The following is a 57671-nucleotide window of genomic DNA, read 5'->3' as shown; positions in this document are numbered from 1 at the left end:
GTATTAAGCTGGTTAGAAGAAGGACCACGCGGCAGCCAAGCAGAACTCGGCAAGTTAGTCGCAAAACTACATGATTTCCATAATCCTGATAAACGTTTTGGTTATGATCATCCTTATGAAGGCAGAGATATTTCATTTAATAATGAATGGACGGATTCTTGGAAAGAAATTTTTGTCAATCGCAGATTGGATCATTTACGAGAAGTCGTTGTTGAAAAAGGATTATGGGACGTTAATCAATTGAATAAGTTCGATAATGTACGAGAAGTCATTGTACAGGCTTTAGATAACCACAAAAGTAAACCTTCTTTATTACACGGTGACTTATGGGGCGGCAACTATATGTTTTTAGAGAGTGGTGAACCGGCACTCTTCGACCCAGCACCGATGTATGGGGACCGTGAATTTGATTTAGGCGCAACGGCTACCTTCGGCGGTTTCTCAGAAGAATTCTATGAAGCTTATGATAAAGCATATCCTTTAGATGAAGGTGCGTATGAACGTATTGAATTCTATAAATTCTATTTACTGTTAGTACATTTAGTAAAATTCGGTCCAATGTATGAAGGCAGTGTAGATGCGTCAATGGATAAAATTTTAAGTGATGCGAACTTATAAATAGGTATTATAGCGGCTTGCTGATGAAGTAGGTCGCTTTTTCCTTACATAGTGAGGGTAGAATTTTACTCCTTTGACCATTTGCAGCTTAAAAAGTGTTAATTTATAGGTAAGTCTAAAAATGGGGTGAGAATAATGTCAACTAAGATTAAAGACCTTGAGTTAGAAGCATCTGAGTTAACAAGAACAACACATCAACTAGGGATTCCAGTGATGATTCTATTCGAGGGTGTACCCGCAGCAGGGAAAACACGTCTGTCTAATGAATTACTATTGACTTTGGATGCGAAATACTCAAGCTTTATTGCTACAGCATCACCGACACCAGAAAATTTGCGCTACCAATTCTTACAAAAGTATTGGAACACTTTACCGGGCAAAGGTGATATTAATATATATTTCCGTAGCTGGTATTCACACTATATCGATTACAAAGTAAATGGAATTAAACATTTACAATATAAAGATTATCATGTGCTGCGTGATCAAATTGATGGTTTTGAAACGATGCTTGAAAATGACCAGTATGAAATTATTAAGTTCTATATTGAAATTGATGAAAAAAAACGCCAAGAACACATCAGACAAACAAAAGAAAATCCATTAACAAGATGGAAAGCACAAGAATATGAAAATGTTATTCCGGATGATATTTATCTTGAAGAAATGCATGAAATTCTGAAAGATCCATCACAAAAAGATTGGAAGATTATTGATTATACAGATGGAGAAGCGGCAACCATTTCAATGTATGAACACATTATTAAACGACTTAAAAAAGCTATTAAAGCGTATCATGAACGTGTTCAAACACGGGATGGCCTGTTTACTGCAGACTATACAACCGATGTATTTAATAATCCGTTAGACAAAGTCAGCAAATCAGACTATAACGCACAAATCGAAAAACTCCAAGCACGTATGTTAGAGATTCAATTTGCGTTATATGAACGAAAAATACCATTGATTTTAGTGTTTGAAGGTATGGATGCGGCAGGTAAAGGCGGTAATATTAAACGTATCCGTGAAAAATTAGATCCAACTGGTTATGAAGTCAATGCGATCAGTGCACCGACAGATGTTGAACTTGCGCATCAATACTTATGGCGTTTCGCACGAGATATGCCGCGTACAGGACACATTGAATTCTTTGACCGCAGCTGGTATGGCCGTGTACTGGTTGAACGTGTAGAAGGATTTGCGACAACAGATGAATGGCAACGTGCTTATCATGAAATTAATGACTTTGAAAAAATGTGGACAGATGAAGGCGCGATTATCTTAAAATTCTTCTTGAGTTTGGATAAAGATGTTCAATTAGAACGTTTCAAAGCCAGAGAAGAAAATCCAGATAAACAATGGAAAATTACAGATGAAGACTGGCGAAACCGTGAAAAATGGGATTTATATTTAGAAGCCAGTGCGGATATGATTCAAAAAACAAATACTGCAAACGCACCATGGTATGTTATTCCAGCTGATCATAAGAAAACAGCACGTATTGCGGTATTAAAACGTATTATTAAAACATGTGAAACTGCGTTGTGGGGCGTACATCACGATTAATAATTGATATAATTGAGGGCATATAAACAATAAAAACATCAATGATTGATGGATAGAAGAGGAACAATCGCAAAAAGGGGGAGGAAAAGTAATGGCGAGAAATTATTCTAGAACCTATTATTTTCATCATGTGGAACATCGCAAAATTCAAAAAAGTTCTAAGAAAACACTGTGGTTATCATTAATCATCACGCTATTCTTTACATTAGTTGAATTTATAGGAGGTCTCGTGTCAAACTCATTGGCACTTTTATCAGACTCCTTCCACATGCTGAGTGACGTATTAGCACTAGGGCTATCAATGGTCGCAATTTATTTATCCAGTAAGCGGCCGACAGACCGTTTTACATACGGTTTCTTAAGATTTGAAGTCATCGCAGCTTTCTTAAATGGTTTAGCACTTGTGGTCATTTCACTATGGATTTTTTATGAAGCAATCATGCGTATGATTTTCCCAAGAGAAATCGAAAGCGGCTTAATGTTAGTGATTGCGGTGATTGGTTTAATCGTTAATATTGTATTAACGTGGTTACTGTATCATTCGTTAAAATCTGAAGAGAATATCAATATTCAAAGTGCGCTTTGGCATTTCTTTGGTGACTTATTAAACTCTGTGGGTGTCATCTTGGCTGTTATTTTAATTAAATTGACAGGCATCCAAATGATTGACCCGATTTTAAGTATTGTGATTTCAGCAGTATTATTAAATGGCGGTTATAAAATTTTAAAGAATGCATGGATGATTTTAATGGAATCTGTACCAGACGGTTTAGATGTGGATCAAATTATGACAGATATGAAAAAAGCAGAACATGTATTAGATGTACATGAATTCCACTTGTGGAGTGTTACTTCTGATCAATACTCATTATCTGCGCATGTGGTTTTAGATAGTAAAGATAGCCAAGATGCTTATCGTATTATCAACCAACTTGAACAATTATTAAAAACAAAGTATGGTTTGCATCATACAACGTTACAAATTGAACATTTAGATTTGAACCATTTGGATGAGAACTATTTTGAACAATTTGAGCATGAAAAAGCATAATTATGTGTGATTTAATTGTCTTTAGGGTAATATAGTAAATACGGTTATAAATTTCAACCGTTTGTTTAGTTGAGATAAGACAAAACATAACTAAAGGAGGCTATATTATGGCTGAAGAGAAAAAAGGTTCAATCCAAGGACGCGTTGTAGATGAAACGAAAGAACAAGCGAAAAAGCAAAAAGAAAAATTAGAAAAGAAAAACGAAGATAAATAATAAAAAACGGGCAGCCATTAAGGTTGCCCGTTTTTATATGATTAAAATTGTTTAGCGAATTGTTCTGCGTTTTGGATAGCATTCAATTTAATTTCTTCAGCGTTTTCGGGTTCAGCGTTGTGACCTTCAATTGCGATTAAATCAATATTTGGTACGCCCATGAAAGCAAGAATAGTGCGGATATAGCGATCGCCTAATTCAAAGTCAGCAGCGGGTCCTTCACTGTAGTAACCGCCACGTGATTGAATATGCAAGGCAGCTTTATCTGTTAATAAACCTTGTGGGCCTTCTGCAGTGTATTTGAATGTTTTACCAGCAACTGTTACTGCATCGAAGTAACGTTTCACAGCTGGTGGGAATGATAAGTTCCACATTGGTGTAACGAAAACGTATTTATCTGCTGCAACGAATTGATCAACAAGTTCTGTTAAACGATTTACTTTTTGTTGTTCTGAATCTGTTAATGTTTCGCCTGACTGTAATTTACCCCAACCTGAAAATACTTCAGCATCGATTTCAGGTACATATTCTTTAAACAAGTCGATGTGAACGACTTCATCATCTGGGTGTTCAGTTTTATATTTGTCGATAAATGATTTTCCGACTGCCATTGAGTTAGAAACCATTTCGTTAAGTGGGTGAGCAGTAATATATAAAATTTGTGACATTAATTATCATCCTTTTTCATGTAATTTAAGATATATTTATTATACTTGATACAATTACTATATGTAAAGAGGAAAGTTTTCACTTTCAGTGCATTGTATAAATAGGTAGATTTCGTGAACAAGCAAGTTTAAGGTGGAGCACGCGCTAACGTTAGGCGTATAATACGTTTGGAAATGAAGCCTAGAGGTGAAGTCATGAAAAATTTTGTCATTGGTACATTATTATTTTTATTAGTCATCGGTTCAGGGTTGTATACGATTGAAGCAGAAATACAAAATGATGCGAAAGCTGCCGCAACACAAAAACATAAAATGAAAGGTATTACTACAGAGAAGCAGTTGAAAGCATTCTTCAATGATCCGAAGAAAACAGAAGCACAAAAGTTAGGTGCATACGAAACAGCTGTAGAAAACAAAGTTATTCCACGTAGTCCGCATTTTCAAAGTGCAGACGCGGCATATAAAGAATCTATGGATTTGAAACATCATAAGCAATAATAAAATAACATCATCATTTACAGTGCATAATAGGCTTTGTAAATGATGATGTTATTTTAAATGTAGCAAGTTTTTAATTTCATCTAGTGAAGGAAGTTGTTGCATGTATGATTCAAGGTGCTGAAGCAAGGATTGGTTATCTGACCACTGTTGAATTTGACTTAAGAAAGTGCCGTTAAATACTTGGCCGTAGAAATGTAGAAAGTTCTCTAAATAATGACCTTCTTGCCACACCTTGTAAGTGCCGATGAGTGCTAAAACAAAAATGATTCCTTTAAATACATTCCACATCGTCTTTCTCCTTAAAAATAGTTTGTTATCTAATTAATTGTATAATATTTTTATTCTGATTGCTAGTGAGCACATTGCTCTATATGTATATTGAAAACCATGTTATAATGGATGAAATTCACAGCATGAGTCGAACTGAATTAGGAGGTTTATAAATGGGGAAATGGAAATCACGGTTATTTACTGTACTTGGTGTCGTTCTTATTTTAGCGGGCATCTTTATGGTATTTAAACCACAAATCAATCAGTTTATTACAGGTAAAGAAAATGAAGCGAAAATAGAACAATATGATAAACAACAAGCCTCAAAAAAACAAGAGAAGAAAGAAGTACCACAAGTTCCTAAAGATAAATCACAATTAGTGGGATATATAGATATTCCGAGTGTAGATATTAAAGAAGCGGTTTATCCAGGTGAAGCAACACCTGAACAGTTGAACCGAGGTGTGAGTTTGGCTGAAGCGGATGAATCACTCGATCAACAAAATATAGCGATTGCTGGACATACCAATACTTCTGGTAATTATCAATTTACGAATTTACACAAAGTAAAGAAAGGTGCGAAAGTTACTTTTAAAGTAGGTAATGAAACTCGCAAATACAAAATCACTGATATTAGAGGTGTAAAGCCTAGTGAGGTCAGTGTATTGGATGAACATAAAGGAAAAAAAGAGCAATTAACATTAATCACATGTGATGATTATAATCCGCAAACTGACGAGTGGGAAACACGTAGTATTTATACTGCCGAAAGAGTTGCGTAATTGAAAAGACCTGAGACAATTTTAAACTGTCTCAGGTCTATTTTTATGTTTCTACTATTATGCTTCTAATTTTTGCGTGATTTGTTCAGCTGTATCCTCAGGTAAATTACTGTGATCTATTTCAAAACCTAAATCTTGAATCATACGATAATCCATTTCATTAGGTTGACCACCTGTAATTAAGTAATCTCCAACGAAAATTGAGTTGGCCGCTAGGAGTGCTAAAGGTTGGAGTGATTGTAAATTGATTTCACGTCCGCCTGCGATTCTAATTTCTTTAGTTGGATTAATCAAACGGAAAAGGGCGATAATACGTAAGCATTTCATTGGTGTAAGTTCGTCCATTTCTCCGAATTTTGTACCTTGAATAGGATGTAAGAAGTTAATTGGAATACTGTCCGCATCAATCTCTTTTAAAGCAAATGCCATATCAATTCTGTCTTGATTCGTTTCACCCATACCGCAGATTACTCCAGAACAAGGTGAAATATGATGTGCTTTCATAATTTCAACAGTATTAACTCGTTCTTCATATGAATGTGTTGTAACGACTGTATCATGATAATTTTCACTTGTGTTTAAGTTATGGTTATAACGGTCAACCCCAGCATCTTTTAAACGTTGTGCTTGGTCATCGTTTGCGATACCTAAACAAGCACACACTTTCAATTCAGGGTGTGTTTGTTTGATTTGTCTTACAGATGAAGTAATATGATCCACTTCTTTATCGCTAGGACCACGTCCGCTCATCACAATACAATAAGTCCCGATTTGATGTTCAGCAGCTGCATTTGCGCCTGCCACAATATCATTTTCTGGAATTAATGCATAACGATCTTTACGTTTCATATCTCTTGATTGACCACAATATCCGCAGTCTTCCGGACAAATACCACTTTTCGCATTTAAAATCATGTTCAGTTTTACTTTCTTTCCATAGTAATGCTTACGAATAGCATAAGCTTCATCTAATAACGTCATCGTATCAATCGTATCATCTGTATATATATTATAAGCTTCTTCTTTAGTTAGTGATTTACCATTTAAAATATCTTGAGCAATGTTCATAATAAAGCTCCCCTTTACAGTGAAATTCAGTATGTAAACTTATTGATATTATTAGTTTACATTTATAAAAGGGGATATGCAAGTGAAGCATGGATGGAGAAAGAGGTGTTCTTATACATTTATATGAGTGAAGGGATAGCTGAGAAAAATAAAAAATACAGTAACAGCATTGAAATGTGTCTAAAATGTGTCTGAATTGTGACGTATATGAAGTGAATATTTTTAATGTAAACGCTTTATATTTAGCTTTAATTAAGAAACTATAAAGCGAAAAAGCACAAATTTCAGTAATAATTTATAAAAAACTAATCCATTTAGTTCAATTGAATAGTGCAATTTAGACCGTTTAGCAGACTGTTTTTTATTAATACATTTATAAAATTAATCAAAAAATTACATTCCGCTAATTATGTGTTATAAAAATGAGTGGTTCAACAAAATTTACACAAAATAAATAAATAACAATACAAAGTTGTTTGAAATTGTGGTACTCTTTATTTACACTAGTTTTTTGAAAACTCAGGTAAGTGGTAAACAATATACGTAACAATTGGACAAGGGAAAATTTTTAATTTTTGAAAGGGGTTATATCTTAATATGAGAAATAATTCACATTCGCGAGGGTTTGACGCAAGACGTCAAAACAAATATTCGATTCGTCGTTTTACTGTAGGCACAGCTTCTATCATCGTTGGAGCAACTTTGTTGTTCGGAATCGGAAATGAAGCAAGAGCTGCAGAAGGAACGAGTGACTCTTCAAGCAACCAAACGTCAGGTAGTTCGACAAGTGATCCGGCAGCACAACCAACTGAAGGGACTGCACCAACTCAAGAAACACAAACAAATACAGTTGACCCAACGGTTGACCAACAAGTACCACAAACTGATACAAAAACTGCAGACGCACCAACAACTGGTGAAACTGTAGCACCAGAACAAAATACAACTACTAATGAAACTAATACAAGCACCGCATCAGATGCCCCTCAACAAGACACTTCTTCACAATCTGCATCTTCAACTGATACAGCAAGTATTACAAAAGATACATCAACACAAACATCATCTGATTCAGCTAATACAACAGCTTCTACAACACAAGAAAAATCAAGTGCAGATACATCTTCACAATCATCAACTTCAAACAAAGTAGATGCGCCTACGACTTCTACACAAGCACCAAGTACATCAACACAAGAAAAATCAGCAGGTACTACAAGTACTTCAACTGATACGTCTGCTCAAACAGCTGACGCACCTGTAACGTCTCAAGGAACAACTGACCAAACGGTTGATAAGTCTACAGTTGATTCAAGTACTAATCAAAGTACAGTTTCAGCAACTGAACCGACTCAACAAGTTGTTACAGCTGCTGATTCAAACGCAACTACAAGTACTACTCAAGATACATCTTTACAAGCAAATGATTTAGCAACACAGGCAGGCGTTACAAGTGCTGACTCACCAGAACTAGCAACATACAAATTATTGCAACAATCTTCTGACAATAAAGATGCAAATACAATTCAAACAACTGCTGAAACAACACCAAGTTTACGTACATTTAGTTTAATGTCAGCACCAACAACCTTTGCAACATTAGCAGCTACTTCAGGAACAAATGTAAATGATTTAGTTACGATTTCAAATCCTACTATTTCAGAAACTACTATTGACCCTAACCAAAACGGTAACTTCCGTTTAGATGCAAACTATACAGTCAATGGCGCGGTAAAAGCTGGTGATTATTTCACAGTACAAATGCCAACGTATGCAAATATGGATGGAGAATTAGATTACACAAATGCCAACAATCAATTTACAACAGAGTTAAAATCGCCTTCTGGATTTGTAATCGCTGATGGTGTCTATGATACAACAACTAAAACATTAACATATACGTTCACTGATTGGGTTAATGATAAAGAAAATATTTCAGAAAGCTTTAGTTTAGCGCAATTTGCTGATCGTGATACTGCACAAAAAGCAGGAACTTATCCGTTAAATTATAATTTAGCTGGTGAAACATTTAATACTCAAATCACATACGCGTATGATAAACACAACTATGGTAATTATCCAGCAACGATTGGCTCAATGATTACAAATGTTGATGCAACAAATACAACAAATGATTTTACTAATGTGGTATATGTCAATCCTGCTGATGAAAACTTAAGCAGAGCGGTTCTTACTATTGGACCAAATGATTCTAATAGTAATGCATTAGTTGGTTTTGATTATACAACTTTCCATATTTATTAAGTACCAGATCCTAGTCAGTTAACGGATAGTTACGATTTTAATACTGCTGGCTATACAGACTTAGCCCCAAGTTTCCAAAATAACGGAAGTATTTATACAAATGCAGCCGGGGATATGGTTATTAATTTTGGTGCTATTGATACACCTTATGTTGTAGTTATGGATTCAAAATTCGACCCAACATATAGTTCAGATTTAACAACTAGAGCAACTCTAGATGCTACGGACCAATATGGGAACCGAGCAAGTTTCTTCTGGGATAGCAATTTTGTAGTTGAAAACAGTTCAGGTACAGGAGATGGAACTGTTGAAACTTACAGATTAGGTGACTATGTATGGGAAGATAACAACCAAAATGGAATTCAAGATATTGGTGAAACACCAATTTCGAACGTGTTAGTTACACTTAAAGATGCTAATGGGAATATCATTAATACTGCAGTAACAGACCGTTATGGTAACTATCTATTCTCAAATTTAAGCAATGGAAATTATACTGTTGAATTTACTACTCCAGCTGGCTATGTACCAACAGTTCAAAATGCTGGAACAGATGGTGCAGTAGATTCAAATGGCTTAGCTGTACCTGTGACAATTAATGGCGCAGACAATTTAACAATTGACTCAGGTTTCTATAAACCTGTCGCTGCGACATACAACTTAGGCGACTATGTATGGGAAGACAGCAATAAAGATGGTATTCAAAACTCAAATGAAGTAGGTATCGAAGGTGTAACAGTTACATTAACAAAACCAGATGGTTCAACAGTGACAACAACAACAGATGCGACGGGTAAATATGAATTTACAGGTCTAGAAAACGGCGATTACAAAGTTGACTTCACAGCACCAGCTGGCTATGTATCAACATTAGTAAATCAAGGTAATTTACCAGCGCTTGATTCAAATGGTACAAGTACAACAGTAACAATCAATAATGCTGATGATAATACAATTGATTCAGGTTTCTATAAACCAGTAGTAGAACCAACGCCAGTACCGGCAACATACAACTTAGGCGACTATGTATGGGAAGACAGCAATAAAGACGGTATTCAAAACTCAAATGAAGTAGGTATCGAAGGTGTAACAGTCACATTAACAAAACCAGACGGTACAACAGTGACAACAACAACAGATGCGACGGGTAAATATGAATTTACAGGTCTAGAAAACGGCGATTACAAAGTTGACTTCACAGCACCAGCTGGTTACGAAGCAACAACAGTGAACCAAGGCAGCAGCACAGCATTGGATTCAGACGGCGCATCAACAACAGTAACGATCAATAATGCAGACAACTACACAATCGACAGCGGCTTCTTCAAGCCAGCGGCTGAAGAACCAACACCAGTACCGGCAACATACAACTTAGGCGACTATGTATGGGAAGACAGCAATAAAGACGGTATTCAAAACTCAAATGAAGTAGGTATCGAAGGTGTAACAGTCACATTAACAAAACCAGACGGTACAACAGTGACAACAACAACAGATGCGACAGGTAAATATGAATTTACAGGTCTAGAAAACGGCGATTACAAAGTTGACTTCACAGCACCAGCTGGTTATGAAGCAACAACAGTGAACCAAGGCAGCAGCACAGCATTGGATTCAGACGGCGCATCAACAACAGTAACGATCAATAATGCAGACAACTACACAATTGACAGCGGCTTCTTCAAATCGACGGTTGAACCAACGCCAGTACCGGCAACATACACAGTTGGGGATAAAGTATGGGAAGATACAAATAAAGACGGCGTTCAAAACTCAAATGAACCGGGCATTCCAAATGTGACAGTCACATTGACAAAACCTGACGGTTCAACAGTAACGACAACAACAGATGAAAAGGGTAACTACGAGTTCACAAACTTACCGAACGGTGACTACACGATCACATTCGAAACACCGGAAGGTTATGAACCGACAACACCAAACGTTGGCAATCCGGAATTAGATTCAAACGGAACAACAACAACAGTTACTGTTAATAACGGCGACGATAAAACAATCGACTCAGGCTTCTATAAACCAGTACAAGAAACACCACAAGAACCAGCGACATACACAGTTGGGGATAAAGTATGGGAAGATACAAATAAAGACGGCGTTCAAAACTCAAATGAACCGGGCATTCCAAATGTGACAGTCACATTGACAAAACCAGACGGTTCAACAGTAACGACAACAACAGATGAAAAGGGTAACTACGAGTTCACAAACTTACCGAACGGTGACTACACGATCACATTCGAAACACCGGAAGGTTACGAACCGACAACACCAAACGTTGGCAATCCGGAATTGGATTCAAACGGAACAACAACAACAGTTACTGTTAATAACGGCGACGATAAAACAATTGACAGTGGTTTCTATAAACCAACAGTTGAGCCGACACCAGTTCCAGCGACATATAACTTAGGTGATTATGTATGGGAAGACAGCAATAAAGATGGTATCCAAAACTCAAACGAAGTAGGCATCGAAGGTGTAACAGTAACATTAACAAAACCAGATGGTTCAACAATCACAACGGTTACAGATAAAGATGGTAAATATGAATTTACAGATTTACCAAATGGTGACTATACAATTACGTTTGAAACGCCTGAAGGTTTCGAACCAACATTGATTAATGTAGGAAACACTGCACTTGATTCAGATGGAGCAACAACGACAGTAACGATCAATAATGCGGATAACTACACAATCGACAGCGGCTTCTACAAACCAGTAGTTGAGCCAACACCAGTACCGGCAACTTACACAGTTGGGGATAAAGTATGGGAAGATACAAATAAAGACGGTATCCAAAACTCAAATGAACCAGGTATCCCTGGCGTGACAGTTACATTGACAAAACCAGATGGCTCAACAGTAACGACAACAACAGATGCGAATGGCAACTATGAGTTCGCAAATTTACCGAATGGTGAATATACAATTACATTTGAAACACCGGAAGGTTATGAACCGACAACACCTAATGTAGGTCATCCAGCATTAGATTCAGATGGTAAAACGGTAACTGTAATCGTTGACAACGCAGATGATAAAACAATCGATAGTGGCTTCTACAAACCAGAAGAGCCAACAACACCGGAAGAACCAACGACTCCAGAAGAGCCAACAACACCGGAAGAACCAACGACTCCAGAAGAGCCAACAACACCGGAAGAACCAACGATTCCAGAAGAGCCGACAACACCGGAAGAACCAACGACTCCAGAAGAGCCGACAACACCTGAAAAACCAACGACTCCAGAGGAGCCGACAACACCAGAAGAACCAGGAACACCTGAAAAACCAACGACTCCAGAAGAGCCGACAACACCAGAAGAACCAGGAACACCTGAAAAACCAACGACTCCAGAGGAGCCAACAACACCGGAAGAACCAGGAACACCTGAAAAACCAACGACTCCAGAGGAGCCAACAACACCGGAAGAACCAGGAACACCTGAAAAACCAACTGTACCATCTGTTACACCAACACCGAACGTGGAACAACCATCAGTTGAAAAACAAGGGCAACCTTCTAAAGAAAAGAAAGAAGCGCTACCTGACACAGGTGAAACAGATAATACAAATAATGCGACATTATTCGGTGGATTGTTCGCAGCACTTGGTTCAATCTTATTATTCGGTAAACGTCGTAAAGACAACAAAGATAAACAATAAGATTAATTGTAAAAATCTCAGACGATTTTTGGGACACATCTAATTTGAGGTGTGTTCTTTTTTCTTACATAATAGAAGTAATCAATGAATTCACAGCGTTTAAATAGATAAAACAAAGAAAAAAGGTGATTAAATGACAAAAATGAGCGATTATCAGTCTCCGATTGGAACGTTAACACTTGTGTGTGAAGACGATGTATTGACAGGATTATATTATGAAGGTCAAATCAATAAAGATGACCCGCATATAGATAAAGTAGATTTAGATTCAGTTCCAGTTTTCAAACAAGTCAGTGATTGGTTAGATCAATATTTTACAGGGGAAAACCCAGAAATTAATTTTAAATATCATGCCTCTGGTACAGAATTTAGAGAACAAGTTTGGAAGGAACTGGTGAAGATCCCTTACGGTGAATTAGTAACATACGGTGAGATAGCACAAAAAATTGCGCAAGTAAGAGGTAAGAAGAAAATGTCTGCGCAAGCTATAGGAGGGGCTGTTGGCAGTAATCCGATTTCTATCATTATTCCTTGCCACAGAGTAGTGGGCCACCATAACAAACTGACTGGATATGGCGGTGGATTAGACAGAAAACGTTATTTATTAGAATGTGAACATCATGATATAAATCAATTTATAACTTAAAATTCTAAACAATTATGTAAGAATTGTTCAGCTTGTAAATAGATAGTATGTGTGTCTGTGTTAAATGTACGATCAAAATCATGTTCATCACTGTCTACGGTAATTAATTTTGAGTGTGGAACATGTTGAGCCAATCTTTCACTTTCACTAAATGGCACATCCATATCACTTTTAGCATGAGCTATGAATATTGGAGGTAATTGATTCAAATCATGATGATTTAAATTTAGTTCAGGGCTTTCAGCATTTTGAATTTCAACATATTCATACCAAATGCCTTGACCTCTTGTATACAAATATAAAGGATAGCGAAATTGAATCGGTCCTTCTGTAATCGGTTGTGATTGAACCATCATGTTAATCATAGCTGTATTCAGATGGGCCGTTTTCTTCTTGAATACTTCATGTGGTAATTTAAATTCAGGTAGTTGTACTTGCGCATAACCATAAAAGTCAAGAACCCCTTTAACAGGACGCTCTGATGCTATTTGAATAGCTAAATAACCACCAGAAGAGCGACCAAAAGTAAATATAGGTAAATTAGGATAAGCTGTCTTGATGTGATCATAGACTAAAAAAGCATCGTTCATGATTGTTTCAATTTTAGATTCAGGTGCCAATCGATAGGGTGCTTCAACCAAATGGAAATGTTGTGTGAGTATTTGAATCACTTCATCAGATAAATCATGGGGGGAACCGGCAATTAAACCGCCGCCATGATAATAAAGGATGATCCCTTTGGTCTGTTGTTTTGATAAATGTATTTTGATGTTAAGTTGAAATTGATCTGGTGTTTGGATGGTATTAGTTTGCGTTTCGATTTGAATCACTACTTTCTGTATGTATGAAAATTGATAAATATCTTGTATATAGTTTAAGCTTTCTTACAAAGAAACACGAATAATAAACAAGAGGGAATGACGCTTATGTTCATTCCCTCTTTCTTAATGTGGAGTAATTATGAAGTTGCGAATGCGCCAATTAAACCTGAGCCCATTGTGATAATAACTAACAAAATACCGAAAATAATAGAAACTCTTCCTGATAACTTACAAGTTTTATACAGTAACAGGCCAAATAAATAACCAGAAAGTAATGTTTGTAAGTTAAATACGCCAAGTATTTTATTACCTTGATCGAAGATGTTCAAGCTTGTAATAGAAACATTCACAATATCTAAACCAACAATAACTTGGATCGCTAAAACAATCAGTGCAACGATTGAGCTGATTAACAATGCGAATAATGTTCCTGCAAAAATGCTTTTCTTTTTCACATCAGATTTAAAGATACGTGCAATTGCCCATACGATTAAAAATGCTGCGAGTAAATAGAACATTTGTGTGAAGAAGCCTGCGATGATTGTTATAGGACCCATAAACGATTTAGCTTGTTCAACTTGTGCTTGATTTACATCAGGATTAGTTTGTTTCAGGACTTCTGTCCAATCACTAAAAGTGAAAGTCAACCATAGTGAACCAATCACAACGACAATCCAAATGATTAAATTAAGTATCCATTTTGGACGTTCTCTGAATTTGCTGAAAGTATTGCCTAACAATAAATTAGAATTTTCCATATGCTGCTCCTTATGTATGAATTTAATCAAAGCGTATCATAATCGTTAAATTTAATAAATGGTTTTTCTATAAATAATAAAAAAATTCATTGTTAACCGTATCATTGGATTGCCTTGATAATGATGTTTGGTCATATTAGTAGAAATTTTTAAAGATTATAAAAGTCTAATTTTATTACTGTAAAGGTATTTATTTATTTTTAAGTTGTGATATTATGCAGATGTGAGTTTAAAATTAATGGATAGGAGAGAAAATGCGTGTGAAAAAGAAAATGACATGGATTATCTTAATCATTGCGGCAATCTTATTATTATTTATTATCGCAATTATTGTAAAAAATGCCGGAGGCACCTCTAACAAGGAAAATACATATCGTGTCTACAAGGCTAAAAAGGAAAGCCCACTAACAATGCAAGGGAAGGCTTCTCCTGAAACAGTTAAATCTTATCAAAATAATTCAACTATCGGTACATATATCAATACAACTGTCACAAATGGCCAAGATGTAGAAAAAGGCCAGCAAATCATCAGTTATGATACGAGCCAGAATCAACGTCAAAGTTTAGTAGATAAAGTCAATCAGTCAGAAAGTGCAAGACAAAAAGCCCAAGAAAGTGTCAATCGTGCACCAAATGATGAACAAGCCAATGCACAGTTGTCAGAAGCGCAAGACAATTTAAACAAAGCGAACCAATCATTAAATCAACTTGACCAACAAATTAATGACAGCTTATTTGCGGCTTTCGCAGGAAAAATTGAGATTAAACAAGAAGATTTCCCAAATGATGGTGAAACGATTCTCCAACTCATTTCAAAAGATCCTCAAATTAAAACGACAGTCACAGAATATGACTTAAACAAAATTAAAGAAGGACAGAAAATAGAATATAGAGTAAATAGTACAGGGGATAAAGGCACGGGTGAGATTCTTAAAATATCTGAGCTTCCTACGAGTTATGAAGATAGCCTGAATCAAAGTGCGATGAGTGGTGCTTCTAGTGGTGCTGCTTCAGGCTCTGAAGAAGAAGGTGCAGGACAAGCTTCTAATCCTGTCGCAAATGATGTGTCAGGTAAAGACAGTGCGAATGATGCTTCTAAATATAATGTATTGATTGGCCATTTATCTTCTCCGGTACGTGCAGGTCTATCATTAGATGCTTCAGTTGCGACTGACAAAATTAAAATTCCTGAAAACGTATTAGGTAAAGACCACACTGTTTATGTCCTTAACAAACAAAATGAAGTGGAAAAACGCAAAATTGAAATAGAAAAACAAGAAGGTTCTATATACGTTAAATCAGGATTAAAAGAAGGAGAACGATTAGTTCAAAATCCTAAATCTTCTCTAAAAGAGGGAGACAAGATTGAGGTGGAATCATGATTAAGTTAGAAAACGTCAATCGTTCTTTTAAAAATGGAGATAAAGTCAACCATATTTTAAAAGATATTTCCTTGGAAATAAACGAAGGTGAGTTTATCGCTATTATGGGTCCTTCTGGTTCAGGTAAAAGTACCTTAATCAATATCATCGGATTTATCGATAGAGGTTATGAAGGCGAGTATTTGTTTAATAACCAAAGTTATAAAACAAGCTCAGATAATCAGTTGGCAGAAATTAGAAATCAAGTAGTCGGTTTCGTCTTTCAAAACTTTAAGCTGATTCAAAATAATACAGTGTTAGAAAATGTTAGTATTCCATTAGTTTATGCAGGGATTAATAGTCAAGAACGTAAGCAGCGCGTCCTTGATACGCTGCATAATGTAGGGCTTTACGACAAAGAAAATTTTGTGCCCAATAAATTATCCGGTGGTCAACAACAACGTGTTGCGATTGCGCGCTCTATTGTAAATCAGCCGAAATTTATTATCGCAGATGAACCTACAGGTGCACTAGATTCTAAAACATCAGAAGATATTATGGATTTATTTATCCGTCTGAATCAAGAACAAAATACAACCATGATTATGGTGACACATGACAGAGCAGTCGCTGAAAAAGCGGATCGCATCTTTCATATCTTAGACGGACGTATTCAAGAAGAAGAGGTGATTTCATGAGTCGGTTCTCTAATATACTCATGGTTTCACTGCGTTCAATCATGAAAAATAAACGGCGTAATATCTTTACGATGATTGGTATTATTATTGGTATTGCGGCAGTGATTACTATCATGGCACTAGGTAATGGTTTTAAAAAGACCGCAAGTGAACAATTTTCAGATTCAGGTGCATCAAAAGATACAGCTTTGATTAGCTTTATGCAGTCAATGGACGCAGATATTAAGACAGACCCTTTTTCACCGAGTGATATTCAATTAGCGGAAAGAGAAAAAGGTGTAGAAAAAGCACAGATTAAAAAAGATAAAGACCAGGCATTTTCTGCTAAAGTGACCAATTCACGAAAAAATGGCGACGCTAATATTTATGCGAAGAACCAATTTAAAGATGTAGATGAAGGCCACGGTTTTAATCAAGGTGATAATGCGATTGAAAATAAGGTCGTAACGATTGATAGTAAATTAGCTGAGAATCTATTTGATAGTTCTAAAAAAGCAGTAGGAGAATCACTCTATATCAATGGACAAGGATTTAAGATTGTCGGTGTTACTCAGGGTGATGGCTTTGAAAATAATGTCGTGCATATGCCGACGCAAACGCTTGAACATTACTTACCCAATCTAACACAAGATTTTGAGCAATTAGAACTTAAGATTGAAGATGGACATCAGAAAAAAGAAGTTGCAGAACGTGTGGCGAAGGTGTTATCGAAAAAAGGAAGCGGACAAGCTGCAGGCAGCTATCAATATTCTGATATGGAAGAAATGATGAAAGGTATCACTAAAATATTTGATGGAATTACGTACTTTGTTGCTGCGGTTGCGGGGATTTCTTTATTCATTGCCGGTATCGGTGTGATGAATGTCATGTATATTTCCGTTGCAGAACGCTCAGAAGAAATTGCGATCCGACGTGCATTCGGTGCCAAAGCAAGAGACATTGAAATCCAGTTCTTAGTTGAAAGTGTTGTTCTATGTTTGATTGGCGGCATTATTGGCTTAATATTAGGAATAGGTGTTGCTTCGCTTGTTGATGCAGTTACACCTGACTATATTAAGAGTGCTGTAAGTTTAGGTTCTGTGCTATTAGCAGTTGGAGTCTCTACTTTAATCGGAGTGGTATTTGGTTGGATACCAGCACGTGCAGCAGCTAAAAAAGAATTGATTGATATTATTAAATAATAAAGAACAGACCAAGAATGCATGACATTCATTGGTCTGTTTTCTGCATATATAGCACTTCTGTTATAGATATTATAGAATGGTTGTATATGTTAAGTTTGATAAATAAGTATGGATAGAGAAGGGGCACAAACATGGATATTAAACAAATGGGATATTTTATTGCAGTTGTACAACATGGCGGTATGACAAATGCCTCTAAAGAACTTTATATCGCACAGCCTACAATCAGTAAGGCGATTAAAGATTTGGAAAATGAATTAGGCAGTTCATTATTTGATCGCAGCAAACGTCATCTGACTTTGACGGACAGTGGAGAAATTTTTTACAAAAAATCATTAGAAATTATGAATTTATTTGAAAATCTTCCTAAAGAAGTGAATCAACTTAAAGGACTTGAAGCGGGACATATCAGTATTGGCTTATCAGCGGTCATGAATATGAATAAATTCATTGATACCTTAGGAAACTTTCACCAAATGTATCCGAATATTACTTATAATTTAGTTGAGAATGGCGGAAAGGCGCTTGAATCTCAAATTATCAATAATGAAATAGATATCGGGATTACAACTTTGCCAGTAGATAGTGCCATTTTTGAATCCATTCCGCTCTATACAGAAGATATCTTATTGGTAGTCAGTGAAACTCATCCATTTGCGGGGCGTGAAATGGTAGAAATGCATGAGCTGGCCAATGAAGATTTCATTTTGTTCAATGAAGATTTCTATTTAAACGATAAAATTATTGAAACAGCGAAACGCTCAGGCTTTGTGCCTAAGACAATTTCCAAAATTTCACAGTGGAATTTCATTGAAAACTTATTAACGGCAGGCTTAGGGGTCAGTATCTTGCCGGAAAATATTGTGAAAATGTTGAGAGGGCCGATTCATAGTGCCAAAATCAACGATTCCGCAATGAGATGGCAACTAGGTGTTATCTGGAAAAAGGAAAAGTATATTAATTATGCGACGAGAGAATATATTGATTACATGAAGTCAACGTTGACGATGTAAAGCAGGTCAGCATCATATGGATGGTGAATTGTTATTGTGAAGATTGTTCACCATAATGTCATAATGCATTAGAAAACGAATGATGTCGTACTTAAAACAGCATATCTTAGGTTATACACCATATTTTCAATAGCCTTTAACAGAAATCAAGACAGTTGTTCGCTAAAACGGACAGCTGTTTTTGTATGCGCGTAAATTTATTGTTAAGACTGTCAGAAAGGGGTATATACGTTATGGAACAGGATTGGAAGTAACAAAAAGATATATGTGGAAGAAAAATAATAGATGTTATCGCTTTCATAGAAAAAAGTAATAGGTACTATCTAAAATCGATATTTTTATTATACACAGAATTGTCATAGAATAAGGAATGTAAGTCAAAAGAATGTGTATAAATCGTGATGGACACTAGATTCAGACACCAGAATCGTTTTGAAAATGGCATTTATACATTTATTTTTTAAAGAAAGGTGTTAGCTTATGGCATCGAAAGTTTTAAAGATTATCTTCCAAATTTTCTTGATTATGGGCATCACGTATTTAGGTAACACCCTTCAACACCTTTTGCATATTCCATTAGCTGGAAGTATCGTCGGCCTAGGACTCTTTTTCCTACTATTAGAATTTAAAATTATACCTGTCAAATGGGTCGAAGCGGGTTCCAACTTCTTGTTAACAACGATGGTATTTTTCTTTATTCCTTCTGTCGTTGGTGTAATGGATATCATAGGTAACATACACCTCAACTTTATTGTGTTCTTCGGCGTCATCATTCTCGGAACGATAGTTGTCGCTTACGTCTCTGGGCTAATTGCTGAGAAGATGGCTAGAAGACGCCATGGTGGTAAGGGGAGTCACACATCATGATTATTTTAAAAGACATCGTAATGATACTGCTCACAGTAGTAATGTATCTAGCAGCGAAGAAGCTGCACAAGAGATTTCCTAGCCCGTTTTTAAATCCAGCCTTAGTTGCTTCAATCGGAATTATAATCGTGTTACTATTGTTCCGTCAGAATTATAGTTCTTATATGGCAGGCGGTCACTTGATCAACTATCTGTTGAGCTGCACAGTTGTGTGTTTAGCTTATCCGCTCTATATCAATCGCCATAAAATATTCGAGAACTTCAATATTATTTTTACAAGCGTATTGACTGGCGTATTACTCAATTTTGTGTTAGTTTACTCGTCGTTGAAGATTTTAGGCTTCAATAAAGAGGAAATTGTCACATTATTGCCTCGTTCCATCACAGCAGCGGTTGGTATTCAAGTATCTCACCAAATGGGCGGTGCAGATACAGTTACAGTACTCTTTATTATTACTACTGGCTTAATTGGCAGTATGCTCGGCTCGTTGCTGTTGCGTATGGGGAACTTCAGAACTTCCATTGCAAAAGGGCTTGCATTTGGAAATGCATCACATGCGTTCGGAACAGCTAAAGCCTTGGAATTAGATTTAGAATCAGGTGCATTCAGCTCAATCGGTATGATCTTGACTGCAGTAATCAGCTCAGTGCTGTTACCTATCCTGATTATTCTTTTTTATTAGATTTATATATACAGACTCATTTGCATAACGACATATCAAACACTAACTAAAGGGTAGTTTGAATACAGTTACTTTTTTAATGAATAGAAAGGGGCTATTTTTAAAATGGCAAAAATTAAAGCAAATCAAGCACTTGTAGAAGCTTTACTACAATGGGATATTGATCACTTATATGGTATCCCAGGTGACTCTATCGACGCAGTTGTTGATAGTTTACGTACAGTAAGTGAACAAATCAAATTCTATCATGTTCGTCATGAAGAAGTAGGAAGCTTAGCAGCTGCAGCTTACACAAAACTTACTGGTAAAATCGGGGTATCATTAGCAATCGGTGGTCCAGGTGCGATCCACTTATTAAACGGTATGTATGACGCTAAAATGGACGGCGTTCCACAATTAGTATTAGTAGGTCAATCAAACAGTAACTTACTTGGTACTAAAGCATTCCAAGAAACAAACTTATTATCATTATGTGATGATGTTTCAGTATACAACCGTCAAATCTCAGAAAAAGATGATGATATCTTCGGTATTGTAAACGAAGCAATCAAAACTGCATATGAGAAAAAAGGTGTGGCAACTTTAATCTTGCCTAATAACTTATTAACTAAGAAAGTTAAAGACACAACAAACAAAGTTGTAAATAAAAAACGCCCAACAATCCCAGCACCAAACACAGCTAAAGTTAAAAAAGCTGCAAAATTAATCAATAAAGCTAAAAAACCTGTATTATTAATGGGTACTGGTGCAAAACATGCTGGTCCTGAAGTAGAAGCTTTAATCAATAAAGCACAAATCCCTACAATCATTACTTTACCAGCTAAAACAATCATTCCAGATGACCACCCATACAACTTAGGTAACATTGGTAAAATCGGTACAAAACCTGCATACCAAGCAATGCAAAATGCCGATTTATTAATCATGGTAGGTACAAACTATCCATATGTTGACTACCTTCCTAAGAAAAACATCAAAGCAATCCAAATTGATGTGAACCCAAGTGCAATCGGTCACCGTTTCAAAGTAAACGCTGGTATTATCGGTGATGCTAAAATTGCTTTAACTGAATTAACTGACCTTGTTAAACCAGTTAAAAACCGTAAATTCTTAAAAGAAGCTATGGATAACATGGCAACTTGGAAAGAATGGATGGAAAAAGACCTTAATAACGATGCGTTCCCAATCCGTCCAGAACACTTAATGCAAGCAATCAACAGAGAAGCAGACAACGATGCTGTATTCTCAATTGACGTTGGTACTTCAACAGTATGGTCAACACGTTACCTAAGCCTTAAACCAAGCAACGAATTTATTATTTCAAGCTGGTTAGGTACAATGGGTTGCGCATTACCAGGAGCAATTGCTTCTAACGTAGCATTCCCTAACCGTCAAGTTATCGGTATTGCCGGTGACGGTGCTTTCCAAATGGTAATGCAAGACTTCGCAATGGCAGTTCAATATAATATGCCAATGGTAATCTTCGTAATGAACAACAAACAATTAGCGTTCATCAAATACGAACAACAAGCAGCTGGTGAATTAGAATACGCTATCGACTTCTCAGATATGGATGTTGCTAAATTCGCTGAAGCTTGTGGCGGTGCTGGCTACACATTAACAGATCCAGCAGACATCGATACTGTAGTAGAAGCTGCATTAAACGAAAAACGCCCAACAATCGTAAACGTACACGTTGATCCAAATGCTGCACCACTTCCAGGTAAAATCGTACCGGATGAAGCAATCAACTATGCTAAATGGGCTTACAGATCTATTACTGAAGATAAAAAATTAGATCTTGAAGAAATCCCACCACTTTCAGTAGCAGCTAAACGTTTCTTATAATTGCTAAGCAATGAACTAAATATGTAATTTCGACGAGTAGTGCATCGTGCATTACTCGTCTTTTTTTGCTTCGGAATGATATTGAAATATTCTGTCAACTCCGCTATAATCTAATTATTCATGAAAAATACATAATGAAAGTAGTTGGTATGGATGGATATATTTGAACTGCAAGTAGATAAAGATATTAAACTGGCGCAACCAGAGATATTTATGGCAGAACCATTATTTCAACTCATTGATGAAGATAGGGCATTTCTATCCACGTATTTGCCATTCATTGACCATGCTTTAGCTGTTAAAGATGAAAGAGCATTCATTCAGTTAATGTTAAACAAACAAGCTGAAGGTATCCATCGCTTGTTTGTCATTTATTATCAAGGAGAAGTAGTCGGTACGATTGATATACAGCAAATCGATCACGATAATAAGAAGGCATATATAGGTTATTGGTTGCATAGTCAATATAATGGGCGAGGAATCATTGCACGCTGTTTAAATAAAGTATGCGATTTTGCTTTCAATACGTTAGATTTAAATAAGTTGTCACTGCATATCAATACTAAAAATAAAGCGAGTCAAAAAGTCGCAGAACGTGCCAAGTTCCAGTTTGTAGGAACAGAAAAAGACGAGTCATTTGAACGCGGACAATTTGAAGATTTTCATAGATATGCTTTGCTCAAACATGAATTTAACACACAAAATTCAATGTAAGTTAAGATAACACTTATCAACTTTAATGTAAGATTGTTATACTGATGACATTAAGATAGATAGGAGTTGTTGGTGTTGAGTGAACGTAAATTAGTGGCAGAAACTGAAATTGAAGTAAACAATTATGACATTGATGCGATGGGTATCGTCAGCAACATTGTTTATGTGCGTTGGTTTGAAGACTTAAGAACAAAGTTTGTGAATCGACATCTAAGTATATCTGAAATGTTGAAACAAGGTATTTCAGCAATTCTGATGCATACAGAAATTGATTATAAGATTCCGATTACGATCCATGACAAACCCATTGGCAGATGCTGGCTCACAAAAGTCAGCCGTATGAAGTGGGTTTTTGAATTCGAAATCAGTACAGGTGACCAAGTACACTGCCAAGGAATGCAGTATGGCGGGTTTTATCATTTAGAACAACAAAAAATCGTCCCTGTTCCTGATGCATTCAAGATTTTATAAATCACTACTAATCTTCGAAAACAGTTGTTTTTCGAAGATTTTCATATACATAGAAAGAGGCTTGATAGTCATGGCAGAACATCCACATTTAAACGCTTTAAAAGCAGCATTTCCTCAAACAATTCCAATTTTTGCGGGCTTTTCATTTATTGGAATTGCTTATGGTATTTATATGCATTCATTAGGATTTCCCCCGATATATGCGATGTTAATGAGTTTACTCATTTTTGCAGGTTCGATGGAATTCGTGGCAGGGAGTTTATTGCTGGTCCCCTTTAATCCAGTTAGTGTCTTTGTGTTGACACTTATGCTGAATTCCAGACACTTATTTTATGGGATTTCTATGTTGGATCGTTTTAAAGGAACAGGACAGTATAAACCGTACTTAATATTTGGTATGTGCGACGAAACATTTGTTATTAATAATATGGCGAATGTGCCTAAAAATGTGGATAAGACGCTATTTATGTTTTATGTCACGCTTTTAAATCAATTTTATTGGTTTTTCGGCACGACCATCGGCAGTTTATTCGGTGTCTTCATCAAATTTGATACGAAGGGTTTAGATTTTGTGATGGTCGCATTGTTTGTGGTTATTTTCTTAGAATCTTGGTTGAAAGAAAAGAATCATGTCAGCTCACTCATTGGTTTAACTATACCTGTGATTTGTTTAATCATTTTCGGACCTAATCAATTTATTTTGCCTTCCATGATTTTAATTGTCCTAGCATTGACATTGTTTAGAGGTTATTTCGCAAGAAAGGGTGTGGCATAATATGATATTGACACAACAAATTTTAACGATTGCGGTTGTCGTTGTTGGAACGATGTTGACACGCTTCTTGCCGTTCTTAATCTTTTCTAAAGATAAAGAAACACCAAAATTTGTGCAGTATTTAGGTGCAGTGTTGCCCGCAGCAGTATTTGGTTTCTTGGTTGTTTATGCCTTGCGTAAAACGCCGGTGCTTACAGGCAATCATGGCTTACCTGAATTCATTGCGATTGTCGTAATCGTAATCTTACATGTGATTAAGCGAAATATGTTGATTTCAATTGCAGGCGGTACGATTGTATACATGTTATTGGTTCAATTTGTATTTTAAAAGCAATCCTCAAACGTTCTCAAGTGATTATGAGAAGGCGTGAGGATTGCTTTGTTTTAGGTCGAGATATAGATTTGTTATGATGTGGTTGGATTTGTATACTATCTCAATTGTTGTTCTTCGAAGTTATTGAATTTCCATACAATTACAGATAGTAGCCAAAAGACTAGGAAAACACCAACGAGTATATAACCGAGATGATCGAACTCTATTGCCGCAATATTTTTCCAAAAAGGACTATGCGATTGGAAGTGTTCGCCAATCATTTGAAGGAGCTCTACAGCACCAATTAATAATGCGGCGATAACGGAAATGGCTGTGATGGTAATATTGTAATAAATTTTACGCACTGGCTTTAGAAATGCCCAATGATAGGCTGACTTCATCAATGCGCCATCTAAGGTATCCAATAAACTCATACCTGCCGCAAACAATATCGGTAGTGCAATGATGCCAGTAAACGGCAGTGCTTGTTGCGCAGCACCAGACGATAATGCGAGTAACGCAATTTCACTAGCGGTATCGAAACCTAATCCAAAGAGAAACCCTAAGGGCAATACATGCCAACTTTGGTTGATGAATTTAAAATAAGGGCCTACAAAGCGTTGAATCAGACCTCTGGATGCTAATAGATGATCGAGCTCATCATTAGAGACGGGTTTATGACGCAAGCGCATGAATAAACGAATGAGTGAAATTAAAATGATTGCGTTCAAAATACCAATGAGTAATAGAAATAATCCAGAAACCATCGTGCCAATTAATCCGCCAACAGCTTGAAAGACGGGCATTTGTGTTTGTGCCCAGGATACGGAAATACCAAGTAAAAGTGCCATAATGAATACGACACTGGAGTGGCCGATAGAGAAATAGAAACCGACACCGGTTGGGTTTTTCTTTTCTTGCATCAGTTTACGAACAGTATTATCAATTGCCGCAATATGGTCGGCATCAAAGGCGTGACGTAAACCAAGTGTGTATGCTAAGATACCCATTCCCAATAAAATAGGGTGTGCTTGTCCGCCTATCCATAGGCAAGCACCACCGATAAGGTGCAACAATATAATAATGCATAAGTAAGGAAGCATGTCTTTGAAGTGTGTTGTCTTGTTGTTAAATAGTGTCATCTGCTTTCTGTTGTTTTTATAATTTGGTCAATCTAATAATACGATTATGAATGAACGTTATTATTTTAATACCGATAAACGATTTAGTAAATTAAAAACGATAATATGTTTGAAGAATTAATATGTGATTTTCAAAATGCATAGGGTAAGTGAGAATAAAGACGGTTGAAGGAGAGGTTTTAGCTGTGTCAGATATTGATTATATTTCTTCGTTTGATAATGTGAATCTCTACAGCAAGATTACGCTAGGCGAGCAGCCTGTGGCTAATTTGATTATTGTACAAGGTTTATCAGAAGAATTAGATGATTACGATGGTGTGGCGGCACTCTTTAATGAGTACGATTATAATGTTATTCGTTATGACCAAAGAGGTCATGGTAAAACACCAGGAGATAAAAATCTGGATGAACATGTAGAAATTGTTGTAGAAGATTTGAAAGCGGTTGTCGATTATGTCAAAGCACAATTGACAGGTAAAATATTTATTTTAGGTCATGGTGTAGGTGGTACGATTGCTACGCTATTTGGTATACGTTATCCGCATGCTGTACAAGGATATATTTCTGCCGGAGGTTTATCGCCTACAGGACAGCCTGTCTTTCGTGATGACATTTCAGCAGAAATGGAAGATGAAAGTGAAGAAGCGGATATTGAGAAACATAAGAGAATTTTAGCATTTCGTCAGACTTTACAAGAGATGAATATTGAATTTTCTAAGTTTGAAGATAAAGTATTAATCTTGCATGGGGGTTCTGACCGCATTGTAAGTTCTGATGATGCGATTCAATTCTTTAAAGAGGCGAATACCACACATAAATCATTAAGAATTTATGATGGTTTGGATCATGAGTTGTTAAATGTTAATTCATATCGCGGTATGTTATTATCAGATGTTGTAAATTGGTTAGATTTTGAATTATCGATGGAAAATAGAGAGGACTAATATTCAGCAAGACACAACAACCATTCAACGGTTTCAAGGAGTTTGAAAGTAAATGAAGAAAACACAACCGACTTTACATGATATTGCGAGAATTTCAGGCTTGTCCATTGCGACAGTCAATCAAATATTAGAAGATAAGAAGCATGTATCTAATGATCAAGCACGTAGACGCGTCGTCGAAGCATTAGAGATGTTAGGTTATGAACCAAGCCGATATATTCAATCATTACGTGGAGAAAGCGTGAAGACGATCGCATTCATTATGCCAAGACATGACGCCTATTATGCTTCAATGATTGACGCGATTGAACATCAACAAGGCTCTGAATCTATTCGTATTATTGCGATGGCATCTAATGAACAAGCACAACGACAAGATGAATTGATAGATTGGTTTGTATCGCAGCAAGTAGATGGGATTATAGTTTCTCCAGTGTCAGCTCAAATGCGTATTTCAAAACGTTGGAGAGATATCCCTATGGTGATTATTGATAATCAGATTGAAGATGAACAGATTCCATATATCGGTTTAAATCATGAAGATACAGCTTATCAAGCAGCTGAACATTTATTAAAACAACAACATCAATCTATCGCATTGATTTTAGGCAACCCAGCTTCAAGTGCGACTGCAGATACACGCATGGGGTATAAAGCAGCATTAGAAGATTTTGACCAGCAAATGGATCAGCGCTTAATCTCTTATCAATATACAGATTTAAGTTTAACCGCAACCGAAAAATATGGTTATGACACAGCACATCAACTATTTACACAGCCTAATCATCCTACTGCACTCATCGTATCAAATCATGCGATGTTGTCAGGCATCTTACAAGCATTGAAAAATAACGCATTAAAAGTACCTGAAGATGTGGCTATCGTTACTTTAGAAGAGAATAGTTGGAATAAAGCACATTACCCTTCATTAACAGCTGCAGGCATCAGTGCTGAAACCATCGGCGCTTCAATTTTTGCACGCTTGAAACAATTCTTTGAAGGAGAAAGCGACCACATTCAGTCGGATTGGTTAACAGCAAAGGTAAACGTCAGAGATTCTAGTACGAAATGATCTAAATATGAATATAAAATAAACAGACTTAGAAACAATGTCTTAAAGAAAGGGAAAAAGACAGGTTTCTAAGTCTGTTTTTTTGGGATTTTGGAAAGATGTACTAGGGTTTTTTCAATCAAATGTCATCTCGACTTGGGGCGGATGTACGTGCATTTTGTCTGCATACGTAAACCAAGGCAATGGTAGAGACAACAATACTCATAATAACGGCTATGACAGCACCCGATTCTGGATGGTCAACGTGTCCTGTTTCTGGCAAGTCAGCGTATGATGCGGTTTCACCCTGATGGTGTGTGCCTGCATCTTGACTCTTTGACGTTGTTGCTGATGTTTGATGCGCATTGCTTTGTTCCGCTGTTGCTTCTGTGGTTGTGGGCTTAGTATCTGCTTCTTTATGATTTCCTTCTGCATCTGCGCTACTTGTCTTTGAAACATTTTCTGCAAGGGAAGGATCGGGTTCAACATCAGCAGCTTGAGCCACATGAGTTGGATGCGATGTAGAATTGAATGTTTCAGATGTTTGTGCAGTTTCAGTATTTTCGACCAAAGCGGATAATTCAGCGGACTGTTTGTTTGCGTAATCATGACTTTCAGCAGCATTCATCACTCCAGGCATATTAAAGAATAGTATACCGCTTAAAGCTAATGTAGAAACATGAAGCAAGCTTTTCTTTTTACTTAACTTCATCGGCATGAAAACAACACTCCTATTTCAAATTGAAAGTGTCATGTCATCCGTGGTGTTATGAGTATGATGTAGAAACTATCGGATGATACAGACAAAACGACAATGAAGAAACTTGATAGTTGTATGCGGATATGTGAGAGATAGAATTTGGTATACGGCTTTATGAGATCATCGTGCTTTCCGCAATATCAATTCCTTCATATCAAGCATGGCATAGGATTATTAAGCTAACTTAAAATTGAGTTTAAAAAGCTTTAAACTTCGTAAATTTTCAGTATATTGGAACTTTTAACGGACTAAGTTGTCCAAAACCCTAATATATCAGGCGTTTTGGCATTTATCCGATAAAATCACCCTAAATTGTTGGTTTAAAGTTTATTTCCAAAGTGTTATAGTTGCTAATGGAAAATAATTTGTATAGACAAATAACAATAAAAGTCTAAAGGGAGTCTTTTAGTGTTGTTTTAGGGTAAACAAGATTATTTTTATTAATTGGTAAGTGTTTAGATTAATTTCAAACGTTTAAACTAATTGTGACAACTTTATATACAACATGACTAAAATTACTGTTTAAATTAAAAATAAAGAGTAATAATAGTCATAATAAAGAGTTTGTGAAATTATTCGCAATTTGTTCACAAAATGTTTTTGAAAGCTATTGAAAACGCTTTATCAAAGATAGTATGATGTCGGTGGTAGGAAAATTAAATATATAGTAGGAAAAGAGGTCATTTGGCATGGATATTATTTTGGGAACTGGGACGTTATTGCTAGTCCTATTAGCAATGTCGTTATTCTTAAAATTTGCTCCTTATGGTAAACAGGGGCTACAAGCACTTTCAGGTGCAGCATGTGCAACATTTTTACCGCAAGCATTCTTAAGTTATGCGATTGGCGGTGTGTTCCACGTTGAATTCTTCCAAAGAATTGGAGACTTAGCAGGAAGCTTGAGTGGTATTGCAGTAGGTATTTTAACTGGTTTGAAATTGGGTATCTCTCCAGTCTTCGCAGTTATTATTGGTTTAGTTTTACATGATCAAAAATTATTACCGGCATTTATCGCTGCTTACTTAGTCAGCTTCTTGATTAAATTGATCGAGAAAAAAGTACCAGAAGGCTTAGACTTAATTGTCGTAATCTTAGTCGCTCCGGCATTAACATTCGGAATCGGCGGATTAATTTCACCAGGAGTAATGGCTGTGTTAAGACAAATCGGTGGTGCGATTACAGCAGTTGGTGACAATAATCCTTACGCATTAGCAATTATTTTAGGCTTAATCATTCCAGTGGTAGGTATGACGCCATTAAGTTCTATGGTATTAACAAGTTTACTTGGTTTAACAGGTGTTCCGATGGCAATCGGTGCATTAACAACTACAGGTTCATCATTCGTTAACTTTATGATGTTCAGAGCATTAAAAATCGGCGGCTTAGGTAAAGCATTCGCAGTCGCAGTAGAACCATTGACACAAATCGACACTATCGCAAAATATCCGATTCAACTCTATGGTGCAAACGCCATAGTCGGAATGTTTACTGCAACGATTGTAACGTTTGCAGGTTTAGTAATTAATGTAACGGGAATGGCAACACCAATAGCTGGTGCAATTGTATTGTTCGGCTTTAACAAACCAATTCCATCAATTATTACTATTGCAGCTGTTATTGTGACAGCAATTATTCTAGGTTGGATCTTAGGTAAAATTATGAACAAAATCAACTTCAAGAAACTCTCAGATAAATTACCTGGTGGCAAAGCAGAACCGTCAAAAGCAAACTAATTAAGCATTTCTTATAAAGAGATTAAGGAGATGACAATACGCTATGGCACGTAAACATGATTACCAAAGCGCATTTGATATAATCGGTCCAGTTATGATGGGACCTTCAAGTTCACACACTGCAGGTGCAGTTAAAATCGGTAACGCAGCAAGAATGGTACTTCAAGGAGAGCCGGAAGATATTGAGGTTCATTATTATGAATCATTTGCACAAACACACTTAGGACACGGTACAGACGTAGCAATCATTGGCGGCTTACTTGGCTACAGCACATTTGACGAACGTATCAAAGATGCAGTCAACATTGCTAAAAATGATGGTATCGATGTTCGTTTCATTGAAGAAACAGGCAGAAGCTTAGGAGAACACCCTAACTGTGCATTAATCAAAGCAAAACAAGGTGATCGTCACATCGAATTGAACGGTATTTCAATCGGTGGCGGTACAATTAAAATTAAAAGCATCAATGTCGATGGTCAATGTATTCTAATGAACCATGGTTTACCATTATTAGAAATCGATGGACCAACTGACAATGCGACAATCAACCATTTAATCAATGATTTAATTGAACTCGGTGCAGACATCAACGAAGAAATCAAAACGATTAATCCAGATGGCTGTTTAATGGCTTTACACTTGAACAAAGCTTTATCAGATGAAGCACTTAGCGAAATTAGAGAGAAATATAGCGACTTAAACTTTGCATATATAAAATAAAGAGGTGTAATGTATGTTTGATTCAATTAAAGAGATCATAGATTATGCGAATGAACACGATATGAAATTCTCAGAAATTATGATTGAAGAAGAGCAAGAATTAAGTGGGAAATCACGTGATGAAATCCGTGAACAAATGAGACAAAACTTACAAGTAATGCGCGACGCAGTTGAAAAAGGGACAACTGGCGAAGGCGTTAAAAGTGTAACAGGGTATACTGGTCAAGACGCAATTAAAATTAAAAACTATAACGAAAACAACCATGCACTTTCAGGTAATGAAATGATGAGTGCCGTTATGGGTGCCGTTGCGACAAACGAAGTTAACGCAGCTATGGGTATCATTTGTGCTACTCCAACAGCTGGTTCCTCGGGCACAATCCCAGGTACACTATTCAAATTAGAAAAAACACATGACTTAACTGAAGAGCAAATGGTGGACTTCTTATTCACAGCTGCTATCTTCGGTCGTGTCGTAGCAAACAACGCAAGTGTTGCTGGCGCAACAGGCGGTTGCCAAGCTGAAGTTGGTTCAGCATCAGCAATTGCTGCAGCAGCTGCAGTTGAAACATTCGGCGGTAAACCAGAAGCTTCAGGTCAAGCAATGGCAATCGCAATCAGTAACTTACTTGGTCTAGTATGTGACCCGGTTGCTGGTTTAGTAGAAATTCCATGTGTAATGCGTAACGCAATCGGTTCAGGTAACGCATTAATTTCAGCTGACTTAGCATTAGCTGGCGTGGAAAGCCGTATCCCAGTAGATGAAGTAATTGAAGCAATGGATAAAGTTGGACGTAACTTACCAGCTGAATTACGTGAAACTGGACTTGGCGGTTTAGCAGGTACACCGACTGGTGAAGCAATCAAACGTAAAATCTTCGGTGAATCACAAGTTAAATCATAATTGCCAACTGAATATGTAAATTTCATTAAAAGTTGATTTTATAAATGATAGAAGCACGCAATCTGAAAAAGGTTGCGTGTTTTCATTTATAAAATTTAAAGTTGTCGCAAAATTCAAAATACATATTGCAATTTGTATCTTTTATGGGTAAACTAGTCAAAAGGGGATGATGGGATATGATAACAAGATTAGTTTACATTATTATTGCGTTCTTCATTAACTCAGCCATTACGTTTTATTTAACGGATATGGGCACGATGATGAATAATCTGTTGAAATCAATGTCAATCAGTATGATTATTGTTTTCTTATTCTATTACACAAAGTTAATGATGGAGACCAAAGGGGAATAACTAAATAGCAAGCTTAAAATGAGATGACGTCGGGGTACATCTCATTTTTTTATGCGCATATATTTTAATTGAAAGGAAGGATTATATGTCAACATTAGTCATCATTGCACATCCTGATATTCAAGAAGGCGACGTCAATCAAGTGTGGAAACAGAAGTTAGAAGAACATCCTGATTTAGTAACTGTCCATGATTTATATCAAGCCTATCCAAATGGAGAAATTGATGTGGCGCATGAACAATCATTACTAGAAGCGCATGACCATATCATTTTTCAGTATCCGATGTTTTGGATGAGTTATCCGCCGCTCTTACAACATTGGTTTGATGAAGTCTATACGCATGGCTTTGCGTTTGATGGTGGAGATGCTTTAAAGGGAAAACATTTCGCATTAGCGATTTCATGTGGTCAGTCAGAGGAAAATTATAAAGAAAATGGACCTATCGGTTATACCATTGATGAAATTTGTCACCCGTTAAAAGGGGTCGTCAATTTAGTTGGCGGTCATTTCTTTGGTATTCATGCGATTTATCAGACGGATGATATCAATCATGTCGCTACAATCACAGAGAATGCGGATCAATATATCGCATTCATTGAACAATTTCAAAAACAATAACGTTAAGCAATTTTCTTTAGACCCATGGTTGTGTTCTCTATACTAGAGTTGACTATATAAGATGAGGAGCGAGAGTATAATGGAACAACAAGCAATCCGTGATCAAATTTTACAAGCGTTTAATTTTAGACATGCGACAAAACGATTTAATCCAGAGAAAAAAGTGAGTACAGAAGATTTCCATACAATTATTGAATCTGGACGCCTTTCACCAAGTTCAATCGGTTCAGAACCATGGCGTTTCTTAGTCGTTCAAAATGAAGATTTACGTCAAAAATTAAAAGAAGTTTCTTGGGGTGCGCAAGGTCAGTTAGATACGGCTTCACATTTTGTGATTTTATTAGCGCGTAAAAATGTACGCCCTGGAACAGCGTACTTAACACATATTATGAAAGAGATTAAACATGTGCCAGATGATGTGTTAGAAGATATGAACAAACGTTATGAAGTTTTCCAAAATGATAGTTTGAATTTATATGAAAGCGAACGTTCATTATGGGACTGGGCAAGTAAACAAACGTACATTGCATTAGGAAATATGATGTCAGTAGCCGCGTTAATTGGTGTGGATTCATGCCCGATTGAAGGATTCAGCATGAAAGACGTTACACAATTACTAGTGGACGAAGGTCTTATGAATGAAGATGAGTTCTTACCATCAGTCATGGTGGCTTTTGGTTACCGTGCTGAAGATCCGAAACGTGGAAAAACACGTCAATCTTATGATGACGTTATCGAATGGGTTGAATAATCAATCGACAAGACTTGAGCTTTAATGCTTAAGTCTTTTTAATTTTGATTATATTTTCTGAATTTTGTGTTTCTTGGAATTGTTTGAATGCTATAATATGAGACATATCATTATTTTAAGCAGTTGTAATACATATTAAAGGGGAGATTAAAATGGTAAGCATAAAAATGTTTGATGTGGCACCTTATGAAATTGACGCAATTGAAAATTGGGCAGCAGAACATCAAGTGAAAGTAGATTATGAGCGTGAGCCTCTGACATTAGATAATATAGAATCAGTCAAAGGTTATGACGGACTTTCATTATCTCACAATGGTCCTTTTGATCATGAAATTTATCGTATTTTAGAAAGCTATGGGATTAAACAAATCGCTCAACGCAGTGCTGGCTTTGATATGTACGATTTAGAGGCAGCAAAAGCACATCATTTAATCATTACAACAGTACCAAGTTATTCACCAAGTTCAATTGCGGAATATGCGGTCACAGGTGCTTTGTATTTTGTAAGACAATTTCCATTGATTAAACAGCGTATGACAAAGCACAATTTTGTTTGGGATGCACCTTTAATCTCACGACCAGTTAAAGATTTAACGGTAGCCATTATTGGTGTGGGGCGTATCGGCAGTATTTCAGCACAACTCTTCTCAAATTTCGGTTGTAAAGTGGTTGGTTATGATATTGAACCGAAACCTGAATTAGATGATGTTGTTGAATTCAAAGCTACATTAGAAGAAGCAATTGCAGAAGCTGATATTGTGTCGCTTCATGTCCCGGGAAATAAAGACACATATCATATGTTTGATGAAGCAACATTTAAACAATTAAAAGAGGGTGTGATTTTTGTCAATTGTGCACGTGGCATGGTTGTTGAAACTCAAGGACTGCTTGATGCATTAAATAGTGGTAAGGTTTCAGGCGCTGTGATTGATACGTATGAAAATGAAGCACAATATTTCCGTAGAGATTTCTCTAATCAAACGGTTGAAGATGATACTTTATTAGAATTGATTGAACGTGAAGATGTTTTAGCTTCTCCACATATTGCTTTCTTTACACATGAAGCGGTTAAGAATCTTGCCGAAGGTGGATTGAATAGTACGATGGAAGTTCTTGAAACAGGAGATGCGCAATCAAGAGTGAATTAACTCATAATAGTCATCAAAAAGATATAAGAAAGGAGGAAGTGCAAAAGTGAAAGTATTTATACATTTAAGCTGGTTCTTTAAACAAGAAAAGATGAAGTACATTTCAGGTTTACTGGTTTTGTTATTGATTGCGCTGTTTCAGCTCGTTCCGCCGCAAATTATTGGTAAAACCATTGATGCGATTTCAGCTGATCGTCTAACAGGCAAACAATTATTCGCTTATATGATGATTCTGGCTTTTGCGGCCATCATGATTTATCTCTTACGCTATACGTGGCGTGTATTGATATTTGGAACGAGTAATAAATTGGGCAAGATTTTACGAAATCGTTTATATGAGAAATATACATCGATGAGCCCTTCGTTCTTTCAAAGACGCAGAACAGGAGACTTGATGGCTCATGCGACGAATGATATTAATGCTGTTCAAGGTGCCGCAGGTCCTGGGGTCTTAATGATTGGAGACTCGTTAATTACAGGGACAACTATTTTGATTACGATGGCTATAACCATTAACTGGAAGTTAACGTTGATTATTATGCTGCCATTACCTGTATTAGTTTTATTGACAAGTTATTATGGACGCATGATGAGTAAAGGCTTTAAGAAAGCACAAGCAGCATTCAGCCGTTTAAATGATAAGACACAAGAAAGTATCGCGGGGATTAAAGTAACAAAAACAATGGGGTACGAAAAGAGCGATCAACAAGACTTTAAAACAATCAGTGATGATGTCGTGAAAAAGAATTTAAAAGTAGCACAAATTGATGCTTTATTCGACCCGACCATCATGTTAGTAATTGGGACAAGTTACTTCTTAGCCTTGGTCTTTGGGACATATATGATTTTTGACCATACTATTACGTTAGGTCAATTAATTACCGCAACGACTTATTTAGGTATGTTGGTATGGCCATTATTAGCACTGGGTTTCTTCTTTAATGTGATTCAAAGAGGACATGCCTCTTATGAGCGTATTCGAGATATTTTAGATACGCCGAACGAGATTGATTTAACTTACAAAGTCAACGGTTATCCTTCTGGAGCGATTTCTTATCAGATAGAATCGTTCACTTTCCCAGGCAGTACGCATCCAGCATTAAGAGATGTGCATTTCACGATTAATGAAGGAATGACTGTTGGTATTGTAGGCCGTACAAGTTCAGGGAAAAGTACATTGTTACGTTTGTTAGTTCGAGAGTTTGATACACAACGTCCTGAAGATATTACGTATGGCGGTATTCCGATTCGTGATTATGAAATCAAACATTTACGTGCGATGTTCGGCTATGTACCGCAGGACAATTTCTTGTTCTCAACGAGTATTCGAGAAAATATTGCCTTTGCGGCACCAAAAAGTACAGAACAACAGATTCAACAAGCCGCAAAAACAAGCTATGTGCATCATGATATTTTAAACTTTCCACAAGGCTATGACACGATTGTCGGAGAACGTGGTGTGTCATTATCAGGCGGTCAAAAACAACGTGTATCGATTGCACGTGCAGTGATTTCTGATCCGCCAGTGTTAATGTTTGATGATTCTTTATCAGCCGTTGATGCGGATACCGAAGAACATATTTTAAATAACATGAAAGAACAGCGACAAGGCAAGACCAATATTATTACTGCCCATCGCATGAGTGCTGTCAGTCATGCGGATTTAATTATTGTTATGGATGAAGGTACAGTGGCTGAACAAGGAACGCATGAACAATTGATGGACAATCAAGGTTGGTATGCGAAAACCTATCAGTCACAACAATTGCGTGATCAATTAACGAAACAATTAGATGAAGCCGCACACGAAGGAGAGGGGGATGATCATGAGTAGAAAACAAAAATTACATGATGATCATCAACTTACTGCACGTGATCAATGGCATACATTAATGCGTTTGATGCGCTATACATTTCCATTTAAGTGGTTAATTTTCGCAGCATTTGTGATGCTAGGTATCTCAACAGCGGCAGGTGTGGCGGTTCCATATCTAGTGAAAGTATTTATTGATGATTACTTAACACCTAGACATTTTCCGCAACAAGATATAATTTGGATGATTGTTATATTTATCGGTATCGAATTGATAGGTGCCATCACGACGTATATCAACATCTATCTGTTCCAAAACTTTGCCTTTAAAATTATTCAACAATTACGTATTGATGCCTTTGACAAAATTGGTGCACTTGGAATGAAATATTTTGATGAGGTGCCAAGTGGTAGTATTGTGTCACGTTTAACGAATGATACAGAAGCGATTGTGAATATGTTTGTCGGCGTATTTTCTTCATTTATGATGGCATTGTTTACTGTTATTTCAAGCTTTATTATGATGTTTATTTTAGATGTCAGACTTGCTTTGATGGCACTATGCTTTATGCCGATGATCATCATTATATTAGCTTTATATCGTAAATACGCATCTCTGTTTTTTGCGCAAGCACGACAACGATTATCTGATTTGAATGCGAAACTCGCAGAGTCTATCGAAGGGATTCGTATGATTCAAGTGTTTAATCAAGAGCGCAGATTACAAAATGAATTTGATAAAATTAACGAAGAACATTACCAATATAACTTAAAGACGATTCGCTTAGATGGTTTATTATTACGTCCGGCTATCGGTATGTTGAGTGTCTTTGCGACAGTGATGATTCTCAGCTACTTTGGAATATTAAGTTTCTCTTCGACGGTCACAGCGGGGATTGTTTATGCGTTTGTGCAATACATGCAGCGCTTCTTTGAACCGATTAACCAAGTCAGCCAAAACTTAAATATTTTCCAACAAGCGATTGTTGCCGCAAACCGTGTCTTTACATTATTAGATAATCAAACCTTAGAGCCTAAGCAACAAGAAATTGCAGGACATCATATCACAGAAGGCAAAATTGAATTTAAAGATGTGACATTCAGTTATGATGGGACACACAATGTGTTGAAACATATTTCATTTACAGCTCATCCAGGTGAAACGATTGCGCTGGTTGGCCACACAGGTTCTGGTAAAAGTACGATTATTAACTTGTTTATGCGTTTTTATGAATTTAACCAAGGTGATATTTTAATTGATGGACATTCGATTAAGACGATTCCAAAACAAGAACTAAAACAAAAGGTAGGATTAGTTCTGCAAGATCCATTTATCTTCTATGGTACGATTTTGTCTAATATTCGTTTATATCATCCAACGATGACGTTCGAACAAGCGAAAGCTGCGGCAGAATTTGTACATGCAGATCGTTTTATTGAACAATTGCCAGATCAATATCAGCATAAAGTAATTGAGAAGGGCAGTGCTTTTTCTAGTGGGGAACGTCAATTAATTGCCTTTGCGAGAACAATGGCGATTGATCCAAAAATTCTTATCTTAGATGAAGCAACGGCGTTTATTGATTCTGAAACAGAAGAACAAATTCAAGCGTCTTTAAAAGATATGCGTAAAGGACGCACAACACTCGCAATTGCCCATCGATTATCGACGATTCAAGACGCAAACCAAATTTTAGTTTTGAACCAAGGTGAAATTGTCGAACGTGGTACACATGAAGAACTGCTCGCACAAAAAGGGATTTATTATAATATGTATTTACTGCAAAATGGATAATCATTTATGTGTAAATATACAGAAGCACCTAAGGCGCAACAGCCCTAGGTGCTTCTCGTTCGTTATGTAAGTATTATTCTTTACCAGCTAAGAATAATTTGAATTCTGGGAATTGTTCTATTACACGTCTTGCGAATGAACAGCTTGCGGTAATTTTAAGTTGATTTGCGTTAGCATAATCCACTACCTTTTCAACAAGTTTTGTTCCGATACCTTGCCCGCCTAGTTCATCACTCACTGCAGTGTGGAAAATATCGATGACATTCTCTTGCTCATCTCTAAATTCGATAATGGCACTCGGTGCACTTTCTTCCCCAATAAAGAATTTATGATCGCCTGTTTTTAAATCGGTCACGCTTATAATCCCCTTTATCTATTTAATTTTTAACTCCTATCTAAATGGTACAAAACAAAGCGGGTCAGATACAAGGGTTATTACAAAAAATATATACTTTCTTTAATGTAAGCGTTTTCTTATTTTTATAAATTTACAAATAAACAAGTGAGATATTGAAACACATACTTTTCTCTTTAATGTGTATATAAATAGTAGCCCTAACAAATATTTAGTTATAGAATTTTAGCTTAAAAATTTCAGAATTCTGAGAATCTAAAAGATTTCATGAATACCATTGCAATTTAGTAGGTTTAGGGGTATAGTTTAAAACATAATGATTACGATTTGGAGGGACCTTTTAAGATGAAAAAGACACTTTTCATAATGTTATCTTTAGTCTTAACAGTTGTATTAGCAGCTTGCGGTAATGGCGACAGCAGCAAAGACAGCGGTAATAAAGACAGTAAAGATGCTAAATACAGTGAAGACAATAAGATGAAAGTTAACACAACAGTATTCGCATTCCAAAGTTTTGCGAGTCAAATCGGCGGTAAATATGCAGATGTAAAATCAATTTACCCACCAGGTACAGACTTACATAGTTTTGAACCGACACAAAAAGAAGTTATGAACATTTCTAAAGGCGACTTATTTATTTATACAGATAAAGAAATGGATCCAGCAGCAGGTAAAATTGCGAAAACAATTAAAGACGACAAAAAAGTGCTTGAGTTAACTAAAGGCTTAGATAAAAATGCGATTCTTCCTGGTGAAGAACATGAGCATGAACATGAACACGGCGACCACGAAGAAGGTGACCACCATGAACATGCTGACCATGAAGAAGGCGATCATCACGAACACGGTGATCATGAACACGGTGATCATGAAGAACATCATCACCACGGCAAATATGACCCACATATTTGGTTAGATCCAGTTGCAGATAAAACATTTGCGAAAGAAATCAAAGATGAATTCGTGAAAAAAGACCCTGATCACAAAGACTACTACGAAAAGAACTACAAAAAATTAGTTCAAGACATCTCAGATGTTGATAAAGAATTAAAAGACGTTTCTAAAAACAAAAAACGCGACAAAGTAATTATTTCTCATGATTCATTAGCTTATTTAGCAAAACGTTATGACTTCAAACAAGAAGGTATTAACGGTATGAACAATGACGAACCAACACAAAAAGAATTAATGGCTATCGTTTCTGAAATCAAAAAAGAAAAACAACCCTATGTTTTATATGAACAAAACATCACTTCTAAAGTGACAGATATCATCAGAAAAGAAACAGATACAAAACCATTAGCATTCCACAACTTATCAGTTCTAACTAAAGATGAATCAAAAGACAAAGATATTACTTATCAATCATTGATGAAGAAAAATATCGAGTCATTGAAAAAAGCTTTAGATGACTAATTTGATAGACGTTTAAGATACGCATTTCCGGTTAATTCGGAAGTGCGTATCTTTTTTTTTATGAAGTGAGACAAAATAGTTGTATAAAAAATATACTGGTGGTATAATAACCTTAACAAAGTAAGTATAATAATTATACTGAACAAAGGAGGTTCCATTTATGGACAACATTAAACGTATACATCATATTTCAGCAATTGTAGGTGACGCACAAGAAAACTTAGACTTTTATCGTAATGTATTAGGCTTACAACTTATTAAACAAACAGTTAATTTCGATGACCCAGGTGTGTATCACTTATACTTCTCAAGACCAGACGAAGATAAACGTATGGTAATGACATTCTTTAACTGGCCAAATGAACATAAAGGACGTGTTGGAAGCGGACAAGTCGGACGTATTGCTTTCCGTATTCCTAAAGGTTCAATGGATGCTTGGGAAAAACATTTAAATGAACAAGGTATTAAAACTAGAATTTCTGGTTTGTTCGATGATGCGACATTAGAATTCAATGATGTGCATGGACTTGCATTGGCATTAGTGGAAGGTGAAGAAGCAGCGGATGACAAAGCAATTTTAGGCTTCCATGGTACAGAATTGTTATCTGCTGATCCATCAGGTACACGCAGTACATTAGTAGACGATATGGGATTAAACGTAGTCAGTGAAAATCCTTCTAAAATCCACTTAGAAACAGAAGGCGAAGAAAAACATCAAATCATTATGGCTGCACAACCATTACCAAAAGGTTTATTTGGTGTGGGAACAGTTCACCATGTTGCTTGGTCTATTCCAACAGAAGCAGAACATTTAGAATGGCAAAAACACATGGAAGACCGTGGTTACCATGTGACAGAAGTAAAAGACCGCAACTACTTCAAAGCTATTTACTTCAAAGAAAAAGGTGATATTGTCTTTGAAATGGCAACAGTTGATCCTGGTTTTGCGGTAGATGAGCCAGCAGATCAATTAGGTCAACAGCTTCAATTGCCGCCGCAATACGAAGATAGACGTGAAGCATTAACACAAAACCTTAAACCATTAAAACTATAATATGAATCAAACGATTAAAACTCCTGTGCTTACTTATTACAGTAAGTGACAGGAGTTTTTTGTGTTTACTATTCCTTTTGTGCCGTATGTAAATGGTGTATGAAACATTTGAACATATGAAAGAATGATTTGGATATTCTAATATTTTGTAGAAAATGATAACGTTTACATGAATAGAGGATTTATCATTTGAGGACTTCTCAATACAAAAAACCAACAAAGGAAATAATAATCTATAGATAGAGGTGAAAGGATTGGAAAGAAAATTAACGCGCTTTGAAAAGTATGCATTTGGTTTTGGGACAGTAGGAAAGGATGCCATCTTTAATATTGTCAGTCTGTTTTTAATGTTTTACATCACGGATATTGTAGGACTGTCACCTGCATTCGTCGGTGTATTATTCTTCGCAGCTCGTATTTGGGATGCGATTAATGATCCGATTATGGGCATGATTGTAGATAATACACACAATCGCTTCGGCAAATTTAAAACATGGCTGGTTATCGGGACATTAATTAACGCCGTAGTCACAGTATTACTTTTCACAAACTTTGATTTCGCAGGTAATGGGATGTATATCTACATCTCAATTATGTACATTGTATGGGGTATGACTTATACCATCATGGACATTCCTTAATGGTCTTGGCTGCCGAACTTAACGAACAATCCGCGTGAACGTGAAGAAGTTGCGGTTGTACCACGTTTCTTCGCAAGCTTTGCGGCCTTTGTCATCGGAAGTTTTGGTTTAATGTTCATCCACAAATTAGATGATTGGTTAGGCCAACCATTCAAAGGTGCAGGCATATTTGCGCTCGCAATTATTTGTAGTATTACGTTTATCATCACGATTGGTATTACAGTATTTTGTGTACATGAAGATACGGAAATTGAGAGACAAAACGCAATTAAAGTCCGCTTCAAAGATATTTGGCGTATCTTATTTAAGAACAAAGAACTGCTTGCCGTCATCGGTGTCATCTTAGCATTCAACTTATGCGGACAAATGATTAACGCGATTATTTTGTATTACTTTAAATATGTAGCAGGTGTAGAAAGTCTGTTCTCAGTGTTTAATACAATGATTTTAATGGAAATGGGTTCGTTATTGATTTTCCCTTACTTAGTTAAAAAGGTTGGACGCAGTGCGGTATTCAACTATGCGGTGATCGGCATTATTGTCGGTTTAGTAGTTATCTTACTCGCAGGCTTTATCGCACCAAAAGCAGCAATTTGGGTTATTATCGGTGGCGCATGTATTCGCTTTGGTACAGGTACATTAGTCGGTATCAATACGGTCGCATTAGCTGACGTCATCGACTACAGTGAAGTGAAATTTGGACAACGTAACGAAAGCGTTATCACATCAACACAAACATTCTTAGTGAAATTAGCACAAGCCTTTGCGGGATTAAGTGTTGGTGTAGGCTTATCTATGATCGGTTATGTACCAAACGTCGAACAAACAACAGATACTATTTGGGGTATCAGAATCGGTATGATTGGTATTCCAATCTTCTTTATCATCATTTGTAGTATTTTGTATCATAAAGCATTCAACTTAAAAGGAGACTTCTTACGCGATATTCAACAAACGCTTGAATATAAACGTAAACGAGAAGGTCGACCGCCGATTCATAAAGAAGAAAAGCTGTAACAATACAATAAGCAGTGCTAGCGCATGCATAGATTACGCTAAACACTGCTTTTGTTTTACAGTATTTTTAACAGCTCAATGATTATTTAGTCAGTCGCATTTTTTCTTGCTTTATACATTTTTCGGTAGTGCGATGGTGGAGTATTAAAGTATTTGGAGAAAGATTTGGAGAATCCAAGTGAATCAGAAAAATGGAGTTCACAAGAAATGGTTTCAACCGATTTGTTAGTAAACTTCAACTGTTCTGCCGCATAAGCCATACGGAGATCCATGAGGTATCTGCTAGGTGAAGCACTGAATTGTTTTTTTAAGCGTTTATAAAGCTGGCTGCGACTCATTTTAGCGATTCTTGCCGCATTATCTACCGTTGTTTCTCGGTTTCTGAAATTTTCGTTGAAATATTCTAAAGCCTCTTTTAAATCTGTAGCTTCACGCTGATTAGGAATAATAATTTCTTTTTGGTTTTGTTGCGTTAGGAAATATAACAGTTCAAATAATCTTATTTTCAGTAAGATATCGTGGGTATCTTCAGAGGTATGGCTGTTTGCGAGAATGCAGATTTTAAAGATTAATTTAAACAATGTATCGGTGTTTTGATTTACGAGGACGTATTCATCTGATAATGAAGTACGTGTAATAAAGTTGATGGCATGAGTGCCGCTGAAGCCGACCCACATATAATGCCAAGGTGTATCTCCTGTTGCTTGATATTTGACATGCATGCCTTTAAGCAGAAGAAATACATCGCCTTTCTTTAAAGGGTAGGTGGTTTGATTCACAGTGAAGGTGCCGGTTCCTTGTGTCACGATATGCAAGACTGCAGGTTTAGTGACTTCATATTCATAGCCGTTACCTACGTATAAGTTTTCCTTGCCGCATTCATCGACTTGGGCTTCGTAGCTTGTTTTTTTAAGTTTTGTCCAAAAGACTTGCACTTGTCTCACTCTCTTTCTCTCTATGTTAGAGCCATTATAACACGTCTATTTAATAAAATTATATAATTTCTGAAAATATTTAGGAGGGTCATGCCTTGAAATTAGATTTACATTATAATTTAGAACAATTACATGTTAATACATTACCTTATGCCGCATACTTTATTCCACAGCCCCAGCAATATTCTACTGCTGTGACTGCTTTATCAGGGGATTGGAACTTTGGTTTCTTTAATAGCGTGGCAGAATTTGAAGCGAGTCATCAAAAGGTGACACAAACTTTACCGGTCCCATCTGTGTGGAATTTACATGGTTTTGACCAAACACAATACGTGAATATCAAATATCCAATTCCATTTGATCCGCCATATGTCCCTGAAGAGAATCCTTGTGGCTATTACGAACGTTCATTTACAATTGCGTCACGTTATCAAAATGACCATCAATTTGTCTTGAACTTTGATGGCGTCAGCAGCGCATATTATGTTTGGATTAATGACACGTTTGTCGGTTATAGCCAAGTATCACACAGTGCTTCGCGCTTTGATGTGACACCATTTGTTAAAGAAGGCGACAATACCATTCAAGTTCTTGTAGTGAAATATTCAGATGGTACATATTTTGAAGATCAAGATATGTTTCGTCATTCTGGGATATTCAGAGACGTGTACATTGTAGAACGTCCAAAGCATCGTATCGAAGACTATACAATTCAAACAACCGTTGAACCTGCAGCTCAAACAGGGGCAATTCATTTGGATGTCACACAAGTGAAAGGTGCACCTAGTTATACAGTCGCATTATATGACCAATCAGGTGAATTATTAGCACAACAACAAGGTTCAAGCGAAGAAAAGTTTGTATTAAATATAGAAGATGCAGCGTATTGGAGTGCAGAGACGCCATATCTCTATACGCTAGTCATGACAACAGCAGATGAAGTGATTACTGAGAAAGTGGGTCTGCGTGAAGTTGAAATTAAAGATCAACAATTATGGATTAATGGGCAATCGGTTAAATTGCGTGGTGCGAACTATCACGATAGTAATCCAGAAACGGGTTATGTCTTAACTGAAGCACAAATGCATGAAGATTTAACGTTGATGAAACAAGCGAATTTCAATGCGATTCGTACAGCGCATTATCCGAAAGCACCACGTTTCTATGAATTAGCAGATGAATACGGCTTCTATGTGATGAGTGAAGCGGACTTAGAAACACATGGGGTTGTACTGTTTTATGGAGATGAAAATACCAAGGACTTTAATATTATCGCTGATGACCCTCAATATGAAGCACCGATTTTGGATCGTATTGAAGCTTCTATTGTGCCATTACGAAATTTCTCTTCGATTATTATGTGGTCTTTAGGCAATGAATCAGGATATGGTGTGAACATTGAAAAAGCAGCTGATCTTGCGAAAGCGTTAGATGCGACACGTCTTGTACATTATGAAAGTGCGTTTTACGCAGATGGCGGAGAGGATTTCTCTAAACTTGATATGATCAGTCGTATGTATCCATCACCTGAAGAAATTAAAACACGCTATTTAGATAACCCTGAAGTGACACAGCCATTTATTTTATGTGAGTATGCCCATGCGATGGGGAATTCACCAGGCGGTCTGTTAGAATATCACGAACTGTTAGAAGACTATCCAAGCTTTATTGGTGCGTTTGTTTGGGAATGGTGTGACCACGCAGTGAACATTAGTCAAAATGAAGCACAGCCAGTCTTTCGTTATGGCGGGGACTTCGGTGAAGATTTACATGATGGCAACTTCTGTGTCGATGGCATTGTGTCACCAGACAGAATACCGTATGAAGGCTATTATGAGTTCCAACAAGTGAATCGTCCAGTTATTTTAACGCAATCTGATAAACATTCACTGACATTTTATAACCGTCTTGATTTTGTGGATGCAGATAAAGTGCTTCAATTCCGCTTCACACTCACGACATTATCAGGTGAGCGATATGAAGCATATGCAGATATAACAGACTTTGAACCGCATACTGCGCTTACAGTGGACTTAAATACGCTGCTTGATGAAGCAATATTAAACCAAATCAGTGACATCTTAGTTGAATATATTGCGTTAAACGATGAAACCCTTTTAGGTCATGACCAAATCGTTAGAGAACGTTTGGTGTTTGACACTAACACAGTACAGCACACAGATTACGCGGTTACAGTGGATGACGCAGCACAGATGATTCAAATTTCAGGAGATAATCACCAATATGTGTTTGATGCGCGTTCAGCAGCATTGACAAAAGTGACACAAGCAGGACAATTGGTGCTTCATGAACCTACAGCCGTCCGCATTTGGCGTGCACCGAAGGATAATGATATCAATATCCGTAAACAATGGGAAGAAATGGGATATGAACATGCCCATACACGTGTGTATGATTATTCGATTGTAGAATCTGAAGGCGGTGTCAGCATTCAATTTAATATCAGTATCGTGCATAAGCGTGTACCGAAAATTTTGGAAGGTACTTTAACATGGTTAGTGCATGCGAATGGTAAGATTGAAGCGGATTTAGAACTTGAGAAGAATGAACGTATGCCATTCTTACCGAGACTTGGTTTAGAATTCAAGTTATCTGATGCTTATCAAGCATTAACGTATTATGGTCATGGACCTTTCAGCAGCTATGATGATAAACAACTTGCGAGTCATTTAGGTTATTTTGTGTCAACTGTGAAAGATAATTTCTGGCCGCATATCAGACCGCAAGAAGACGGCAGTCACAACAATACGACGCATGTGACATTAAATGATACAAAGACTCAAGCAGTATTTAATGCTGAAACGCCATTTAGTTTTAACGCAAAACCTTATTCCGATGCACAGCTAACAACCGTAAAACATGCGGATCAGTTACAGTTAGAGGGCTACACTTATGTGAATATTGATGTAGGTCAAAGTGGTATCGGTACGAATAGTTGTGGTCCAGAATTACCGGAACACTATCGTATGAATGACACAGCGTATCACTTGAACTTTACTTTGCAGTTCAAGGCATTAAGTTAATTACACAACTATCCAATTCAATAGCGCATCATAAAAAAGCAGAAGGCGTCAGCCCTCTGCTTTTTTAGGTCTATTCAGTATAGCGATGAGACATTAATTCTTTTAAGTTGCGGATTTCTTCTTTAATGAATTGTCCAGAATTTGTATCTTTAATACGTTTACGTTGCAGTTCTTTATCAACGAGGCGTTTTGTGGAAAGTTCATCAGCACCATAGCGTAATACATTTTCTTTCGTGTTGAAGTGTTGATGTGCTACCAGCTGCATGCCGTAAGAATTGTATAGTAATGTGTAACCGGCAATCCCCGTAGTAGATTGGTAAACTTTAGAGAAACCGCCGTCAATTACAATCATTTTTCCGTCAGCTTTGATTGGATCTTCACCATCAATTTCTTTAACTGGTGTATGTCCGTTAATGATGTGGCCTTGTTCAGGATCTAAATCAAAGTCCTCAAGCAGTTTGCCTACTACTTTAGGATCTTCACGTAATGAATAATATGGATTTTTTTCCTCTTTATGTGTCGCTTTATCTTTAATGAAGTAACGTTCGAATGTCGTCATCGCACGTTTACCGAATAATGAAGAATATTTACCTGTCCATAAATACCACACTAAATCTGTTGCTAAATCATCTGTAATGTCTTTATTACGGAATGCTTTACGCATATACATTTCAAATTGATCTAATAATGGACGTCCTGCATAGAAAGTGCCATCAATTTCCATGCCTTCCATGTTGCCGTGTTCATCAATTGGAATACAGCCGTGAATCAATAGGTTGCCGTTATAAGGCAGATAGAGTGAACCTTTGTCCATTAAGAAAGTCATATGTCGTTTCAGCTTTTCTGATTCTTGTACGGATACTAACAGTTTATCAATAACTTCTTGTTCTTCAGGCAATAATTTAGCAGGGTCTTTTGGATCCACTGTCACGAAACATGTATCTGTTAATTCATGTGTTTGACCATGAAGAGTATACGTTAAGTTATCATAATCGACGTGTTCTAACACCAAACGTTCTTCCATTTCGAATGAAGGGCGACGTTTGATAATCGGCATTTCTAATTTGAATTGAATCATCGCAATCGCTTGATGAATTTTAGTGATTTGAAGCTGTTCTTGTTCAGATAGGTTAGAGTCTGCACGTAATTTAGGGCGGAATGCTTTGTTATCACCGTAGTATTTTTCAGCTAAGTTCAATAATGGACGTAAGTTGATGCCATACGCATCTTCAACGATATTTAAGTTGTCGTAACGTGCACAAATACGTAAGATGTTAGCTAAACATACGCGAGAACCTGCATACGCACCAATCCAAATCGCATCATGGTTGCCCCATTGAATATCAACAGAATGATAATCGATCAATGTTTCGACGATTTTTTCAGGTTCAGGACCACGGTCGTAAATATCTCCGACAACATGTAAATGGTCGACGACAAGACGTTGAATGGTATAAGACAATCCGATAATTAAATCATCTGCTTGTTGTGTTTCAATGATTTGTTGCATCAACGTATTGTAGTAAGGTGTTTTATTTTCAAGTTCATTCGTTTTATACAGTAATTCTTCGACAATATAAACGAACTTTTTAGGTAGTGCTTTACGTAGTTTAGAACGTGTATATTTTGAAGCGGAATATTGAACCATTTGAATCATTTGGTCAATACGTTTTTCATACCAACGGTTTAATGGTCCTTTAGTTTCAAAGCTACTTTTAACCATTCTCAATTTATCTTCTGGATAATAAATCAAGGCAGTGAAGTCACTGATTTCTTGGTTCGACATTTTATCTTTAAAGATGTCATTCACTTTCGTACGGACGTTACCTGAACCGTTTCGTAATACATGTTGGAAAGATTCATATTCGCCATGTAAGTCACTGACAAAGTGTTCAGTCCCTTTAGGTAATTCTAAAATAGATTCTAAACTGATAATTTCTGATGCAAGTTGTTCTTCATGGTTGAATTTCTCTGCAAGTAAATCGAAATACTTATTTTTAAGTTCACGTTCGTTGGTAATCATTTGTGCCTCCTGGTTTATTAATAATAGCGCTTACATTTGATTATTGTACTTTTTTAACAATTTTTCAATGGTCACGTTTTAAAAGATATAAAAATAATGGATGGATGTGTCGAAAACGTAAAGTGTTGAGAGATAAACTAAATATTTAAATCAGCTATGTTATAATAAAAATAACATAAAAATATCAGGAGGTCTTATGACACCATTATTATCAGTACATCATTTAACGAAACAATTTTCTAATAACCGCTTCTCCATCAATGATGTCTCCTTTCAAGTTGATCCAGGCGAAATTGTCGCTTTAATCGGCAAAAATGGTTCAGGCAAATCAACATTAATTCGTATGATTGTGGGAAATTATCCTTTAACTAGCGGAGAAATCTATTTTTTCGGTCAACGTGTCTCACCTGAAGATACAGACTACAAAAATGACATGAGTGTTGTATTTGATTCCATGAATTTCACTAAAAATATGACTGTTGATAAGTTGAATCGTATGTTTCAAAAGGTCTTCCATCATTTTGACACGACTTTGTTTAATGATTATATCCAACGTTTTGAATTGCCAGAAAAACAGGCAGTTAAATTCTTTTCAAGAGGGATGTCTATGAAACTCTCTATGGCAGTCGCATTGTCACACAAAAGCCGATTATTGATTTTAGACGAAGCGACAGCAGGATTGGACGCAGCAAGTCGTGATGAGATTCAAGATGAAATTGAAAAGTTCGTACATGATAGCAATCGTGGTGTGTTAATGACATCTCATATTGCGGAAGATATTGACCGCTTAGCGACAAAGTTAGTTTTTCTGAGACATGGCCAAGTTGATACGCAAATTGACAAAGCAGCATTATTCAACAATTATGCACGTTTAACATGTGATGAAACAGAATTTGAAAAACTTGAGGACGAGAATGTTTTAGTAAAAAAACATCACTTAGGTAAAGTTCAAGCGATTGTGTTAAAAAATGAACGTACTTTGTCTTTTGAATTAGAACCTATCGAGTACATTGATCAAGTCAGCAAAATGATCTTAAGAGGTGAAGACATATGAAAGGTTTAATTTATAGTCAGTATTATTCAACTCAGAAAGTATTGTGGATTTACCTAGGTATCGGTTTGTTGTTGGGTATCGGATTCACAGCTGTGGATTTAGAAGGTTTTCAACCGTTAATCAGTTTAATCATTTTAATGTTTTCTGTTTCAGCTGCGACTGATAATTTGAAAAATGAAGCAGCAGCGGGTTGGTATAAATATGCGATTACATTACCTGTAAGTCGCAAAGAAATTGTACAAGCACATTATGCATATTATTTTCTGTCTGCTGGATTAGGGTTAGCGATTGTTCTGTTTATTTTTGCAGGCAGATACGCATTAGGCTTCGGTACTATTAGGGAATCCCTTTCAGCTATCATGTTAGGGATAGGAATTTGTTTGTTAGTGTCATTGTTTTATCCGTGTACCTATGTGGTTGGTGCAGATAAATCGAATATAATTCAAATGATTATCACAGGAATTATAGTAGTTATATATTTCGTGTATAACACTGTAACACTTATCATTGGCGGTTATATGTATGGTTCAGGTAATGATGCCGTGGAGCATACTGGTTTTGAACTGGGACGTATGTCTATCTTCCTTGTCTTTACGCTAATACTTGCGCTGCTTGGTTATTTCATAGGTTTGAACAAGTTTAAAAATCAGAATTTCTAAAAAGCAAAACAAAGTAAATTGGATTATATAGATAAAGCACACTTCAAAAAAATGAAGTGTGCTTTGTTTTCGTATTGTTTAGTTTTGACGTTGACGACGTTTCGCAATGTAGCGATAAACGAAGTAGATTAAAGCAATCGCAATAAGCGCATACATGATATAAGAATATGTGTGCATTGCATTTAAGATAGCATGCCAATTATCACTTAATGATTTACCTAAATAAATCAAACCGAAGTTCCAAATTGTTGTAGCGATTAACGACAGTGTCGCAAATGTGACGATGTTCATTTTATTGACACCTGCAGGAATCGTGATTAATACACGTAGGACTGGAATGAAACGGCAGATAAAGACAGCGATTGCTCCGTATTTTTTAAACCAATTGTTGGCACGTTCGACATCTTTGCCTTTAAGTTTGATCCATTTACCGTATTTATCGACGAAGCGATAAAGTTTCTGTTCATTAACGAGGCTACAAATATAATAAAGTATCAGTAGGCCTATAAATGAAGCAACGGTTGCGATGATTAGTAAAATCCAAATAGAAATATGTGATTTTGCGGCTAATACACCTGCAAAGGTTAATACGATTTCTGAAGGTACAAAGGGAAGGATGTTTTCCGCAAGGATTAAGAAGAAAATCGCATAATAACCATAGCGGGTAATAAAGTCAGTCAGTATTTGTTCCATGTAAAGCAATGGCTCCTTTTTATATATAAGTTTAATGGGCTTTGAATTCATTTTAAAGAACAGACGCATTTATGTGTCCAAGCTACATTGTACTAAAAATAGAATCAAATAACATCCATTTATATCTTCTTAGATTGAAGGATACAGTTTGAAATAGGGTAAAAGACCGGCAGTGTAGGGGATTATCCCTCTATTTTAATATGCATAAAAATAATATTGTGTCATTCATAGTGTTCAAATTTCTGTAAAAAAGTTATTGTTAACGGTTTCAAATAGTGGTAATATTTACTAGAACAACTTAGGTCATATGATGACCTAATGTATTTTGAACACAGAAAGTTGGGATATCTATGAGTGAAAGAAAGAGTAACGTACGTTGGTTCTTCGCCTTTGCGTTCTTTATTATTGGAGTTATTGCGTATATGGACAGATCTAACATCTCCTTAATTGCGGCACCAATGATGGAAGACTTACATATGACGAAGGCTCAGTTTGGTTTATTAGCAACATTCTTCTCAGCGGGCTATGCGTTAATGCAAGTCCCATCCGGTATTCTTGCGGAGAAATTCGGACCGCGAAAAATGTTGACGATTGCGTTGGTGTGGTGGAGTGCATTTACGATTTTAACAGGTTTAGTTAAGAACCACGGTTTATTATATACTGTTCGTTTCTTATTCGGTGTAGGGGAAGCGCCGATGTATCCATCGAACGCAGTATTCAACTCCTATTGGTTTACTAAAAATGAAAAAGGCCGCGCATCTAGTGCGTTGCTTGCAGGTTCATATTTCGGTCCGGTTATCGCACCGATTGTGACAGTTTGGATTGTAAGTTTATTTAACTGGCAAGCTGTATTTTATATCTTCGGGGCAGTCGGTTTTGTGATTGCTTTATTATGGGTTATTATTTCGAAAGACTTGCCTGAACAACATAAAATGGTTAATAACGCTGAAAAACGCTATATCATGGAAGGCCGTGATGTTGTAGATGCAGGGGAAAAACAATCTGCACCATGGAGTGCATTCTTTAAACATTTCAGCTTCTATGCGATTGCGATTCAATATTTCGTAGTACAATTTATCGTCGGTTTATTCTTAATTTGGTTACCGACTTATGTCATGGAACAATATCATGTTAAATACACAGCATTAGGTTTATTGGCAGGGGTGCCTTGGCTTGCGATGTTTATTTGTATCATGATTGCAGGTGCAATTTCAGATAGAATTTTACAAGCAGGCAAATCACGTTTTGTAGCACGTGGTTCAATTGCGATTGTAGGTATGATTGTCTTTGGTATCGGTTTATTATTTGCGATCCGCAGTGAAGTATTAGAAGTAAATATCGCTTGGTTAGCTGTATGTTTAAGCGGTATGGGTGTTACTACTGGTATGAGCTGGGCAGCAGCGGCTGACATCGGACGTAACTTCTCAGGTACAGTTTCAGGCTGGATGAACTTATGGGGCAACGTCGGTGCGATGTTAAGTCCATTAATCGCAGGTGTGTTAGCTGACTTAATCGGCTGGACATGGACATTACAATCATTATTAATCTTAGTTGCGGTAGCAATCTTCATGTGGTTCTTTGTAAAACCAGACAATCCACTTGTTGTTGACCGTACTAAACTGTAATTAAATAGCATATAAGCATCAAATAATTATATAACAAGCGGTCATGTTAAACTGGGTTGGAGAAAGGGTCTGACTCAGTTGAGCATGGCCTTTTATTGTTGTAATGGTTCAAATTTCTGATATGGGGAAATAAAATATTGTTAATATAAAGAAATTGGAGAGGGAAATTATGATTACAGTTATTGTAAAAACAAAAGTAAACGATATGAATTATGATAAATATACAGAACTAGTAGGACAGCTTGTCGCTACATCACAAGCAGAAGAAGCTAATATCGCTTATGAGCATTATGAAAATGCGAATATACCAAACGCTTTTGTGATTATAGAACAATGGAACTGTGAAGAAGGATTCGAAAATCATAAGAAATCTGATCATTTCCAAGTCTATTGGCAAGAAATCGTTCAACTATGTCTGGATGAACCAGAAATTGTTGTGTTTGACAGCCAAGAAACACTTACAGAAAATTAAGCAACTCGTAAGGCAGGTCATAACTTTAGTGCTATAATAGAACTTAAATAGACAGAGACATAAAGATGTCTGTAAAGTCAAATCAGTAAGGAGATTGAAGAGTATGATTTACCAACATGGAACTTTGGCGACGTTAATGGCTGGAATGCTTCAGGGAACAGTATCTGTAAATGAGATGCTTGAAAATGGAGACATGGGTATTGGTACATTGACAGGTTGCGACGGTGAAGTCATTTTTATCAACGGTAACGCTTATCACGCAGACGAGTACGGCGGTTTCAGACGTTTAGACGGTCCAGAAATGCTGCCGTTTGCGACCATTACGAAATTTGACCCCACACAGACATTTGAAGTGTTGAATGTCACAACACAAGATAAATTGTATGATCAAATTTTAGAACGTATGAAGAGTCGCAACTTATTTTCTGCAATTCGTATTCACGGCAGTTTCAATCATGTCCATGTACGCATGATGCCGAAACAAGAGCCGCCTTATACACGTTTAATGGAATCAGTGAATCGTCAACCAGAACATCATTATGATTATGTTAATGGCACAATCGTCGGTTTCTTCACACCAGAATTATTCCATGGTGTGGGTTCCGCAGGCTTCCACTTACATTTCGTGGATCAAGACCGTACCGTCGGCGGCCATATTTTAGGCTTTGAATTAGAACGCGGCAGTGTAGAGTTGGCTGATGCGGAAACATTCGAACAACATTTCCCAACACAAGACGAAACATTCTTAGAAGCAGATATTGATTACGAAAACATTGATGAAGAAATCAGAATGGCAGAATAAGCCATACAACATCCGTACGTCAGGAGATAATACATGGGTATTATGTTCTGACGTTTTTATTTTGATGTAGAATAACTTGCTGTCTGATAAAATAGTAGAGTTGAATATTTTAAAATTTTGGAAGGAGTCTTCATATGGCGTACTATATCAAGTCGCTGTTTAAATTTAATAAGCGCAATGTGAATTACAGTAAAGGAATACGTCAAGGTATATTAATGTTGATTCCTTTACTATTAGGATATTTGCTGGGTTACTTTCAATTTGGTTTATTAATCGCGACAGGAACTTTAGCGAATATTTATGTTTTTGGCGGATCTGATAAGTCCAAATTACGTATTCTATGGTGGTGTACCGTCGGCTTTACGTTATGTATCACGCTCGGTACGTTAACAGTCAGTATCCCATTGTTGTTTGGTATCGTGTTATTGCTTGTCACAGTCGTCGCCTACTATATGTTTAGTGCTTTAGAAATACCAGGCCCTTCTGCAACGTTCTTTATTGTTACGTTTGCGTTGCCGATTAATATGCCGATTGCACCTGAACAAGCACTGACACGTGGTGTTTTTGTTTTCATTGGCGGACTCTTTGCATTAGTGGTTGTCGCAATTTTATTAAAATCACAAGGGAAAAATACGCAAGAACGTGCGATTGAAGCGGAATATAAGAGTTTATTAAAGCTCGTTAAAACATTTTCTGATAACGAACAGTACAAACAAATTACGGAACAGTTAGTGAATCAGTTTAAATCTACAGATAAACAATTGATTACTTCATTTACGTCGAAAAAGAAACATTCTGAACAACTGCAACGTTTATACTTACTGCATAATAGCGCAGAAGGTATCTTTGCGGAATTATTAGAACTGAAGACCAAAGAGGTAGAAAGCTTGCCAGATGTTATCATTGAAATGATGCATTATATTGAACACAGTGTTTCCACAACCTTTGGTGAACAAGAAATGATTCCGTGGAAAGAAAAGGTAGAACTGCCTGTCATCTTCCAACGACTAGAGAAACAGATTTATCGTACAGATGAAATCTTACATAGTCCGACAGGTCAAATTGAATATGAAGCAAATCTAAGACAACCTTTATACGGTCAGCAATTGAAATACAATTTAACCTTAGACTCACTGGTATTAATGAATACGCTAAGATATAGCTTGATTATGGGTGCCGCAATTTTCATTGCTTTAATGTTTGATTTTGATAAAGCATACTGGATTCCATTAACAGCACATACGATACTTATTGGGACAAATACCATTCATAGTATGGAACGTGCAGTTGCCAGAACTATCGGCACGTTTGTCGGTGTGCTGTTATTGACTGCGATTTTATCGCTGCATCCACATATGATTATCAGTATTATCGTGTTGGCACTTAGTGCGACAATTACTGAAATCATTATCGGGGCGAATTATGCGATTGCGATGATATTTATTACGACTCAAGTTATTATGCTGAATGGTTTGGCATCAGGTAAACTGTCAATCTTAATTGCGTTGCCTAGGGTAGTAGATGTCATCATTGGTGTGATTATCGCAGTAATTGGTTTATTAATTCTAGGTCGAAAGAATGCATCCCAAACCTTGCCGGATGCGATTGCGGAAGTGGTACGTTACGAAATGTCGTTCTTCTATTATGTATTCTCTAGAAATGATCATTTAGCCAAACATGAACCGAAGTTCAGTGAATTAAAACTGCGTATCAAATTAAGTAATATGAATAGTATGTATCAAAATGCACATGGTGAATTATTTGCGGACAGTACGAAAATCAGTGCGTACTATCCGATTATCTTTGCATTAGAAGAAATCAGCTTTATGTTATCCAGAGCACAAAATAATCCGAAACCCCAAACGATCGATGATGTGGTGATGGGGCAGTATCTGATTGCGTTTGAAGGCATTGCGACACACTTTGAACAACATGTTCCCCTTTATCAAGGGACAGGTTTGCCATCTTTACCACAATATACCAATATTCGTATCGCATTATTGAATATCCAACAATATGCACGTCTCAGAGATTCAGACAAGATTGGTGAGCAAGTTTAAGTGGTATAGCACATATAAGTGACGAAAGAGGAGGATATGATATGCCTTGGACATTAGATGATTATCCGAATACTTGGAAGAACTTAGATAAGCTGGAACGTAAAAAAGCCATTGATATCGGTAATGCGATGTTGAAAGATGGTTATGATGAAGGCACACTTATACCAATTGCGACCAAACAAGCAGAAGAATGGTACCAAAATGCATCTAAAGAAGAATTAGATGAATTGAAGCATAAAAATATTACCAAGCATCAAAAAGATAAAGACGTACGTCCAAAATTAAACGAGAAAGATGTAGAAGTCTATCAAGAAGATAACGAATGGAAAGTCAAAACGTATGGTGCGAAACAAGCAGCAGACACATATGACAAGAAAGAAGAAGCGGTAAAACGCGCAAATGAAATCGCAGAAAACCGTGGTACGAAAGTGCATGTTAAATCTTAAGTTAAAATGGAGATGATTATTTCAAAACTAACTTGGGTAAATAATATGTATCGATTCACAGTATGCAATATAATAAGAAACTGAGCGCGTTGCATTGTGAATCCAGGGAGCAACAGAGACGTTATAAAAAACGTTATAAAAGAAGAAAACCTCTTAACCATTGTGTGTTAAGAGGTTTTCGTTTTATTAAATAGATTATGCTTGTGTGATTTGCCAGCCATAAGGTTCTGGTAATTGAGACCAATCTTGGTCGTATTCTTCAGTTGTTAATAAACATTCATCTAATGATTTTGTTAAAGCTTCTTGATCTAAGTCCGTACCGATAATGACAAATTGTGTGTGGCGGTCTCCAAATTCAGGATCCCAGTTTTCGCGCACATCTTCACGTTCATGCAAGATTTCGCGTTGTTGTGCTTCAGACATTGCTGCAACCCAGAATGTGACAGGGTGGATGGATACTGAAGAACCTGCTTGTGACATCAAGCATGCGACATGATTATATTGTGCTAACCAAACAATACCTTTGGCACGTACAATCGTATTCGGCATATTTTCCAACCATTTGTGGAAACGTTCAGCATGGAAAGGCATACGACGTTCATATACAAATGAAGAAATGCCGTATTCTTCTGTTTCAGGTGTGTGTGTCGCATGACCGCCTGCCGTTAATTCTTGCAGCCAACCTGCAGAGTTTGAAGCTGCTTCAAAGTCGAATAAGCCAGTATTAACGACATCGCTCAATTCAACGACTGAATTTTGTGTGCGGATAAATTTCGCAGTAGGTTGTAATTTACG

General features: G+C 36.7%; 51 protein-coding genes and 5 pseudogenes (2 of these 56 only partly in view). 44 read left to right on the top strand and 12 right to left on the bottom strand.

Features of this window, described 5'->3' with window-relative positions; genetic code table 11:
• The 3 genes from ACFCT9_RS07865 to ACFCT9_RS07855 all read left to right on the top strand — a co-directional run.
• On the top strand, positions 1-618 hold the 3' portion of the coding sequence (locus tag ACFCT9_RS07865; protein ID WP_412518359.1) for a fructosamine kinase family protein. It extends 252 nt beyond the left edge of the window; the window shows 618 of its 870 coding nt (coding positions 253-870); its start codon lies off the left edge, out of view; it ends in the stop codon at positions 616-618.
• Between the two features lie 135 nt (positions 619-753).
• Entirely contained in the window at positions 754-2184 is a 1431-nt protein-coding gene (locus tag ACFCT9_RS07860) for a phosphate--AMP phosphotransferase (RefSeq protein WP_412518358.1), read from the top strand.
• A gap of 91 nt (positions 2185-2275) precedes the next feature.
• Positions 2276-3235 (top strand): cation diffusion facilitator family transporter, encoded by a 960-nt coding sequence (locus ACFCT9_RS07855; protein ID WP_412518356.1) that lies wholly within the window; start codon positions 2276-2278, stop codon positions 3233-3235.
• A gap of 256 nt (positions 3236-3491) precedes the next feature.
• Here ACFCT9_RS07855 and ACFCT9_RS07850 read toward each other — a convergent pair whose 3' ends face one another.
• Positions 3492-4118, bottom strand: coding sequence for an FMN-dependent NADH-azoreductase (locus ACFCT9_RS07850; protein ID WP_412518355.1), 627 nt, complete (start codon positions 4116-4118; stop codon positions 3492-3494).
• A 195-nt stretch (positions 4119-4313) separates the two neighbouring features.
• On the opposite strand from ACFCT9_RS07850, the gene ACFCT9_RS07845 reads away from it, so the two are divergent.
• The gene (locus ACFCT9_RS07845; protein ID WP_412518353.1) at positions 4314-4616 is read left to right on the top strand and encodes a hypothetical protein; all 303 of its coding nucleotides are present in this window, start codon (positions 4314-4316) and stop codon (positions 4614-4616) included.
• A gap of 51 nt (positions 4617-4667) precedes the next feature.
• On the opposite strand, the gene ACFCT9_RS07840 is transcribed toward ACFCT9_RS07845, so the two are convergent.
• Positions 4668-4907 carry a hypothetical protein gene (locus tag ACFCT9_RS07840; RefSeq protein ID WP_412518351.1) on the bottom strand — a complete coding sequence of 80 codons (240 nt, stop codon included), beginning with the start codon at positions 4905-4907 and terminating at the stop codon, positions 4668-4670.
• A gap of 155 nt (positions 4908-5062) precedes the next feature.
• Here ACFCT9_RS07840 and srtA point away from each other — a divergent pair, with 155 nt between their 5' ends.
• Positions 5063-5671 (top strand): class A sortase SrtA, encoded by a 609-nt coding sequence (srtA, locus tag ACFCT9_RS07835; protein WP_412518349.1) that lies wholly within the window; start codon positions 5063-5065, stop codon positions 5669-5671.
• A gap of 57 nt (positions 5672-5728) precedes the next feature.
• On the opposite strand, the gene bioB is transcribed toward srtA, so the two are convergent.
• Positions 5729-6739 carry a biotin synthase BioB gene (gene bioB / locus ACFCT9_RS07830; protein ID WP_412518347.1) on the bottom strand — a complete coding sequence of 337 codons (1011 nt, stop codon included), beginning with the start codon at positions 6737-6739 and terminating at the stop codon, positions 5729-5731.
• A 597-nt stretch (positions 6740-7336) separates the two neighbouring features.
• Between bioB and ACFCT9_RS07825 the strand changes: the two are divergent.
• From ACFCT9_RS07825 to ACFCT9_RS07800, 6 genes and pseudogenes are all read left to right on the top strand, one after another.
• Positions 7337-7480 (top strand): annotated as a pseudogene (locus ACFCT9_RS07825) (YSIRK-type signal peptide-containing protein); the annotation flags it as partial.
• A gap of 831 nt (positions 7481-8311) precedes the next feature.
• A complete protein-coding gene (locus ACFCT9_RS07820) occupies positions 8312-9004 on the top strand; it encodes an Ig-like domain-containing protein (RefSeq protein WP_412521634.1) in 693 nt (230 codons plus the stop codon).
• A 315-nt stretch (positions 9005-9319) separates the two neighbouring features.
• Positions 9320-10621, top strand: a pseudogene (locus tag ACFCT9_RS07815) (SdrD B-like domain-containing protein); the annotation flags it as partial.
• Positions 10613-12028 (top strand): annotated as a pseudogene (locus ACFCT9_RS07810) (SdrD B-like domain-containing protein); the annotation flags it as partial. The pseudogenes ACFCT9_RS07815 and ACFCT9_RS07810, both read left to right, overlap by 9 nt.
• A gap of 531 nt (positions 12029-12559) precedes the next feature.
• Positions 12560-12694: pseudogene (locus ACFCT9_RS07805) on the top strand (LPXTG cell wall anchor domain-containing protein); the annotation flags it as partial.
• A 133-nt stretch (positions 12695-12827) separates the two neighbouring features.
• The gene (locus ACFCT9_RS07800) at positions 12828-13340 is read left to right on the top strand and encodes a methylated-DNA--[protein]-cysteine S-methyltransferase (protein ID WP_412518345.1); all 513 of its coding nucleotides are present in this window, start codon (positions 12828-12830) and stop codon (positions 13338-13340) included.
• Here the strand turns inward: ACFCT9_RS07800 and ACFCT9_RS07795 are convergent.
• Both ACFCT9_RS07795 and ACFCT9_RS07790 read right to left on the bottom strand, forming a co-directional pair.
• Positions 13337-14170 (bottom strand): alpha/beta hydrolase, encoded by an 834-nt coding sequence (locus ACFCT9_RS07795; RefSeq protein WP_412518343.1) that lies wholly within the window; start codon positions 14168-14170, stop codon positions 13337-13339. The genes ACFCT9_RS07800 and ACFCT9_RS07795 overlap by 4 nt on opposite strands.
• Before the next feature lie 128 nt (positions 14171-14298).
• On the bottom strand, positions 14299-14919 hold the full coding sequence (locus ACFCT9_RS07790) for a YIP1 family protein (RefSeq protein WP_412518341.1): 621 nt from the start codon (positions 14917-14919) through the stop codon (positions 14299-14301).
• A gap of 260 nt (positions 14920-15179) precedes the next feature.
• On the opposite strand from ACFCT9_RS07790, the gene ACFCT9_RS07785 reads away from it, so the two are divergent.
• The 11 genes from ACFCT9_RS07785 (at position 15180) to ACFCT9_RS07735 (ending at position 24861) form a co-directional block, all read left to right on the top strand.
• Positions 15180-16301 (top strand): efflux RND transporter periplasmic adaptor subunit, encoded by a 1122-nt coding sequence (locus tag ACFCT9_RS07785; RefSeq protein ID WP_412518339.1) that lies wholly within the window; start codon positions 15180-15182, stop codon positions 16299-16301.
• Positions 16298-16978: an ABC transporter ATP-binding protein gene (locus ACFCT9_RS07780; protein ID WP_412518337.1), complete on the top strand. Its 681-nt coding sequence runs from the start codon at positions 16298-16300 to the stop codon at positions 16976-16978. The genes ACFCT9_RS07785 and ACFCT9_RS07780 overlap by 4 nt, the downstream gene beginning before the upstream one ends.
• A complete protein-coding gene (locus ACFCT9_RS07775) occupies positions 16975-18159 on the top strand; it encodes an ABC transporter permease (RefSeq protein ID WP_412518335.1) in 1185 nt (394 codons plus the stop codon). The genes ACFCT9_RS07780 and ACFCT9_RS07775 overlap by 4 nt, the downstream gene beginning before the upstream one ends.
• Before the next feature lie 134 nt (positions 18160-18293).
• Positions 18294-19175, top strand: coding sequence for a cidABC operon transcriptional activator CidR (gene cidR, locus ACFCT9_RS07770; RefSeq protein ID WP_412518334.1), 882 nt, complete (start codon positions 18294-18296; stop codon positions 19173-19175).
• A 480-nt stretch (positions 19176-19655) separates the two neighbouring features.
• Positions 19656-20042, top strand: coding sequence for a CidA/LrgA family protein (locus ACFCT9_RS07765; protein WP_412518333.1), 387 nt, complete (start codon positions 19656-19658; stop codon positions 20040-20042).
• Positions 20039-20725 (top strand): LrgB family protein, encoded by a 687-nt coding sequence (locus tag ACFCT9_RS07760; RefSeq protein ID WP_412518332.1) that lies wholly within the window; start codon positions 20039-20041, stop codon positions 20723-20725. The genes ACFCT9_RS07765 and ACFCT9_RS07760 overlap by 4 nt, the downstream gene beginning before the upstream one ends.
• Positions 20726-20830: 105 nt before the next feature.
• A complete protein-coding gene (locus ACFCT9_RS07755; protein ID WP_412518330.1) occupies positions 20831-22573 on the top strand; it encodes a pyruvate oxidase in 1743 nt (580 codons plus the stop codon).
• 153 nt (positions 22574-22726) lie between these two features.
• Entirely contained in the window at positions 22727-23287 is a 561-nt protein-coding gene (locus ACFCT9_RS07750) for a GNAT family N-acetyltransferase (protein ID WP_412518329.1), read from the top strand.
• 72 nt (positions 23288-23359) lie between these two features.
• On the top strand, positions 23360-23758 hold the full coding sequence (locus ACFCT9_RS07745; protein WP_412518327.1) for an acyl-CoA thioesterase: 399 nt from the start codon (positions 23360-23362) through the stop codon (positions 23756-23758).
• A 70-nt stretch (positions 23759-23828) separates the two neighbouring features.
• A complete protein-coding gene (locus ACFCT9_RS07740) occupies positions 23829-24533 on the top strand; it encodes an AzlC family ABC transporter permease (protein WP_412518325.1) in 705 nt (234 codons plus the stop codon).
• A gap of 1 nt (position 24534) precedes the next feature.
• The gene (locus ACFCT9_RS07735) at positions 24535-24861 is read left to right on the top strand and encodes a branched-chain amino acid transporter permease (RefSeq protein ID WP_412518323.1); all 327 of its coding nucleotides are present in this window, start codon (positions 24535-24537) and stop codon (positions 24859-24861) included.
• Between the two features lie 101 nt (positions 24862-24962).
• Here the strand turns inward: ACFCT9_RS07735 and ACFCT9_RS07730 are convergent, their stop codons facing one another.
• Positions 24963-25988: a HoxN/HupN/NixA family nickel/cobalt transporter gene (locus ACFCT9_RS07730; RefSeq protein WP_412518322.1), complete on the bottom strand. Its 1026-nt coding sequence runs from the start codon at positions 25986-25988 to the stop codon at positions 24963-24965.
• A gap of 185 nt (positions 25989-26173) precedes the next feature.
• On the opposite strand from ACFCT9_RS07730, the gene ACFCT9_RS07725 reads away from it, so the two are divergent.
• Both ACFCT9_RS07725 and ACFCT9_RS07720 read left to right on the top strand, forming a co-directional pair.
• Positions 26174-26932, top strand: a complete 759-nt coding sequence (locus tag ACFCT9_RS07725; RefSeq protein ID WP_412518320.1) for an alpha/beta hydrolase — start codon at positions 26174-26176, stop codon at positions 26930-26932.
• Positions 26933-26984: 52 nt separating this feature from the next.
• Positions 26985-28004: a LacI family DNA-binding transcriptional regulator gene (locus ACFCT9_RS07720; protein WP_412518319.1), complete on the top strand. Its 1020-nt coding sequence runs from the start codon at positions 26985-26987 to the stop codon at positions 28002-28004.
• Between the two features lie 118 nt (positions 28005-28122).
• On the opposite strand, the gene ACFCT9_RS07715 is transcribed toward ACFCT9_RS07720, so the two are convergent.
• On the bottom strand, positions 28123-28701 hold the full coding sequence (locus ACFCT9_RS07715) for a hypothetical protein (RefSeq protein ID WP_412518318.1): 579 nt from the start codon (positions 28699-28701) through the stop codon (positions 28123-28125).
• A gap of 731 nt (positions 28702-29432) precedes the next feature.
• Between ACFCT9_RS07715 and ACFCT9_RS07710 the strand changes: the two genes are divergently transcribed.
• The 9 genes from ACFCT9_RS07710 to ACFCT9_RS07670 all read left to right on the top strand — a co-directional run bounded on the left by ACFCT9_RS07710 (position 29433) and on the right by ACFCT9_RS07670 (position 38580).
• Complete coding sequence (locus ACFCT9_RS07710) at positions 29433-30476, top strand: PTS sugar transporter subunit IIC (protein WP_412518316.1); 1044 nt, start codon at positions 29433-29435, stop codon at positions 30474-30476.
• A 43-nt stretch (positions 30477-30519) separates the two neighbouring features.
• The gene (gene sdaAB / locus ACFCT9_RS07705) at positions 30520-31197 is read left to right on the top strand and encodes an L-serine ammonia-lyase, iron-sulfur-dependent subunit beta (protein ID WP_412518314.1); all 678 of its coding nucleotides are present in this window, start codon (positions 30520-30522) and stop codon (positions 31195-31197) included.
• A 13-nt stretch (positions 31198-31210) separates the two neighbouring features.
• Positions 31211-32101 carry an L-serine ammonia-lyase, iron-sulfur-dependent, subunit alpha gene (sdaAA, locus tag ACFCT9_RS07700; RefSeq protein WP_412518312.1) on the top strand — a complete coding sequence of 297 codons (891 nt, stop codon included), beginning with the start codon at positions 31211-31213 and terminating at the stop codon, positions 32099-32101.
• Between the two features lie 176 nt (positions 32102-32277).
• Positions 32278-32454 (top strand): hypothetical protein, encoded by a 177-nt coding sequence (locus ACFCT9_RS07695; RefSeq protein ID WP_412518311.1) that lies wholly within the window; start codon positions 32278-32280, stop codon positions 32452-32454.
• A gap of 85 nt (positions 32455-32539) precedes the next feature.
• Positions 32540-33073 carry an NAD(P)H-dependent oxidoreductase gene (locus ACFCT9_RS07690; protein ID WP_412518310.1) on the top strand — a complete coding sequence of 178 codons (534 nt, stop codon included), beginning with the start codon at positions 32540-32542 and terminating at the stop codon, positions 33071-33073.
• Positions 33074-33152: 79 nt separating this feature from the next.
• Positions 33153-33824, top strand: a complete 672-nt coding sequence (locus ACFCT9_RS07685; protein WP_412518308.1) for an NAD(P)H-dependent oxidoreductase — start codon at positions 33153-33155, stop codon at positions 33822-33824.
• Positions 33825-33976: 152 nt separating this feature from the next.
• Positions 33977-34972 (top strand): D-2-hydroxyacid dehydrogenase, encoded by a 996-nt coding sequence (locus tag ACFCT9_RS07680; RefSeq protein ID WP_412518307.1) that lies wholly within the window; start codon positions 33977-33979, stop codon positions 34970-34972.
• A gap of 46 nt (positions 34973-35018) precedes the next feature.
• Entirely contained in the window at positions 35019-36806 is a 1788-nt protein-coding gene (locus tag ACFCT9_RS07675) for an ABC transporter transmembrane domain-containing protein (RefSeq protein WP_412518306.1), read from the top strand.
• The gene (locus ACFCT9_RS07670; protein ID WP_412518304.1) at positions 36799-38580 is read left to right on the top strand and encodes an ABC transporter ATP-binding protein; all 1782 of its coding nucleotides are present in this window, start codon (positions 36799-36801) and stop codon (positions 38578-38580) included. The genes ACFCT9_RS07675 and ACFCT9_RS07670 overlap by 8 nt, the downstream gene beginning before the upstream one ends.
• A 73-nt stretch (positions 38581-38653) precedes the next feature.
• Here the strand turns inward: ACFCT9_RS07670 and ACFCT9_RS07665 are convergent, their stop codons facing one another.
• Positions 38654-38935, bottom strand: coding sequence for a GNAT family N-acetyltransferase (locus ACFCT9_RS07665; protein ID WP_412518302.1), 282 nt, complete (start codon positions 38933-38935; stop codon positions 38654-38656).
• A gap of 345 nt (positions 38936-39280) precedes the next feature.
• Between ACFCT9_RS07665 and ACFCT9_RS07660 the strand changes: the two genes are divergently transcribed.
• The 3 genes and pseudogenes from ACFCT9_RS07660 to melB all read left to right on the top strand — a co-directional run bounded on the left by ACFCT9_RS07660 (position 39281) and on the right by melB (position 43063).
• Complete coding sequence (locus ACFCT9_RS07660) at positions 39281-40351, top strand: metal ABC transporter solute-binding protein, Zn/Mn family (RefSeq protein WP_412518300.1); 1071 nt, start codon at positions 39281-39283, stop codon at positions 40349-40351.
• Positions 40352-40511: 160 nt separating this feature from the next.
• Complete coding sequence (locus ACFCT9_RS07655; RefSeq protein WP_412518299.1) at positions 40512-41405, top strand: VOC family protein; 894 nt, start codon at positions 40512-40514, stop codon at positions 41403-41405.
• Positions 41406-41659: 254 nt separating this feature from the next.
• A pseudogene (gene melB / locus ACFCT9_RS07650) lies at positions 41660-43063 on the top strand (melibiose:sodium transporter MelB).
• 86 nt (positions 43064-43149) lie between these two features.
• Here melB and ACFCT9_RS07645 read toward each other — a convergent pair.
• A complete protein-coding gene (locus ACFCT9_RS07645) occupies positions 43150-44007 on the bottom strand; it encodes an AraC family transcriptional regulator (protein WP_412518297.1) in 858 nt (285 codons plus the stop codon).
• Positions 44008-44093: 86 nt separating this feature from the next.
• Between ACFCT9_RS07645 and ACFCT9_RS07640 the strand changes: the two genes are divergently transcribed.
• Positions 44094-47042, top strand: a complete 2949-nt coding sequence (locus ACFCT9_RS07640; RefSeq protein WP_412518296.1) for a glycoside hydrolase family 2 TIM barrel-domain containing protein — start codon at positions 44094-44096, stop codon at positions 47040-47042.
• A 70-nt stretch (positions 47043-47112) separates the two neighbouring features.
• Here the strand turns inward: ACFCT9_RS07640 and ACFCT9_RS07635 are convergent, their stop codons facing one another.
• The gene (locus ACFCT9_RS07635; RefSeq protein ID WP_412518295.1) at positions 47113-49065 is read right to left on the bottom strand and encodes a fructose-1,6-bisphosphatase; all 1953 of its coding nucleotides are present in this window, start codon (positions 49063-49065) and stop codon (positions 47113-47115) included.
• Between the two features lie 196 nt (positions 49066-49261).
• On the opposite strand from ACFCT9_RS07635, the gene ACFCT9_RS07630 reads away from it, so the two are divergent.
• Together ACFCT9_RS07630 and ACFCT9_RS07625 are read left to right on the top strand one after the other, a co-directional pair.
• A complete protein-coding gene (locus ACFCT9_RS07630) occupies positions 49262-50119 on the top strand; it encodes an ABC transporter ATP-binding protein (protein WP_412518294.1) in 858 nt (285 codons plus the stop codon).
• Entirely contained in the window at positions 50116-50778 is a 663-nt protein-coding gene (locus ACFCT9_RS07625) for an ABC-2 transporter permease (RefSeq protein WP_412518292.1), read from the top strand. The genes ACFCT9_RS07630 and ACFCT9_RS07625 overlap by 4 nt, the downstream gene beginning before the upstream one ends.
• A 78-nt stretch (positions 50779-50856) precedes the next feature.
• On the opposite strand, the gene ACFCT9_RS07620 is transcribed toward ACFCT9_RS07625, so the two are convergent.
• On the bottom strand, positions 50857-51471 hold the full coding sequence (locus ACFCT9_RS07620) for a DedA family protein (RefSeq protein WP_412518291.1): 615 nt from the start codon (positions 51469-51471) through the stop codon (positions 50857-50859).
• Positions 51472-51821: 350 nt separating this feature from the next.
• On the opposite strand from ACFCT9_RS07620, the gene ACFCT9_RS07615 reads away from it, so the two are divergent.
• From ACFCT9_RS07615 to ACFCT9_RS07595, 5 genes are all read left to right on the top strand, one after another.
• Positions 51822-53096, top strand: a complete 1275-nt coding sequence (locus ACFCT9_RS07615; protein WP_412518290.1) for an MFS transporter — start codon at positions 51822-51824, stop codon at positions 53094-53096.
• Positions 53097-53265: 169 nt separating this feature from the next.
• Entirely contained in the window at positions 53266-53568 is a 303-nt protein-coding gene (locus ACFCT9_RS07610; RefSeq protein WP_412518289.1) for a putative quinol monooxygenase, read from the top strand.
• A gap of 94 nt (positions 53569-53662) precedes the next feature.
• Positions 53663-54370 (top strand): acetolactate decarboxylase, encoded by a 708-nt coding sequence (budA, locus tag ACFCT9_RS07605; protein ID WP_412518287.1) that lies wholly within the window; start codon positions 53663-53665, stop codon positions 54368-54370.
• Positions 54371-54504: 134 nt separating this feature from the next.
• Positions 54505-56430 carry an FUSC family protein gene (locus tag ACFCT9_RS07600; protein WP_412518285.1) on the top strand — a complete coding sequence of 642 codons (1926 nt, stop codon included), beginning with the start codon at positions 54505-54507 and terminating at the stop codon, positions 56428-56430.
• A 41-nt stretch (positions 56431-56471) separates the two neighbouring features.
• A complete protein-coding gene (locus ACFCT9_RS07595; protein WP_412518284.1) occupies positions 56472-56876 on the top strand; it encodes a DUF2188 domain-containing protein in 405 nt (134 codons plus the stop codon).
• Between the two features lie 195 nt (positions 56877-57071).
• Here ACFCT9_RS07595 and ACFCT9_RS07590 read toward each other — a convergent pair whose 3' ends face one another.
• Positions 57072-57671 carry the 3' portion of a GTP-binding protein gene (locus ACFCT9_RS07590; protein ID WP_412518282.1) on the bottom strand. 600 nt of this gene lie beyond the right edge of the window, so only the last 600 of its 1200 coding nucleotides appear in the window; its start codon lies off the right edge, out of view — the gene reads right to left on this strand; its stop codon occupies positions 57072-57074.

The organism is Staphylococcus simulans (genome assembly GCF_047037175.1).
Taxonomy (GTDB): Bacteria; Bacillota; Bacilli; order Staphylococcales; family Staphylococcaceae; genus Staphylococcus; species Staphylococcus simulans_C.
The sequence above is the reverse complement of the archived record's forward strand: the minus strand, read 5'-3'. Positions and strand labels throughout refer to the sequence as shown.

Excerpts from the sequence above, each read along its gene's own strand:
- ACFCT9_RS07850 (WP_412518355.1), bottom strand. The coding sequence starts at position 4,118 with ATGTCACAAATTTTATATATTACTGCTCACCCACTTAACGAAATGGTT.
- bioB (WP_412518347.1), bottom strand. The coding sequence starts at position 6,739 with ATGAACATTGCTCAAGATATTTTAAATGGTAAATCACTAACTAAAGAA.
- ACFCT9_RS07760 (WP_412518332.1), top strand. The coding sequence starts at position 20,039 with ATGATTATTTTAAAAGACATCGTAATGATACTGCTCACAGTAGTAATG.
- ACFCT9_RS07615 (WP_412518290.1), top strand. The coding sequence starts at position 51,822 with ATGAGTGAAAGAAAGAGTAACGTACGTTGGTTCTTCGCCTTTGCGTTC.
- sdaAA (WP_412518312.1), top strand. The coding sequence starts at position 31,211 with ATGTTTGATTCAATTAAAGAGATCATAGATTATGCGAATGAACACGAT.
- ACFCT9_RS07630 (WP_412518294.1), top strand. The coding sequence starts at position 49,262 with ATGACACCATTATTATCAGTACATCATTTAACGAAACAATTTTCTAAT.
- ACFCT9_RS07765 (WP_412518333.1), top strand. The coding sequence starts at position 19,656 with ATGGCATCGAAAGTTTTAAAGATTATCTTCCAAATTTTCTTGATTATG.
- ACFCT9_RS07710 (WP_412518316.1), top strand. The coding sequence starts at position 29,433 with ATGGATATTATTTTGGGAACTGGGACGTTATTGCTAGTCCTATTAGCA.
- ACFCT9_RS07780 (WP_412518337.1), top strand. The coding sequence starts at position 16,298 with ATGATTAAGTTAGAAAACGTCAATCGTTCTTTTAAAAATGGAGATAAA.
- ACFCT9_RS07820 (WP_412521634.1), top strand. The coding sequence starts at position 8,312 with ATGTCAGCACCAACAACCTTTGCAACATTAGCAGCTACTTCAGGAACA.
- cidR (WP_412518334.1), top strand. The coding sequence starts at position 18,294 with ATGGATATTAAACAAATGGGATATTTTATTGCAGTTGTACAACATGGC.
- ACFCT9_RS07595 (WP_412518284.1), top strand. The coding sequence starts at position 56,472 with ATGCCTTGGACATTAGATGATTATCCGAATACTTGGAAGAACTTAGAT.
- ACFCT9_RS07720 (WP_412518319.1), top strand. The coding sequence starts at position 26,985 with ATGAAGAAAACACAACCGACTTTACATGATATTGCGAGAATTTCAGGC.
- ACFCT9_RS07840 (WP_412518351.1), bottom strand. The coding sequence starts at position 4,907 with ATGTGGAATGTATTTAAAGGAATCATTTTTGTTTTAGCACTCATCGGC.
- ACFCT9_RS07635 (WP_412518295.1), bottom strand. The coding sequence starts at position 49,065 with ATGATTACCAACGAACGTGAACTTAAAAATAAGTATTTCGATTTACTT.
- ACFCT9_RS07695 (WP_412518311.1), top strand. The coding sequence starts at position 32,278 with ATGATAACAAGATTAGTTTACATTATTATTGCGTTCTTCATTAACTCA.
- ACFCT9_RS07860 (WP_412518358.1), top strand. The coding sequence starts at position 754 with ATGTCAACTAAGATTAAAGACCTTGAGTTAGAAGCATCTGAGTTAACA.
- ACFCT9_RS07750 (WP_412518329.1), top strand. The coding sequence starts at position 22,727 with ATGGATATATTTGAACTGCAAGTAGATAAAGATATTAAACTGGCGCAA.
- ACFCT9_RS07600 (WP_412518285.1), top strand. The coding sequence starts at position 54,505 with ATGGCGTACTATATCAAGTCGCTGTTTAAATTTAATAAGCGCAATGTG.
- sdaAB (WP_412518314.1), top strand. The coding sequence starts at position 30,520 with ATGGCACGTAAACATGATTACCAAAGCGCATTTGATATAATCGGTCCA.
- ACFCT9_RS07715 (WP_412518318.1), bottom strand. The coding sequence starts at position 28,701 with ATGCCGATGAAGTTAAGTAAAAAGAAAAGCTTGCTTCATGTTTCTACA.
- ACFCT9_RS07800 (WP_412518345.1), top strand. The coding sequence starts at position 12,828 with ATGACAAAAATGAGCGATTATCAGTCTCCGATTGGAACGTTAACACTT.
- ACFCT9_RS07680 (WP_412518307.1), top strand. The coding sequence starts at position 33,977 with ATGGTAAGCATAAAAATGTTTGATGTGGCACCTTATGAAATTGACGCA.
- ACFCT9_RS07625 (WP_412518292.1), top strand. The coding sequence starts at position 50,116 with ATGAAAGGTTTAATTTATAGTCAGTATTATTCAACTCAGAAAGTATTG.
- ACFCT9_RS07740 (WP_412518325.1), top strand. The coding sequence starts at position 23,829 with ATGGCAGAACATCCACATTTAAACGCTTTAAAAGCAGCATTTCCTCAA.
- ACFCT9_RS07690 (WP_412518310.1), top strand. The coding sequence starts at position 32,540 with ATGTCAACATTAGTCATCATTGCACATCCTGATATTCAAGAAGGCGAC.
- ACFCT9_RS07685 (WP_412518308.1), top strand. The coding sequence starts at position 33,153 with ATGGAACAACAAGCAATCCGTGATCAAATTTTACAAGCGTTTAATTTT.
- ACFCT9_RS07655 (WP_412518299.1), top strand. The coding sequence starts at position 40,512 with ATGGACAACATTAAACGTATACATCATATTTCAGCAATTGTAGGTGAC.
- ACFCT9_RS07730 (WP_412518322.1), bottom strand. The coding sequence starts at position 25,988 with ATGACACTATTTAACAACAAGACAACACACTTCAAAGACATGCTTCCT.
- ACFCT9_RS07855 (WP_412518356.1), top strand. The coding sequence starts at position 2,276 with ATGGCGAGAAATTATTCTAGAACCTATTATTTTCATCATGTGGAACAT.
- ACFCT9_RS07775 (WP_412518335.1), top strand. The coding sequence starts at position 16,975 with ATGAGTCGGTTCTCTAATATACTCATGGTTTCACTGCGTTCAATCATG.
- ACFCT9_RS07755 (WP_412518330.1), top strand. The coding sequence starts at position 20,831 with ATGGCAAAAATTAAAGCAAATCAAGCACTTGTAGAAGCTTTACTACAA.
- ACFCT9_RS07610 (WP_412518289.1), top strand. The coding sequence starts at position 53,266 with ATGATTACAGTTATTGTAAAAACAAAAGTAAACGATATGAATTATGAT.
- ACFCT9_RS07670 (WP_412518304.1), top strand. The coding sequence starts at position 36,799 with ATGAGTAGAAAACAAAAATTACATGATGATCATCAACTTACTGCACGT.
- ACFCT9_RS07790 (WP_412518341.1), bottom strand. The coding sequence starts at position 14,919 with ATGGAAAATTCTAATTTATTGTTAGGCAATACTTTCAGCAAATTCAGA.
- srtA (WP_412518349.1), top strand. The coding sequence starts at position 5,063 with ATGGGGAAATGGAAATCACGGTTATTTACTGTACTTGGTGTCGTTCTT.
- ACFCT9_RS07660 (WP_412518300.1), top strand. The coding sequence starts at position 39,281 with ATGAAAAAGACACTTTTCATAATGTTATCTTTAGTCTTAACAGTTGTA.
- ACFCT9_RS07735 (WP_412518323.1), top strand. The coding sequence starts at position 24,535 with ATGATATTGACACAACAAATTTTAACGATTGCGGTTGTCGTTGTTGGA.
- ACFCT9_RS07620 (WP_412518291.1), bottom strand. The coding sequence starts at position 51,471 with ATGGAACAAATACTGACTGACTTTATTACCCGCTATGGTTATTATGCG.
- ACFCT9_RS07845 (WP_412518353.1), top strand. The coding sequence starts at position 4,314 with ATGAAAAATTTTGTCATTGGTACATTATTATTTTTATTAGTCATCGGT.